Consider the following 55,403-nt stretch of genomic DNA (forward strand, 5'->3'; position numbering starts at 1 on the left):
AGTGGCACGGCCGTACGGGCGGTCTCACCCAGGTCGGCGTCGAGGAACAGCAGGTGCCGGGGCTCCTCGCCGTCGAGCAGGCGTACCGCGTGGGCGCCGCTCTCCATGGCGGCGGCCTTTCCCCGGTTGTGGCTGTGCCGCACGACCCGGGCACCGGCGGCCTTGGCCACCCGCCCCGTCTGGTCGACGGAGCCGTCGTCGACGACCACGACGAGATCGACGCCGGGCAGCGCCAGGACCGCGGCCACGGTGGCCCCGATCCTGTCGCCCTCATCCTTGGCGGGAATGATCGCCGCCGTGCCGGTCATCGAACACCTCCAGTGTGGAGACCCCGGGCATCAGCCGTGGGGAGGACGTCATCCTTGGGAGTCGGAGGTCAGCAGCTTCTCCGGCAGCGTCTCGTGCACGACGAAGACGGAGTCGAGGCCGGTGACCTGGAGAATCTTGCGTACGGCCGGCCGGGGCGCCGCCACCTCCAGCGTGCCACCCCGCTCGCGCAGTCGCTTGAGCGCGGAGAGCAGCACGTTCATGCCGGTGGAGTCGCAGAACTCCACGGCGGACATGTCGAGGACGACAAGCATGGTCTGGCTCTGCCCAAGCAACCGAGTGAACTCGGCCTGCAGGCGAGGCGCGGTATATAGGTCGATTTCGCCAACGATGGTCACGACGGTGTGCCCGGCATGAGATCGAGTTGAGACTTTTAGCTCCACAGCGGGCACACTAGCGGCGCGAGAGCCGCTGGTCACGTTCTCTTGAACAACCCGAGTCGTCCGCCCTTTGTCCCCCGTTTCCGCCTCATGGAAACCCTGAGTGCGCGAAGCTTGACACTAAGCAACACCGGCTTGGCCGGAAAGGGGAGGAGACCCGGCGCCTCCCGATCGTCGCTGCGCTACGTCAGTGGCGGCCGTTGAGTTACGAGAAACGGGCTCGAACGCACCCATGAACACCGACCTACCTGAGGATCTCCAGCGACAGCGGCTCCGGGAGCACCTGGAGTCCATGATCACTCGCACCGACAAGGCCACCTCGTGGCGCGACGCGGCGAGTTCACTGCGAAGCCTGGTGAACCACGAGGGATACGTCCCGATCAGAACCCGCCTGTCGACCGAGGACCTCGACTTCCTCGAGGGAGCGCGCGAAGAGCTCCTCGACTTCGCCACGCTCGGCGTCAGGCTGCTCGACCTGCACCAGCCGCGCGACGCGGGCGGCATCACCAGCGATGCCGCGCATCCGATCCTGCGCTGCCGCAGCTGCATGTGGCGCTGGCCGTGCCCGACGTTCCGGGCGATGGTGGAGTCTCTCGGCACCACCAGGAGGCTGACCTCCTGCCAGCACGTCGAGCCCGACACCGAGGGCGGCGAGTGCGCGCAGATGACCCTCATGGTCTCGGTGAGGCCCGAGGGCCCGCAGGGCACCACGAGCCACGTCACGCCCGCGCCGGCCGCCAACGGCACCGCCAACGGCACCACCGGTTCCAACGGCACCTGCGCGAGCTGACCGCCGCCGCCCACCCGCGCTCGCCGGCGTCCGGACCCGACAGGACCCGACAGGACCCGACAGGACCCGACAGGACCGGCCGGGCAGGTCAGGCGGAGAGCGGCAGGCGGATCTCGAAGCGGCAGCCGGGGCCGGAGTTGACGACGCCGATCGCCCCCTCGTGGGCCTCGACGATGCCGCGCGCGATCGCCAGGCCGAGACCCGCCCCTGCGCCGTCGACGCCGGGGGTACGGGCCGTCTCGCCGCGGAAGGCGACGTCGAAGACGCGGGGCAGGTCGTCGGCCGGGATGCCGCCGCAGCCGTCGGCGACGGACAGGCAGGCGGTGTCGTCCTCGGCCGAGACGTGGACCACGACCGCGCCGTCGCCCGGAGTGTGCCTGATCGCGTTGACCACCAGGTTGCGCAGCGCCCGGGAGAGCTGGGCCGCGTCGGCCTGCACGGGGACCACCGGGCCGACCTCACCGCTCAGCCGCACTCCCTTGCCCCTGGCCAGCTCCTCCACCCCGGCCAGCGCGTCGGCGACCAGGTCGCCGAGGCCGATCCGGTCACGCGAAAGGCGTAGCGTCCCCGCGTGGATCCTGGACAGCTCGAACAGGTCGTCGACCATGCCCGACATCCGGTCCACCTCCAGGAGGATCTGCCGGTGGTAGCGGCCGACGGTCTCCGGATCGGCGACCACCCTGTCCTCCAGGGCCTCGGCCATGGCCCGCATGCCCGCCAGCGGGGTGCGCAGGTCGTGGCTGACCCAGGAGACGAGCTCGCGGCGGGCGCTCTCCAGGGCGCGCTCGCGCTCATGGCCGAGGCGCAGCCGCCGGTAGGCCTGGTCCAGGCTCCCGGCGATCGTGCCGAGCTCCGCGGGCAGCCCCTCGGGGGGCGTGAACTCCCCCGAGGCCGGTACGGCGTGCACGGCGTCGACGAGCTTGCGGCTGGCCTTCACTACCCGGCGCGAGAGCACCGTCGCGACACCCAGCCCGACCAGGCCGCTCACGGCGACGACGCTGAGCACGATGTCCCTCAGCGTCCCCTCGATGATCATTTTCAGGGTGAGGGCCGTCATCCCGCCGACCGTCGCCATGACGGTCACCACGACGACCACCGCGAGCATCACGCCGATCGACCGCTCGCGCAGCAGCCGCATCGTGCCCAGCCCGGCCAGCGCGATCAGCAGGCCGAGCCCGGCGGTGACCGCGACGATCATCAGGATCTCCGGGATCACGGCTCCGCCAGCGGTTCGTAGCGGTAGCCGACCCCCCACACGGTGACGATGCGCCGGGGGTCGGTCGGGTCGGGCTCGATCTTCTCGCGGAGGCGGCGGACGTGGACGGTCACCGTGGACGAGTCACCGAAGGACCAGCCCCAGACCTGGTCGAGCAGGGCGGAGCGGCTGAAGGCCTGGCGGGGGTTGCGCATCAGGTGGGCGAGGAGGTCGAACTCGCGGGCGGTCAGCATGATCTCGTCACCGCGGAGCCGGACCTCGTGGGCACCGACGTCGACCGCCAGCTCGCCGTCCCTGAGCACGCCGGTACCGGCCGGCAGGGATGACCCGCGCGCCCGCCGCAGTACGGACTGCACGCGCAGCGCCAGCTCCCGGGGGCTGAAGGGCTTCGTGACGTAGTCGTCGGCGCCGGTCTCCAGGCCGACGACCCTGTCCAGCTCGTCGCCGAGCGCGGTCAACATGATCACCGGAACCGGCCACCGCTCCCTGAGCTTCCTGCAGACCTGGAGACCGTCCATCTTGGGGAGCATCAGGTCGAGCACCATCAGGTCGGGCGGATTGGCCAGCGCGCGTCTGAGCGCCTCGGCGCCGTCTCCGACGCACTCGACCACGTGACCGTCGCGTTCCAGGTAGCGGGCCACGACCTCGGCCACCATCGAATCGTCGTCGACCACCAGAATCCGCGCACTCATGGCCCCCACGGTAGGCCCGCGAGGGGACGATCCCTAAGCCGTGTCACCGGTCCGTAAGCACTCGATCGTTATGACCATCGTTACGATCAAGGCGCCCGCCGTCGCCCCGCCCGGCGTACGGTGGATCGCATGAGTCGTATCGTGCTGGGGGTTCTGGGCGTCCTGCTCGCGCTCTACGTGGTGTTCGGGTTCGTGCTGCCCGCCCTCTTCGGGCTGCTGAAGTTCGCACTCGTCCTGGCGGTGGTGGCCTTCGTGGTCGTCGCGCTGGTCACCGCGGTGGCCAAGTTCAAGAAGTGAACCTGCTGCTCGCCGTCCAGACCCTGGCGGTCTGGATGTTCGACGGCGGCGGTGTCCTGACGGCCGCCGCCGTGGTCGGGCTGGGCGTGTTCCTGCTCGCCTGGGCGCTGCGCCCGGCGCCCGTCACCTCGGGTACGGAGTCACGGTCGCCGATGTCCCGGCGCGACCGGGCCAGACGGACGATGTTCGTCCGGCAGCGCGACCCCGACGCGGCCGGGAGGTCCCGGCCCAGAGCACCCTCCGCGGGCCCGGCGCCCGCGTAATCCTCCGCGACCTCCCGCGATCCTCGCGTGCCCCGCGCGCACGTGACCGGCGATCCTCGCGTGCCCCGCGCGCACGTGACCGGCATGCCCCCGCACGCGCGTGATCACCGTGTACACACGTGGTCACCGTGCCCCGGGGGCACCCGGCCGCCGTGCGCCGCGCGTGCGCGTCCCGGAAAGACCCCGCGGTCCGCGGGCGCCTTCTGTGCCGTCTCCACTCCGCTCAGAAGGGCCCTCTCATGTTCGACCCCGTCATCGCGTTCGTCGCCGGCCTCATCGCCGCGCTCGCCGAGCCGCTGGGCTCCACGGCTCCGGCGATCGTCGTGTTCACCGTCCTCGTCCGGCTGATGCTGCTCCCCCTCGGTGTCATGCAGGCCAGGGGCGAGCGGGCCAGGGTCCGCCTCGCCCCGGAGCTCCAGAGGCTCAAGAAGCGCCACGGCCGCAACCCCGAGCGGCTCCAGCGGGAACTGGCCGCCCTCTACGCCAGGGAGAAGACCTCGCCGCTGGCCGGATGCCTGCCGTCCGTGGCGCAGATGCCGTTCCTCATGGTGACGTACCAGGTGTTCATCTCCTCGACGATCGCCGGGCAGGCCAACGCTCTTTTGACCCACGGGCTCCTGGGGGTGCCGCTCGGTCAGCAGTTCGCGAGCACGGTGGCCGGGTTCGGGCTGATCAGCGGCCCGACCCTGGTCTTCGCCGGCCTCTTCCTGCTGCTCCTCGCCGTGGCGTGGATCACGTCCCGCCGGATGCGGCGCACGATGAGCGAGGACGTTCAGCCCGCGGCGCTGCGCCGGATACTGCCCCTGCTGCCGTACGGGACCGTCCTGGTCGCCGCGGTGCTGCCGCTCGCGGCGGGGATCTATCTCCTCGTCACGACGGCCTGGACGGCCGGGGAGAAGGCCGTGCTGCACCGCCCGGCGCTCGCCGGGGGATGAGGGCGAGGCGCTGTCCGCCGGCGCGGTGACCGCACAGGGCGAAATGCTCGGAAACGTCTATTACCGCGACCGGGACCGCCACCGGGCCGGAAACCCCGGCGTCCAGAGAGGGTGGTGGACTTCGTACCGATGCGTCCTGCGGTACGACAAGTGGTTCCTCTACGTATAACGCGTTCTCCGACAAAGACGTCGCCCCGCTGGAAAACTTTCACACCTGGTCAGGGGCGTCATCCCGCCATAAAGCCTTCACGCCGGACGCGGGGATGTCGCCCCGCCGAAGAAGTGCCTGGTCCCGTCCCGCTTCACGACATTCGAAGCGGGACGAAACCCGGAAAGAGGATTATCCGCATTCCCTGAGAGCGGGTTCGGGGGCGGGAACGTGGCCGTTACCTACCGTGTCGACCGCCGTGACCACCGCCCATACCGTGGTGATGTCCCCCTCGTGTCTGACGCCCCAATTGGAGGCCAGATACTCGACGATTCCAAGGCCTCGCCCTCCCAGGGAGGAGAGCGTCGGGCGTCCCGCCCGCGGTTCGGTGGCCGCGCCACCGTCACTCACAGCGACCTCGACATGCTCCTCGGTCCAGCGCCACGACACTCTGATCTGTCCTGACGGCAACGGGTGGGCGTGACGCAGCGCGTTGCTCAGCAGTTCGCTGACCACGAGCACCGCGTCGTCGATGGCGGTCTCGTACACACCCCGTTCCTGCAGGTCAGAGCAGAGACGCTGGCGTGCGACAGCGACGCTGGACGGTGCATACGGCAACAGAACGACGCTCGACGCACTCACCTCCCCGTATGCCTGTTCCCCCCTGAGGAACTCACCCCAGTACGACCGAAATGCCCCGTTAGATAGTCTTGGAAACCGAGCGTCAATTACAGCTTGTGCACATTCGACAATAGATCAGCACATCCGTTACCGACTCGTTACTGGTTCGGCGTGTCGATCAGGTAAGGGCGTCCGGCGTGTCGGCGATACGAAGGACCAGCCTCATCCGGGTGCCGCCGGAGGGACGCGGATGCGCCGAGACCTCCCCGCCCTGGGCCCGCGCGAGGCTCCGCACGATGTAGAGGCCGAGACCGACCCCGCCGAACCTGCGGCGGTCGCCGCTGTCGGCCTGGACGAAGCGCTCGAAGACGCGCTCCCTGCTGGCATGGGCGATACCGACGCCCTCGTCGTCCACCACCAGCACCACCCTGTCGCCGTCCGCCCAGGCCTCGACCCTGATCAGGCCACCGTCCGGCGAGTACTTGAAGGCGTTCTCCAGCAGCTGGGCCAGCAGGATGTCGGTGGCCAGCGCGTCACCCGAGACCGGGGGCAGGTCGTCGGGGACGTCGACCTCGACCCGGTGCAGGTCCGACAGGATCGGCAGGCCCAGCGTGGCGGCCCGGATCAGCTCGGCCAGGTCGAAGCTCTCGATCCTGAGCGTGAGCTCGCCGGCCCCCGCGCGCGAGCCCAGCAGCAGGTGGTCCATGAGCTGGCCCAGCGAGCGGGCCCGCTCGGCGATGGTGTGCACGGCGGCACGGCGCTCGGCCTCGGCCATGCTGTCCCAGCGGCTGTCGAGCGTGCTGGCGAAACCGCGGACCACGGTGATCGGCGTGCGGAGCTCGTGGCTGGTGGTGGCGAGGAAGAGGTCCTTGGCCTCCTCCAGCTCCTTCGCGCGGGTGACGTCGCGGAAGTCGACCACGATCTCGCCCGTCTCCACGATCTCCGCGCAGAGCACGTCCAGCCAGGTGCCCGAGGGCAGCTGGATGCTGAGCTTGTCCCCCGGCCCCGGCAACTGGAACGGCGGCGGCCCGCCGATCACCTCGGCCGCGTGGAAGCCGGTCAGCTCGCTGGCCGTCGGGTTCCACTGGACCACCCGGCCCGTGTCGTCGAGGACCGCGATGCCGTCGGCGCTGGCGTCGAACACCGCCCGCTCGTGGGCGCGCTGCCGCACGGCCTCCTGGTAGGCCATGGCGTTGCCCACGGCGATGCCCGCGTGACCGGCGAGGAGCTCCAGCAGCTCCAGCTCCAGGTGGCCCGCCTTGCGCTTGGCGAACAGCGCGTACAGCGCGCCGTACGACCGCCCGCCCATGGCCGCGAGGCCGAGCGCGATGGTGTGCAGGCCGGGCAGCCGCGACCAGATCAGCCGGTCCAGCCGGTCCTGGTCGCCGGTCTCCAGCAGGACGGTCCTGCCCTCGCGCAGCAGCTTGCCGACCAGGCTGGTGCGGAGGTCGGCGGTCGAGTCGCGCATCGAGTCGGGCAGGTTGTGACAGGCCACGAGGCGGAGCCGGTCACCCTCGATCATCACGAACCCGCCCGCGTCGGCCCCGGTCAGGTCGGCGAGACTGGCCGCGATCCGGTCGAGCACGGCGGGCAGCTCCAGCTCGGCGTTGATGTCGGCGACCACGTCGGTGAGCCTGCGGACGAGCTGCGCCCGGCGGGCGTTGCGGTCGTTGGCGGTCTCGTCGTCCTGGGCCAGGTGGTAGACGCTGACGTAGCCGAGGAGGGCGCCGTCCGGCGCGGACAGCGCGGCGGTGTCGACCCGCACGTCGAGCAGGCTGCCGTCGCGGCGGAACCGCTTGGTCCTCAGCGAGACCTGACCACCGGTGCGGACCTTCTCCAGGACCGCGTTGTGCTCGGCCGTCAGCTCCTCGGGGACCACCGGCACCCGGCGGCCGACCATCTCGCCGGCCGACCAGCCGAACAGACGCTCGGCGGCGGGATTCCAGGCGAGAACCGTCTGCTCGCGATCGATGGCGACGATCGCGTTGGGCGCCGCGGCGACGACCTCACGGCCGATGCCCCCGTCACTGTCGGCCCTGTAGTCCACCACACACCCATAGTGCCGTCTCAACCGGTCTGATCTTGGCACTTTCGTCCCGCACGTGTTGCCACTGGCCGGGCGATCCGTCCGATACTCTGCGGTCACCACACACCTGGATACGAAAGGGTGGGGCCATGTCATCCGGCGACATCGATGCATTGCTACGGGTGACCTCGCCCGACTACGTCGGCACGAGCCATCCCGACATCGCGTTCGGCACGCTCGACGGCCCGCTGGGGCGTCTGACCCTCGCCGTGACGAGCAGGGGTGTGGTGGCCTGCAGCTACGAGGACGAGAACGTCGTCTTCGAGCGGATCAGCAGGGAGGTCGGCACGTTCATCGGGCCGGACGCCCGGCGGCTCGACCCGGTGCGCCGGGAGCTGGACGCCTACTTCTCCGCCAGGCTCCGCGCCTTCACGACGCCGGTCGACCTGCGTCTGGCCACCCAGTTCTCCAGGACCGTGCTGCAGATGATGCTCGCGGTGCCGTACGGGACGGTGACGACCTACCTCGAGATCGCCGAGCGGATCGGCAGGCCGCGCGCGCTGCGCGCGGTCGGCAACGCGCTGGGCAGCAACCCGGTGTGCGTCATCGTGCCGTGCCACCGGGTGGTCGAGAGCGAGGCGGTCCTCGGCGGGTACGCCGGGGGCTCGGCCGCCAAGGAACGCCTGCTGCGCATCGAGTCCGCCGCCGTGCTCCGCGGGCCCGGCGACGCGTAGACCGCGGTCCTTTCACCCCGGGACCCCACGACCGCCCTGGGATCGCCCCACGACCCCCTGGGACCGCCGCGCCTCTGCGCGGACCGGAAACGCCGGAAGCCGTACGGCGCGCGGTCAGGAGCGGCGACGGAGCGCGCCGAGCCCCAGGGTGACGAGACCCGCGACGAGGAACGCGGCGACGGACGCGCTCATCCACGGCTGCGGGACGAAGCCGATCGCGTCGCGGGCGCCCTTCCAGAACGAGGACCACCACGCGACCTCCGGGGCGACCGGCAGCGCGGCGAGCATCCACCAGGCCACGAAGCCCAGCACCCACGGGAGCACCATGAGCGGGCGCGAGGGCGCGGTCTCCGAGGTGTCCCAGCGCCTGTCGCCGCCGAGCAGGAAGTAGTCCACCGCGAGCACCGCGAACATCGGCACGAAGACCGCCCCGATGAGGCCGAGGAAGACGGTGTAGGTCTGGTCGGTGGCGAAGATCGCGAGCAGGGTGACCAGCGCGCCGATGGCCACGGAGATGACCCGGCGGTCCAGCCTGGGCAGCAGGTTCTGCAGCGACATCGCGGTGGAGTAGACGTTCACGAACGACTGGTCGGTCTCGCGCAGCACCAGGATGCCGAAGAAGATCGGGCCGAGGGCCGCGGCCACGAAGGGGTCCCAGACCTGGCCGGGGTCGTTGCCGACCAGCGCGAGCGCCGCGATGCCGAGGACCAGGCAGGCCACCTGGGCGATCGTGTAGCCGCCGACGACCCCGGCGAACGCGGCCCTGCCGGAGCGGGAGAAGCGGGCGAAGTCCGCCGCGACCGGCACCCACGAGACCGACAGCGCGATCACGTAGTCGACCGAGGGGGCGAACGCCTCCCAGGATCCGCCGCCGATCGCCGGTCCCCGCTGGAACAGGGCGACCATGAACCAGATCATCGAGATCACCACGGCGGCGGTGACGTACCTGCGGAGCAGGCGGACCGCTCCCAGCGGCCGGATGGTCAGCGCGGTGGTGATCACCCCCGCGAGGACCACCCAGAGCGCGTAGGGCACCTCGATCCCGAAGGATCCCGCGATGGCCTGGGCTCCCTGGGAGATGACCCACAGCTCGAAGACGCCCCAGCCCAGCATCTGGACGATGTTCAGCACGGTCGGCAGGTAGGAGAGCCTGGCCCCGAACAGCCCGCGCAGCAGGACCATCGCCGGAGCACCGGTCCGCTGCCCGGGAATCGCGGCCAGGCCCACCATCGCGGTGCCGACGACGCTGCCCACGACGGCGGCCAGGATCGCGGCCACGAAGCTCAGCGGCCGGTCGCCGAGCGGATTGATCAGCGTGATCGCGCCGGAGAAGCCGAGCAGGCTGACACCCAGATTGGCCCAGAGCGCTCCTTGGTCGAGCACGCCGAGGGCCTTGGGGGGAGCCTCGCCGAGGGTGAGGGGCGCCTCGGCCGCCCCGGAGTTTCCGGAATCGCCGGAACCCTTGGAATCGACGGCGGCAGACGTCATCACGCACTCCCTACGCCGGCATTACCCGGACAGGTTCATGCGGTCGGCGACAGCCGTAGTCGCCCTCTCAGCCTGGTTGCCCCAAGCTCCCGCGTTGGTTGACACGCGAAGCCGGGATCGCCCCAGCTCGCGCCCTCATGATGCACCATCCGTCCGTATTCGGCCAGTGCCGGACCGGCTCGGCCGTCTCACGAAAGAGTCCCTGGACGTTCGCAGAAGCGCAGCCGCGTACGTAGCGGTAGCCGTACTTCATGGCTGTACGACAACTCCATTGCTGTACGACAACCGCCTGGCCTCCAGGTCTGGAGGCACTCCCGGACCTGGAGGTCCGCCGTGCGGAGCACTCCAGAACCCGAGCCAGGAGAGAGCGGGATCCCGCGGTTGAGGAGACGGAATCCCGCGACGAATATCACCGAAATTCTCAGGGGCGAAGGACCGAGGACGGCGCGCACATCTCATGGCCACTGCCGTACTTCGTAGCCGCACGAGGAGAGAAACGGTCCTCTACCGATGCGTGAATGGCCTCTGACCCGCGCTGCAGCGGCGGCACACGTAAGCGCAGCACCGTCCGGACAGGTTCATGCGGCCGGCGGCGCGTCGGATGTCGATGAGACCCTCTGCGTGGTTCCGCCCCCCAGCCCGGTTACGCCCGAGCTTCCGCGGCGGAAATTCGCCCTGATCATTCCGTTCACTCCTTTCTCGACAAGGGTCTCTCCTGGCGAGAGCCTCGGCGGGGGCTCTCCTTCGCGTCTCGGCGAGGGCCCTCCTCGCGCGGCCCTGGAGGCTCGGGCGCGGGAGGCTCGGGCGACGGGTTCGGACGGCTCAGGCGACGAAGGGGTCCTGGCCGCTCTCGGCGATCATCGGACGCCCCGCGACGTCCCAGGACCGCATGCCGCCGCCGACGTTGATCGCGTCCCAGCCGACGTGGTTGAGCCAGGCGGTGGCGTTCGCGGAACGGCCGCCGACCCGGCAGATCACGTAGACGGGCGCGCCCTTGGGCACCTCGTCGACCCGGGACTGCAGCTCACCCAGGGGAATGTGGACGGCGCCGGGCGCGTGCCCGGCACGCCACTCGTCGTTCTCGCGCACGTCGAGCAGGAACGCGTCATCCGGCACGGCCTGCGCCTCGACCTCAGGAACACTCATACGCCCATTGTTCCAACTCCTCCACCGGATGGGGCGCAAAGCCCCGTGGATGCCCTCATCCGGACCTTCGATTTCCCCTGATAGCAGGCCAATTTGGTACGTCCAGCCGTACCGGATCACCCGGCCCGCGGCGGCATCCGGGCAGCGGGGCGGACAAGGTCAGGGAACGTCCCAGAAGGCGAGTTCGTGAGCCATTCCCTCGGCGAACAGCTTCCCGGCCCTGCCCGGGTCCGGCACCGCCTCGTCGATCATCACCGCGATGCGCCCGGTCAGCTCGGCGAAGGCCGGGTGGGCGTAGGTGTCGACCCAGGCGCGGTAGCGGGGCTCGGCGGGCGGATTCTCCGCCAGGGCGCGGCCGAGCGTGGAGTAGCCCCACATGCAGGGGTAGAGCGCGGCCAGGCCGTCGGCGTAGACGGCCGCGGAGTCGAGCAGGAAGGAGGTGTACGCCGCGCAGGCCGGGCCCTTCCTCGCGCCGCCGAGGTCGGCGCCGAACTCGGCCGACAGCGACCGGTGCAGGCTCAGCTCCTCGTGGAAGGTGGCGTGCGCCAGGTCCACCAGGTCGCCCAGATGCCCGTCCGGGGCCTGCCAGGCGAGCCGCGAGAAGACGCGGACGTAGTCGAGCAGGAACAGGTAGTCCTGCTCCAGCCACGACCGGAACACCGGCTCGGGGAGATCTCCCCGAGCGATGCCCGCCACCGTCGGATGGGCGAGCTGCGCCTCGACGAGCGGGCGGCCGATGACGTGGAGTTCCTCAGAGACGCTCATGGGTCGGAGATTGTGTCAGGTCAGGGCGGCGGCGCCGAAGGAGACGCCGAAGCGCTTGCACCAGATGGTGACGGACCTCAGGCTGTCGAGGTCGGCCCCGGCGGGAATGGCGTAGTTGGCGTTGCCCCTGTTGCCCTTCAGGTCGCCGAGTTCGAGGTGCTTGCCGTCGTCCAGGTTGAACCATCCCGCGTTGCCCTTCTTGACGGGCTGGTCACTGAGCCAGACCCGCAGGTCCGGGCCGTCGGAGGTGTCCAGGTTCTCGATCCGCAGGACCCGGCTCCCGTCGGACAGTTCCAGCACCCTCGCCCTGCCCTCGGTCTCGTGCTCGTGGGAGATGAACGTGCCCGTGGCCAGGACCTTCGGCTCCTGATCCTGAGCGGTCTCGGTGGCCCTGGTCTCGGTGGCCCTGGCGGGCTCGCCCGTCTCGTCCTGCCGGGTGGCCTGCGGCCCGGGGGACGCGGCCGCGGCGGGCAGCGCCTCGTTCACCTCGACGGTGGTGAACAGGCGCCACGGCTGGAACAGGTACAGCGCGACACCGAGCGCGACGGCGCCCAGCGCCAGGACACCCCACGTGACGGGGTGCCGGAGCAGCCTCTTGACCCTCATCTGGACTCCCATCGCATACCTCCGGTGTGGAGACCCCCGGCCTCCGGTTACGGCGAGGAAGTCGAGACGTCCCTCCGGACTCGGTGCCGAGGCTATCCGCGATACCGTCCTAGATCGATTACGGAGTGCTTACGGCCGCGAGGCGCCCGCGACGTAGGGTCGGACGATGACGACGATCGCGGAGGAAGTGCTCCTGCTCGCGTACGACGAGGAGCGGGGCAGACAACTCATCGGCTCCTCGGAGCTGGACGCCGCGCTCGGCGGCGCGTTGCTGGCGGAACTGGCCGTCGGCGGCCGGATCGACCTCGCGGACAGGAAGGTCGCCGTTCTCGACGCGACCCCGGTCGGGGACGAGGAGCTCGACACGGCGCTGGCCAGGATCGCGGCCGAGCCCAAGGCGCGCAAGCCCGAGTGGTGGGTGCCAAGGCTCCACTCCGGCAAGCTTCGCTCCCGCCTGCTGTCGCGCCTGGCGGAGAGGGGCGTGCTGGACGAGGAACGGCGCAAGATCCTGGGGATCTTCCCGAGCACCCGCTACCCCGAGCGCGACCCTGGCGCCGAGCTGGCGATCCGCGAGCGGGTCCAGAGCGTGCTGTCCGGCGCCACCCCCGACGAGCGGGCCGCGGTATTGATCGCGATCCTGCACGCGGCCAAGATCGACCGTAAGGCGTTCCCCGGCGCGAGCAAGGAACGGATCAAGGAGATCACCGAGGGCGAGTGGGCCGGCGAGGCGGTCTCCCAGACCATCGCCGCCGTCAACGCCGCCGTCATGGCGGCCGTGATAGCGGGGGTCGTCGTCAGCACCGCCGGCGGCTGAGGTCCGCCGGCCCTCGCCGGGCGGGCACTGTCACGAGGGTGCTCCGCCCGGCGAGGACGTCTGGTCCTGTGCCCGCCCCGCTTCCGCACAATCTTCGCGTCGCTTCGCGGACAGGACCGGGGCGAGAGGGCCGGAGGAAAGTGGCGTGGCCGGGAAGCGCCGGCCGGCGCCCCGGCCCGGGGGCCGGGGCGGGACGTCACCTGCCGCCGAGGGCGTCTTCGGGAACGGGCTTGTCCTGGGCCAGGGCCTCGAACATGCGCAGGGCCTTCTCCCGGTCCCACTTGACGACGGACTGGCCGTCGATGGTGGGCAGGGAGCCGATGGGCACGACCGTGGTGACCGGGTCGCCGCCCATGGCGAGGCCGAGGGAGAGCAGGTCGAAGGCGCCGGTCTCCTCGCCGACGGACACCGAGTCGGCCGCGCTCAGCGCGAGCGGGACGGACGTGAAGGGGTTGATCAGGACGCCGGGGCTGGCCGCCTTCTTCACCACCGCGGAGAAGAACTGGCGCTGGCGCTGGGTCCTTTCGAGGTCGGGGATCGCGCCGGTGGCGCGGGTGCGGACGTAGCCGAGGGCCGTCCCCCCGTCCATGGTCTGCAGGCCCTTCTTCAGGTTGATCCCGGCCTTGGGGTCCTTGATCGCCTGCTTGACGTTGATCTCGACCCCGCCGATGGCGTCCACGATCCCCACGAAGCCGCCGAAGCCGATCTCCATGTAGTGGTCGAGGCGCAGCCCGGTGACCTGCTCCACGGTCTTGGGAAGCAGTTGCTGACCGCCCTGGAAGGCGTAGGCGGCGTTGAGCTTGTTGCTGCCGTGGCCGTCGATCGGCACGTACGAGTCGCGCGGGAGGCTGACCAGGGTCGGGCGGCCGTCGCCCTCGGGGATGTGCAGCAGCATCATCGTGTCGGTCCTGCGGCCCACGGCCTTGCCCGTGGCGAGCTTCTTACGCTGGGCCGCGGTCAGGCCGGCGCGGCTGTCGGAGCCGACCAGCAGCCAGTTGGTGCCGGGGGTGTCGGCGGGACGGCCCTCGTAGTCGGTGAGCGCCTCGATCTTGGTCAGCCGAGAATTAATCATGAAATATCCGCCGACGGCCAGAATGAGCAGCACGACGACCAGCCCGGCGAGGATCCGCACGATGAGCCTGCCGGGACGCTTCGGCCGCCAGCCGGGCATGCGCGACGCGCTCCCGCCGCCTCGGCCGCCGGAGTCCCCGGGCGGGGCCGGGGGCGCGTTCAGCGGCTTGACCGGGCTGGAACCCGACCTGGCCTTGCCGTACACCCGCCCGCCCCGGGGGGGCGGCACCTCGCGCGGCGTCTCCTCCCGGACGGGCGCCTCCCGCCGCGAGGACACCGACTGCCGGACGGGCGTTCCCGGGCCGCCAGGCGAGGGGTAGGCGGGCTGCCCGGCCGCTCTCGGCGGCACGGGCCCCGGCGTGGGCGATCGCAGCGCGCGAGTGCGATCGTCGTCTTCGGGCCTGTCAGCCACGTCTTGTCCCGCCACTTCTTGATCTCATGGTGAAAACGTCATTATCGACGCTACGTCGTGGTTCAGGCGCTTGCCGCCAGGTGCCCAAGGTTTCCCTATGTAAAAGTACTCAGACAGGTTGTCAGCGACCAACAATGCGATCGTCGGCCGATCCGGAAACATCGACCCCCACCCGGATCGTTACGGTAGAGGACTACCTCTGCTCGAAAGGATGATCGTGTCCACTCCGGACCCGTGGAATACCTGCCCGTGCGAACGCACGGGCACCACTGAACCGACCGGGAGAGCCGCCCGGTGAACACGGCTCTGGGCCTGCTGGCCATCCTCCTGCTCACCCTCGCCACCGGCTATTTCGTCGCCCAGGAGTTCGCCTTCGTCGCGGCGGACCGCGGCGTGCTGCGCGAGCAGGCCGACTCCGGCGACGCGGCCGCGGCGCGGGCGCTGGAGGTGACGGGACGCCTGTCGTTCATGCTGTCGGGCGCGCAACTCGGCATCACCGTGACCGCCCTGCTCGTCGGCTTCATCTCGGAACCCGCCATCGCCACGGTCATCCGCCCCTGGCTGGAGACCGCGGGAGTGCCGCGCGGGGCCGTGCCCGGCATCGCCGTGGCGCTGGCCGTCGCGGTGGCCACCGTCATCCAGATGGTCTTCGGTGAGCTGGCCCCCAAGAACCTGGGCATCGCCCGTCCCGAGCCTGTGGCGAAGTTCCTCGCCCGCTCGACGATGATCTACCTGCGGATCGCCGGGCCGGTCATCCGCCTGTTCGACTCCGCCGCCACCGGCCTGCTGCGCCGCGTCGGCGTGGAGCCGGTGGAGGAGATCGAGCACGGCGCCAGCCCCGAGGAGCTGTCCCGGATCATCTCCGAGTCCGCCACCGCGGGCGACCTGCCGCCGAGACTGTCGGAGCTGCTGGGCCGCGCCCTGGAGTTCGGCGACCGCACCGCCGAGGACGTCATGGTGCCGCGCCCCCGCGTGGTGCTGCTGAGGGACGACCGGCCGATCTCCGACCTGATCGACGCCGTTCGCAGGCACGGTCACTCCCGCTATCCGGTGCTCTGCAACCAGAACGGCGACGACGTCGTCGGCGTCACCGGCGTCCGCGAGCTGCTCAGGTCGGGACTGGCCGACGGCACGCTGGAAAAGATCACCCGCCCCGCGCTCCTGGTGCCCACCTCCTCGCCGCTGCCCCTCGTGCTGGAGCGCATGCGCACCGCCCGCGACGACCTGGCGTGCGTCATCGACGAGTACGGCGGCCTGGCCGGCGTGGTCACCATAGAGGACCTCGCGGAGGAGCTCGTCGGCGAGCTCATCGACGAGAACGACCCGGAGCCCGCCGGGGTCGTCGCGGGCGACGAGGGCACCTGGGACCTGCCGGGCACGCTCCGGCTGGACGAGATCGAGCGGGCCATCGGCCTGCAACTCCCCGAGAGCGACGACTACGACACCGTCGCGGGCCTCGTGCTCGCCACCCTCGGCCGGATGGCCGAGCCCGGCGACCAGGTGACCGTCACGCTCACGTCGCGGAACGACCCCCTGGAGAACGACAGCGCCGACGAGAGGGAGGCCTCGCTCACCGTGCTCTCGGTGCACCGCAGGGTCCCCGAGTGGGTGCGGCTGTCGCTCACCGCGTCGCAGGACGCCGATCCCTGGGACGCCCCGGAGGCGAGAACCGGGAAAGAGGACCGACCGGCGATGACCGCGCCGCGGATGATCGAGCGTGGCCCCGAGACGCCCATGATCGAGCGGAGCGAGGCGAGGCGGCGATGAGCACCACCTCCGCCCTGCTGCTCGGCGTGGCCCTGCTGATCGGCAACGCCTTCTTCGTCGCCGCCGAGTTCGCGGTGATCTCGGCTCGCAGGCACCGCCTGGAGGAGCTCGCGGGCCGGGGAGGCCGGTTGACCAGGCTCGCCGCCCGCGCCGCCGTACGCGGCGGCAGGGAGCTCTCCCTGATGCTGGCCGGAGCCCAGCTGGGCATCACGCTGTGCTCGCTCGGCCTGGGCATGGTGACCGAACCGGCCATCGAACACCTGCTGGAGCCGGTTTTCGGCGCGGTCGGCCTGCCCGAGTCGCTGCGGGTCCCCATCTCGCTCGTGATCGCGCTGGCGTTCGTCACCTTCCTGCACATGGTGATCGGCGAGATGGCTCCCAAGTCGTGGGCGCTGACCCACCCGGAGATGGCGGCGATGGGCCTGGCCCTGCCGTTCCGCGGCTTCACCTGGGTCGTCCGGCCGGTGCTCGCCGCGCTCAACGGGCTGACGAACGGGATCCTGAGGCTGTTCGGGGTGCATCCCAAGGACGAGCTGGCCACCACCAGGACCCCGGTCCAGCTGGCGATGCTGGTCGGCGAGTCGGGCCGGATGGGCCTGCTCGACCGCGACGAGCACGACCTGCTCACCCGGGCCCTGCGGGTCCACCAGCAGCCGGTGGAGCGGCTGATGCTGCCGCTGGAGAAGACCACCTCGGTGCCCGCCGACGCGACGAGCGAGCGGATGCGCCAGGTCGCCGCGCGCGACGGGCACCTGCGCATGCTGGTCACCTCCGGCAGGCCGGGCGACGTCCTGGGCGTGGTGCACGTCAGGGACATCCTCGTCCGGCCGGAGGCGAGCCCCGCAGAGCTCGCCCGCCCGGTGCCGCGCCTGGCCAAGGAGACCACGATCCCCGACGCGGTCTCCACGCTCCAGGACGCCCACGCGCACCTGGGCCTGGTCACCGACGGCGCTGGCGAGGTGATCGGCATGGTGAGCCTCACGGACCTGCTCGGCGAGATCCTGGACGTACGGATGCCCGCGGCCCGCTAGCGGTCCTCGCCGCTCCCCGCGTCCGCGGGAGCGGCCGGATCGATCACGGAACCGGCGGGAGGACGACACGGGCGGGAGAAAGATTCTTTCTCCCGCCCGTGTTCTCTGTAAGCGTAACCAGACCCCGGCGAACCCCTGCAAGTCATCCGAAAGCGATCAGCAAGCGTGGCCGGGTAGAACCGATGGGCATGTCGTAGCCGTCCAAAAACCACAAGACCCATGCGTAACCCCTGAGACTTCTCTATAACGGAGCGAGCGACTACCTTGATCGATGATCGACTCGACCCGCCACGAGACCTCACGGATGGCTCAGATGGATACGCGGTTTCCCAGGAAACGACAAAACCCCGGCCGCGATGTTCGCATGACCGGGGTGATGATCTTGTGGGCGAGGAGGGATTTGAACCCTCACGTCCTTTCGGACACACGGACCTGAACCGTGCGCGTCTGCCGTTCCGCCACCCGCCCTTGTTGGGTGCGGTCGAAACATTAGCACGGATCGGCCGGTACCCATGAACCCGGATACGATCCTCCTAGATGCGAAAGCGGAGCAGCTGGGTGCGAGAGAGCGAGGAACGAGCCAACGAGCCCCCAAGCGGCCGCGACCACATAGACGGAGGAGGGGAGGTACCCGGTGGGAGTCCTTCAGCGTTTCGAGCGGAGGCTCGAAGGTTTGGTTGAAGGGGCCTTTGCACGGGCGTTCAAATCTGACCTTCAGCCGGTAGAGGTCGCCAGTGCGGTCCAACGGGAGATGGACGAGCGGGCGGCGATCGTCGCCCAGGGACGCACTCTCGTGCCCAACGACTTCGTGGTCGAGCTGTCCACGACCGACAACGAGCGGTTGGAGGTCTACTCCGACAGCATCAGCCACGAGCTGGCCAACCTCGCCAGGGAGTACGCCAAGGAACAGGGCTACTCCTTCGTGGGGCCGGTCAGGGTCCGCTTCGAGACGGCCGACGACCTCGCGGTCGGCCTGTTCCGCATCCGCTCGGGCGTGATCCGTGGCGCGACGGTCGAGCAGGACGAGATCCGCCAGCCGGTGAGCGACGTGCCCGCCGCGAAACCCCACGCCTTCGGAGGCCGCCCCCGCCTGCTGGTGTCCACCCAGGACGACCCGCAGGGCCAGCGGTCCTTCGACCTGACAACACCGGTGACCCTGCTCGGCAGGGGCACCGACTGCGATCTGCGGCTGGTCGACCCGGGTGTGTCCCGGCACCACGCCGAGCTGCGAGTGGAGGGTCCCCTGGTCGCGCTCGTCGATCTAGGCTCCACGAACGGCACCTTCGTCAACGGCCAGCCGGTTCGCCGGGTCGAGCTCCAGAACGGCACTCGCGTGACGCTGGGGCGAACGACTCTGGTTTTCCGGCGCGATTAAAGGTAAACAGACGGTCCATGTCCGAGCTCACGCTGCTGCTGATCCGGCTCGCCTTCCTCGCGGTGCTGTGGTTCTTCGTGATTGCCGCGGTCGGTGTGATCCGGACAGACTTGTTCGGTTCACGCACGGCCGCCGCCGTCCCCGCGCGCAAGGCGCCCAAGCCGGTGAAGGCCCCGGCCAAATCCAAGAAGGGGGAACCCCGGGAGATGGTCGTCACCGGTGGCCCCCTCCAAGGCACCACCATTACCCTCTCGGAGACGCCCATCACCATCGGCCGGGCGAACGACGCGACGCTGGTAGTCAGCGACGACTACGCCTCCAGCCGGCACGCCCGGCTCTTCCCCCAGGACGGTCAGTGGATCGTGGAAGATCTCGGCTCCACCAACGGCACGTATCTTGACCGCTCCAAAGTCACCCGTCCGACTCCGGTGCCGCTCGGTGTTCCGATCCGCATTGGCAAGACCGTCATCGAATTGCGCAAATGACCATCGCACTCCGTTACGCCGCCCGCTCTGACGTCGGCCTCCTCCGCGAAGGCAACGAGGACTCCGCCTACGCCAGCGGCCGCCTGCTCGCCGTCGCGGACGGCATGGGCGGCCACGCACACGGCGAGGTGGCCAGTTCGGTCGCCATCGCCGAGATGTCCTTGCTCGACACGGACGCCCAGGGAGGTGACCTGCTCAGCGCCATCGAGGCGGCGGTACGCGACGCCAACCGCAAGCTGCACGAGATGGTGAGTCACAACCCCAGCCTCAAGGGCATGGGCACCACCCTCACCGCCATGCTCTGGTCGGGGACGAGGGTCGCCCTGGTCCACGTCGGCGACTCGCGGGCCTACCTGCTGCGAGCCGGAGAGCTCTACCAGATCACGCACGACCACACCCTCGTGCAGTCACTGGTGGACGACGGCCGGATCACCCAGGACGAGGCCGCCACCCACCCCCAGCGGTCGATCCTGCTGCGGGCGCTCGACGGCAGCGGCGAGGTCGACCCCGACCTTTCCCTGCGCGAGGCCCAGATCGGCGACCGCTACCTGCTCTGCTCCGACGGCCTGTCCGGGGTGGTGAGCGCTGAGACCCTGCACCACACGCTCTCCACGATCGAGGACCCCGACGGGGTGGTCCGCACCCTCATCGACCTGGCCAACCGGGGCGGCGGCCCCGACAACATCACCTGCGTCCTCGCCGACGTGCTGGAGGTGGACGAGACCCACGTACCGCGCACCGACGCGGCCGTGGTCGGCGCCGCCGGTTCCAGCATGCCGCGGTCGCAGCCGCCGGACACCCCGGCGGGCCGTGCCAGCGCGGTCACCATGCCGCAACCCGTCATCTCCGACGACGACATCGACAGCGACGAGCCGATCGTCAGGGCCGCGGCCCGACCGGCCAGACGCCGCCGGCTGTGGCCTCTCCTGGCCGCGGCGGGCGGCGTCGTCGTCATCGGGGGCGGCTTAGGCTGGTACTTCGGCGGGCAGTGGCTGGAGGACCAGTACTTCGTGGGGGCCAAGGGCAACGAGATCGTGGTCTTCCAGGGCGTGAAGACCAACCTGGGCCCCATCGAGCTCTTCGACGTCGCCCGCAGCACCGCGGAGTCGATCACGACTCTCGGCGCGTTCCAGCAGGGCCAGGTCCGCGACGGCATCCCCGTCCCCACCGTCGAGGCGGGCCTGAAGAAGATCGAAGAGCTGAAGACGTCCGCGGCCAAAGCCGACGGGAAGGACGAACCGACCGCGTCCCCGAGCGCCTCCGCGTCCTCCTCGCCCCCCAGGGCCCCCGAACCCACAAGGTCACAGTAAAGACATGAGCACCCCAAGCGCAGAGCCGGTCCCGCTTCCCGCCAAACGGCGGGTGGCCCAGTTGGCGATGCTCGCATTCGCGGTCGCCATCGTGATGCTGGCGTACGCCAACGTGGGGTTGGCCCTCGACAACCAGATCCCGGCGGGGATGGTCACCTACGGCCTCAGCCTGGGCGGCCTCATGCTCGCCGCCTACCTGGTGCTGGCCAGGTTCGCGCCCTGGGCCGACCCGCTGATCCTGCCGCTGGTGACGCTGGTCAACGGCCTCGGGTTGGTGGTCATCTATCGCCTCGAGGCGTCCGGCATGAAGGGGGCCTCGGCCACCAACCAGCTGCTGTGGACCGCGGTCGGGGTCGTCATGTTCTCCGTGACGCTGATCGTGCTGCGCGACCACCGCGCGCTGCAGCGTCTGACCTACACCATGGGCGCCGTCGGCCTGGCGCTGCTGGTCTCGCCGCTGCTGCCGTTCGTCGGCAAGGAGATCAACGGCGCCCGCATCTGGATCGGCGTCGGCGGCTTCACCCTCCAGCCGGCGGAGTTCACCAAGCTCGCCCTGGTCATCTTCTTCGCCGGCTACCTGGTCGCCAAGCGCGACGTGCTCGCCCTGGCCGGGCGGCGGCTGCTCTTCATCGATCTGCCCCGTGCCCGCGACCTGGGGCCGGTCCTGATCACCTGGGGACTCAGCCTCGGCGTGCTGATCCTGCAGAAGGACCTCGGCTCCTCGCTGCTGATCTTCGGCACGTTCATCGCGATGCTCTACATCGCCACCCAGCGCACCTCATGGGTGCTCATCGGCATCCTGCTCTTCGTCGGTGGAGCGGTCCTGGCGGGGCTGCTCTTCGACCACGTGCAGGACCGCTTCACGGTCTTCCTCAACCCCGAGGACCCCGCGCTCTTCGACAAGGTCGGCGGCAGCGCGCAGCTCATGGAGGGCCTGTTCGCCATGGGCGAGGGAGGCATCCTCGGCACCGGCCTCGGCCAGGGACACCCCTACGAGATCCCGCTGGCCTTCTCCGACTTCATCTTCCCCGCCGCCGGCGAGGAGCTGGGCCTGACCGGGCTGATGGCCCTGCTGATGGTCTACGCCCTGCTGGTGGAGCGCGGCCTGCGCACCTCGATCGCGGCCCGCGAGCCGTTCTCCAAGTTGCTGGCCGGGGGCCTGTCGTTCATCCTCGCCTGGCAGGTCTTCATCATCGTGGGCGGCGTGACCAACCTGATCCCGCTGACCGGCCTGGTCACCCCGTTCATGTCCCAGGGCGGGTCGGCGCTGCTGGCTAACTGGATCCTTATCGCGCTGCTGGTACGCATGTCGGATACGGCGAGGAAGCCTCCGCCCCAGGCCATCCAGGACGAAGGAATGACGCAGGTGTTCCAGCGATGAACGGTCCCCTCAAGCGCGCCGCCCTTGCCTGCCTGCTCATGTTCGGCCTGCTCATGATCAATGTGAACTACCTGCAGGCCGTACGGGCGGACGATCTGCGCGCGAACCCGCGCAACGACCGCAACCTGTACGCGCGCTACGAGGTCGAGCGCGGCCGCATCACCGCGGGCAACAAGGTCCTCGCCGAGTCGATCGACACCGGCGACCCCGAGTTCCGCTTCGAGCGCCGCTATCCCGAGGGCAAGGTCTACGCCCCCATCACCGGGTTCTTCGCGCCCGAGAGCGAGAGCAACATCGAGCGGGCGGAGAACTCCCTGCTCAACGGCACCAGTGCCGACCTGCTGATCCGGCGCAGCATCGACCTGTTCACCGCCAAGCAGAGCAAGGGCGCCAACGTCGACCTGACGATCAACCCCAGGGCGCAGGAGGCGGCGTACAAGGCGCTGGGCGAGAGCGGCAAGAAGGGCGCGCTGGTCGCGATCGAGCCGAAGACCGGGGCGATCCTCGCGATGGTCTCGATCCCCACCTACGACCCCAACCTGCTCTCCAAGGCCAACAAGGAAGTGGTGAACGCGGCCTCCAAGAAGCTGGAGAACGACGAGAACACGCCGCTGCTGAACCGGGCGGTCGAGCGCACCTACCCGCCGGGCTCGACCTTCAAGGTGGTCACCGCGGCCGCGTACCTGGAGAGCGACGACACCGTGGGCCCGGAGACCCAGGTCGACGCCCCGCAGCGGCTCGACCTGCCCAACACCACCGCCGACCTGCCCAACTATGGCGGCGCGGCGTGCGGCGCCGGGCGGGTGACGCTGTCGTTCGCGCTGGAGAAGTCCTGCAACACGCCGTTCGGCAAGATCGCGATGGACCTCGGCTACGAGGCGCTGCGCGACCAGGCGGCCAAGTTCGGCATCGGCGGCGAGCAGCTGACGATCCCGATGCCGGTGGCGGCCAGCAGCATCGGCCCCGAGGAGGACCAGGCGGCCCTCGCCCAGGCCTCGATCGGCCAGCGCAGCAACCAGATGACCCCGCTGCAGATGGCCATGATCGCCGCCGGCATCGCCAACAACGGCGTGGTCATGAAGCCGTACCTGGTGAACAAGATCGCGGACTCCGAGGGTGGCGAGGTCGCGAGCGCCGACCCCGACGCGCTGGACACCGCGATGAGCGAGGACAGCGCGCGCAAGCTCCAGGAGATGATGGTCAACGTCGTCAACAAGGGCACGGCGAGCGCGGCGCAGATCCCGGGCGTGACGGTCGCCGGCAAGACCGGCACCGCCGAGACCGCCCAGGGCCGCGACCCGCACGCGTGGTTCATCTCCTTCGCCCCCGCGGAGGACCCCAAGGTCGCCGTCGCGCTGATCGTCGAGTCCGGGAGCGCCGGCAGCGACGCCTCCGGTGGTCAGACCGCGGCCCCGATCGCCAAGAGCGTGATGGAAGCGGTGCTGGGTAGATGACCGCGTTGCTCGGGGGCCGGTACCGCCCGCTGGGGCGGATCGCGTCGGGCGGCATGGGTGAGGTGTGGCGGGCCAGGGACGAACTGCTCGGCCGCGAGGTCGCGGTGAAGCTGCTGCGCCCGCACGTGGCGGAGGATCCGGCCTTCCGCCTGCGGTTCCGCTCCGAGGCGCGCATCGCGGCCGGGCTGTCCGACCCGGGCATCGCGCAGGTCTTCGACTACGGCGAGGGCGGCGGTGTCGCCTACCTGGTGATGGAGCTGGTGCCCGGGCAGTCCCTGGCCGGCATCCTGGCTCGCGACGGCGCCCTGAGTCCCGAGATCACCCTCGACGTGGTCCGTCAGACCGCCATGGGCCTGCACGCCGCACACCGCGCGGGGATCATCCACAGGGACATCAAGCCCGGGAACCTTCTGGTGACCGAGGCGGGCGTGATAAAGATCACAGACTTCGGCATCGCCAGGGCGCTGGAGGCGGTGCCGGTCACCCAGACGGGCATCCTGATGGGCACCGCGCAGTACGTCAGCCCCGAGCAGGCGTCCGGCGACCCGCTCACGCCCGCCACCGACATCTACTCGCTCGGGGTGGTCGCCTACGAGTGCCTGACCGGGCAGGCGCCGTTCCGCGCCGAGACGCAGGTGGCGATCGCCCTCATGCACATCGGCGAACCTCCGCCGCCGCTGCCGGAGTGGATCCCGCCGGCGGTCCGCGACCTGGTCATGGCGTGCCTGGCCAAGGATCCGCTGCGGCGCCCGGCCGGTGCCAGGGAGCTGTCGGAACGGGCGGACCTGCTGCTCGACGCGCTGACCGCCACCGGCGCCACCGGTCTCGGCATGCTCACCGACCCGGTGGGCTGGCGCGCGGAGCCCGCGGGCGAGTGGCCCCAGGAGGTCACCAGCGCCCTCGCCGTCCCCCTCCGGCCCGAGCCCGGCCGCGACGCCGAGGGCTCGCAGGCGGGTCCCGGTCAGGGCACGGGCACCGGGGCGGGCGGGGGTTCCGGCAGGGGACCCGGTCACGGTGCGGGCTCCGGTGCGGGATCCGGCGCGGGCACGACTCCGCCTGGTGCCGTCCCGGCGCGTCGCGGGCGCCGCGGTCTGCGCAGGACGACGGTGATCGTCGCCACGGTCGCGGGGTGCGCCGCCGCGGTCGGGCTGGGTGCGCTGGCGGTCCACGAGCTGACGAACCAGCCCGGTGACAGCGAGCCGGGGGAGCCGGCCGTACGGCCGAGCCCGGCCACCACGTCGCCGACCGCGCGGCCGACGAAAAGCAAGCCCCCGACGAGCAGACCGCCGCTCTCGCCGACGAAGTCGGCCCGCCCGTCGGTCACGCCGTCGGCTACGGTAAGCACATCGGCCACGCCCACCGCAAGGCCGAGTACGTCGCCACCGCCCAGCCCCAGCCCGACGACTCCCACCCCGACACCAACCACCCCGACGGTGACACCGAGCCTCACACCGAGCACAACTCCTGAACCCGGTGACACGGACCCGCCGAATGAGGAGACGTGATGCGGCAACGGGTCGATGATGGACACCGGTGGCCCAAGAGCTCACCGGCACCCAAGATGAACGGTAAGGGACAGTGCAGGAAATGACTCAGCCCCGACGCCTCGGCGATCGCTACGAGCTTGACGGCGTCGTCGGGCGTGGCGGCATGGCCGAGGTCTATCGCGCCCGAGACATCCGGCTGGATCGGATCGTCGCCATCAAGACCCTCCGCGCGGACCTTGCCAGGGATCACATCTTCCAGGCGCGTTTCCGCCGGGAGGCGCAGTCCGCCGCGTCACTGAACCACCCGTCCATCGTCGCGGTCTACGACACCGGCGAGGACGTCTCCGAGGGTGCGCCGGTGCCCTACATCGTGATGGAGTACGTCGACGGCCGCACGCTGCGCGACCTGCTGCGTGCCGACCGGCGGCTGCTGCCCGAGCGCGCCGCCGAGCTGGTCGACGGGATCCTGCGGGCGCTGGACTACAGCCACCGCGGCGGCATCGTCCACCGCGACATCAAGCCCGCGAACATCATGATCACTCGCAACGGCGACGTGAAGGTCATGGACTTCGGCATCGCCCGCGCGATGGCCGACTCGGCCGCGACCATGACGCAGACCGCCCAGGTGATCGGCACCGCCCAGTACCTCTCGCCGGAGCAGGCCAGGGGCGAGCGGGTCGACGCCCGCAGCGACCTCTACTCCACCGGTTGCGTGCTGTACGAGCTGCTGACCGGGCAGCCGCCGTTCACCGGTGACTCGCCGGTCGCGATCGCCTACCAGCACGTGCGCGAGGACCCGATCCCGCCGTCGCAGATCGACCGCGACATTCCCCAGTGGGCCGACGCCATCGTGCTCAAGGCGATGGCCAAGGACCCGGCGCACCGCTACCAGAGCGCCGGGGAGATGCGGGCCGACATCCAGCGGGCGATGTCCGGCATCCCGACGGACGCCCAGACGATGGCGCTGAGCGCCAACAACGGCTACGGCTCGGCCACCCGGACGATGCAGGCTCCGGGCCCCGGCGGTCCCGGTGGCCCGGCCACCCAGCGCACCACCGCCGTCCCCGCGTACGAGTACGGCGAGGAGGGCGGCGGCCCGCGCACCGGTGGGGGCGGCCGTCGCCGGCAGCAGGGCGGCGGGAACACCGCGGTCAAGACCGCGGCGTGGATCCTCATCCCGCTGCTGGTCATCGGGGCCTTCATCGGCGTCGGCTACATGTTCCTCAGCTCGCCGGGCACCCCCACCACGAGCGGCAAGGTGAAGATCCCGCCGCTGGCCTCGCAGACCGTGGAGGCGGCGACCAAGAGGCTCACGGACCTCGGCCTGAAGGTGAAAATCGTCGAGGCGTTCGACGAGGAGATCCCGAGGGACTCGGTGATCGAGAGCGACCCGTCGGCCGACCACGAGGTCGACAAGGGCACCGAGGTGACGCTCAAGGTCTCCAAGGGGATCGAGAAGGTCGAGGTGCCCACCGTGCTCAACATGAGCGCGGAGGACGCCACGAAGACCCTTGAGGACGCCGGCTTCGAGGTCAACCTGCAGACCAAGCCCTCCAGCCGCAAGCAGGGCATCGTCTTCGAGACCGTGCCCGCGCCGGGCAAGAAGGCCAACAAGGGCAGCACCGTCCGGATCTACGTCCCCAAGGAGGCGATGGAGGTCCCGGCCGTGGTGAACCTCACGGTCGGGGACGCCAAGAACGCGCTCAAGGAGGCGGGCTTCAGGTGGAAGGTCGTCGAGCAGCCGAGCGACCTGCCCAAGGACACCGTGCTGAGCCAGTCTCCCGAGGCGGGCGGCAAGTACCAGCAGGGGACGACCATCACGCTGATCGTGTCGAGCGGGGCACCGCCCGAGCCGACCGAGCAGCCGACCATTCCGGAGGAGCAGCCGACCATTCCGGAGGAGCCGACGGAGGAGACGCCCACGGAGCCCGACGACGGCACGATCTTCGATGAGGCCCCGCCCGGCGACGGGAACTGACCGGAGCACCTGAAAGAGGCCCCCGCGACCGCGCGGGGGCCTCTTTCGTTTTCCGTCCGCGCTCGTTCCGGCGTCCTCGGCCGTTCCCGCGCTCCCATGGCTTTCGCGGCGTCCGGCTTGCGCGGCGTTCGATGGATGCGGCGTCCGGCTTTCGTGGCCCGGCTTGCGCGGTGTCCGGCTTGGCTTGCGCGGTGTCCGGCTTGGCTTGCGCGGTGTCCGGCTTGGCTTGCGCGGTGTCCGGCTTGCGCGGCGGCGTCACCCGGTTTCCGGCCGGAAGGTCAAGGAGACGGGAACCGGAGACCCGGGAGGCCCGGAAACGGGGAAGAGTCCTTCCGCCACTCGGGGGCGATGGCGGAAGGACTCTCACTGGTCAATCGTCCAGGATGGGCTTCGCGTTACAACAATCTTTCGAGCCAGTTTCCGAGCAGCCGGTGACCGTGTTCCGAGATCACCGATTCGGGGTGGAACTGCACGCCCTCGACGGGGGCGGTACGGTGGCGCAAACCCATGATCACACCGTCGTCGCTGGTCGCGGTGACCTCGAGGATCTCGGGCACCGTCCCGGGCAGGACGGCCAGCGAGTGGTAGCGCGTCATGGTCACCGGTGACGGCAGGCCGGAGAAGACGCCGCGCCCGTCGTGCGAGATCGCGCTGGTACGGCCGTGCACCAGTTCGGGCGCCCGCCCCACGGTCGCCCCGTGGGCGATGGCGATGGCCTGGTGTCCCAGGCAGACGCCGAGCAGCGGGATGCCGTGGGCCTCGCAGTGGCCGACAAGCGGGACGCTCACCCCCGCGTCCTCCGGGGTGCCGGGGCCGGGGCTGATCAGGACCCCGTCGAAGCCACGGGCGTCCTCGACCGCGACCAGGTCGCGCGGGCGCACCTCGCAGGTGGCGCCGAGCTCGCGGAGATACTGGACGATGGTGTGGACGAAGCTGTCGTGGTTGTCGACGACCAGGACGCGGCTCATCGGCCCACGGTGGTCAGGTCGAGGGAGACGCGAGGTTCGATCCAGGGGAACACGACATACCAGAGTACGGCCGCGACCAGACCGGCCAGCACCAGGGCGGCGAATCCCCTGGCCACGAGGTTTCCGGGAAGCATCCGCCAGATCCAGCCGTACATGGGACCTCCTTCGTGTCCGGGGCGTCACCCGGGCCTTTCCATCCGGTCCGTCCGGGGCGTCTATCCCAGGGTCTGCCCGGACCGCCCGGGGCGGGCTTCACGCGTCTCCAGCTCCCCCGAGACGATGAGCCGCAGGGCGGCCGAGTACTCCGGGTGGCAGGTGGACAGGGTGATCAGCGCTCTGGTCGGCTCGCGGCCCGGCCTGCCGGGAACCGGGGCGACCACGCTGATCTCGCCGGGGTCGACGACGCGCCTGCCGGTGACGCGGTAGGTGTAGCGGGCCTCACGGGCGTCGACCAGGATGAGGTCGCCCCGGCGGAGCTCGTCGATGCGGTTGAAAGGGGCGGCGTAAGTAGTCCGATGGCCCGAAAGAACGAAATTACCGATTTCCCCTGGCATGGCGGTGCCGGGATAATGGCCGGGGCCCATCCGCAGCCGATCCTGGTCGACGCCTTCCACGATGGCGTACCGGTAGTCGTCCCCGAGCCTGGGGATCGCCAGCATCGCCACCGCCCCGCCCAGCCGGATCGGCCCCGGCGGCTCTCCCCGCCGGTCTCCGGCCGCCCCGCCCGACGGGATCCCCTCTCCCAGGAGTTCCCTGCGCAGCAGCGCCTGCTGCCCGGCGGTGTAGGAGCCGGTGCCCCACAGCAGGTAGGCGCAGAAGAGGAGGATGATCAGCCCCGCGGTGACGCTGAGGTCGCCCAGAACCCTCAGCGCCGCTCTCATGAGGTCAGGCTAGTGACGGAAAAGGCCTCCGCGGCGGGCCGGATCACGGGTCCGGCGCAACATTTGCCACAGGATGGTGCCCCACGGAATCGCCATGGTCCACCTGCGCAGACTATCCTTACACGGAACTTCATCCACTAGCGACTACGCTAATCGACACGGCCTGCGCACGATCCAGATCGCGCAGGGTTGACGCAGGAGAAGAACCCCAGTGCCCAAGCCCAAGACTCGCAAGAAGCCGGTCTACACCCCGCCGCAGACCTCACAGCAGGTCAAGATCAGCCCACGCTGGTTGGCGCCGGTCATGGTGACCTGCTGGATCATCGGCATCCTGTGGATCGCCGTCTACTACGTGGCGCCCACCGCTCCCCTGCTCGGCACCCTCCAGAACTGGAACCTGCTGGTCGGGTTCGCGTTCATCATCCTCGGGGTGATCCTTTCCACCCGCTGGCGCTAGCTTTTCCACAGGCATTGTCCACACCCTGGGGAAGCATCAGGGTGTGGATCAACCGAAGATTCCGAGTCTGGCCTGAACGGCGAACGGCGGCAGCCCCAGCACCAGCGCGACCAGGACGATCAGCACCGCCGCGCAACCTGCCCACTGGATTGCGCTGCGGTTCCTGGCCGGGGCGAAGGCGAAGACCGCGGCGACCAGGGCACCGGTGATCAGGCCGCCGAGGTGGCCCTGCCAGCTGATGCCGGGAATCACGAAGGTGATCACGGCGTTGGCGCCGATCAGCCAGAGCACGCCCTGGGCGTTGTAGCCGAGCTTCTTGGCGAGCACGAACAGCGCGCCGAACATGCCGTAGATCGCGCCCGAGGCGCCGACCGCGGCGATGCCGAACAGGTAGACCGCGACGGACCCGCCGAGCGCGGCGAGGAGATACAGCGCCAGGAACCTGGCCGATCCGAGGCGCCGCTCCAGCTCGGGGCCGATGGCGTAGAGCGCCCACATGTTGAACACGATGTGGGTCAGGGCGAAGCCACCGGCTCCCAGCGGCATGTGCAGGAAGGCGCCGGTGATCAGGCGCCACCACTCGCCCTGATAGCCGACGTCGTAGGCGCTCATCGCGAAGTTGTCCAGCACCCAGTCGGTGTTCGCGGTCTCGGCGGCGTACGCCAGGATGTTGACGACCAGCAGGGCCCAGGTGACCCGGGGCGTGGTGACCGCCCGGCCGCCGAACACGGACTGCGCCTGCCGCATGCCCTTGTTGCCCTCGGCCACACACTCGGGGCACTGGAAGCCCACCGCGGCGTCGCGCATGCAGTCGGGGCAGATGGGGCGGTCGCAACGCTGGCAGCGGACGTAGGTCTCACGTCCTGGATGCCGGTAGCAGGTGGGGACAACGGTGTCGGGCTCGTTGGACGGCTGGGTGGTCATGTGTGTGGCTGGCCCCTTCGAGCGTGCTGTTATCCACAGACTGCCAGCCTATTCACGATCCCGAGCACCCGTACACCCGCGAACGGCCACCGGGCCACACCGGCCGACCGGAACGAAGGGCAGGGCTCGGGGGGCGGAGGGACGGGGCGTGCGGGAACGCGAACGGCGGCCTCCGGAGGAGGCCGCCGGGCGAGAGATCAGCTCTGGACGCGCTCGATGGTCACCGACTCCAGGACCACGGGCTCCGTGGGACGGTCACGGGCGTCGGTGTCGGTCTTGGCGATGGCGTCAACGACGTCCTGGCCCTCGATCACCTCGCCGAAGATGGTGTGCTTGCCGTTGAGGTGCGGCGTGGGGACCACCGTGACGAAGAACTGCGAGCCGTTGGTGCCGCGGCCGAACTGGACGCCGGCGTTGGCCATGGCGAGCAGGTACGGGCGGTTGAAGTACAGGTCCGGGTGGATCTCGTCGTCGAACTTGTAGCCGGGACCGCCGACACCCTGACCCAGCGGGTCGCCACCCTGGATCATGAATCCGGAGATGACCCGGTGGAAGATCGTGCCGTCGTACAGCTTGGCGGTGGACTTCTGGCCGGTCTCCGGGTGCACCCACTCGCGGGTGCCCTCGGCGAGCTCGACGAAGTTACGCACGGTCTTGGGCGCGTGATCCGGGAAGAGCTGGACCTTCACGCTACCGCGGTTGGTGTTGAGGTTTGCGATCAACTTCTCAGCCATGATCGGACTGCCCCCTTCAGTTCGTAGGAATACCTATGCAACGTATTGCTTTTATGGCACTTTGACGATTTCGGCCGCAGCCGCATCCCCAAGCATCCTCCCACGGGCCGTCATGATTGAGCCGCCTTCGAGCGGGAAGGGGTGGCGACGGGGCCCCAACGAATGGGGAGGTTGTTGTGCCTCTAGCACTGTTTGGAAAGCGCCACATGAAGATCGTGGCACCGGAAAGGCGGCTGCGCCACGTGAAGGCTCAGGCCGTCCGAGCCGCGGATCGGGTCGGCCCAATGGCCAGCCACGCCCGGGACGCGGCCAGTCATCATGCCCATGACATGGCCGTCCAGGCTCGCGATGTGGCCGGTCACGCCCGAGAGATGGCCGGCCAGGCCCGTGAAGTGGCCGGTCAGGCTCGTGACGTGGCCAGCGAGAAGATCATTGTGGCACGCGGGTGGGCGGCACCCAGGCTTGACGCCGCCGCGCACTCGTTCGAGGAGCAGCTCGCGCCGAAAATCAGCGCCGCGCTGTCCCAGGCCGCCGCGAGGATCGATCCCACTCCCGCGAAATCCAGGAAAACACCCATGATCCTGCTCTTCGCGGGCGTCGCGATCGCGGCGGCGGGTTACGTCCTGTACCGCAGGAACGCCGACCAGTGGGCGGACACGCTGAAGGAAAGCGCCTCCGACGCGTCCCAGTGGGTGGGGCAGAAGACGGAGGCGGTGGCCGGGAAGGTCTCCGACACGGCGGACGACGCCGCGACGAAGGCCGACGAGGTCGGCGCCAAGGCCGACTCCAGGGCGGAGCACACCTCCAAGAAACTGCCCTAGGGGTCGGGACGCCGGCCGGTCACGTGAGTGCCGGTCGGTGGCACGAACACGGCGTACGGCCGGGTACGGCGTACGGCGACTGCCGGGAGTACGGCCCGCACCGCGAAGGTGCGGGCCGTACTCCTGTGCGGGAGCCGTCGGACTTCCCTGTACGGGAGCCGGTTGGACTTTCCTGTACGGAAGCTCCTGCGCGGGAGCCGGTTGAACTCCCGTACGGGCGTCCATTGACCGATCACCAAGCGCTTGTTAGAACGTGTTCCTCGGACCCAAGGAGCACCGATGACGCTGTCGCCCCTCGACGACCATCCCGTCCACCAGTCGCCCGAGGTGATGCGGCACGTCACGACGTCGGACCGCAACTTCTACGACCGGTACTACTTCAACTGCCACGCCGGGTCCGACGAGCTGATGCTCATCGTCGGCCTCGGCCAGTATCCCAACCTCGGGGTCACCGACGCGTTCGCCTGCGTGCGGTACCGGAACCTGCACCGCGTGGTCCGGGCCTCCCGGGAACTCGGCGACGACCGGATGGACACGCGGGTCGGCCCGTTCGGGGTCGAGGTGATCGAGGGCCTGCGGCGGCTGCGGGTGGTGCTCGACGCCACGGAACACGGCCTGTCCTTCGACCTCACCTGGGAGGGCACCGTACCGGCCACCCTGGAACCCCGGCACTTCCTGCGCCGGCAGGAGCGCGTGGTGTTCGACTCCTCCCGGATGGCCCAGACCGGCCGGTGGACCGGGCACATCCTGGTCGGCGACGAGCGCGTCGAGGTCACCCCCGACCGCTGGCAGGGCACCCGCGACCGCTCGTGGGGCATCCGCCCGGTCGGCGAGCCCGAGCCCCCCGGCATCCAGGCGCGCGACGCGGGCACCTTCTACTGGCTCTACGCGCCCGTCCAGTTCGACGACCACGCCATCCTGTGCATCATCCAGGAGGACGAGAAGGGCCGCCGGGTGCTGGAGGAGGCGGTGCGCGTGTGGGGGTTCGGCTCTCCGGGGGAGGGCGAGGAGGAGTATCTCGGCCGTCCCGAGTACCGCCCGACGTACGTGGACGGCACCCGGGAGGTGCGCGAGGCGACGATCTCCTTCTCCCCGCCGGGCGGGAAACCCTTCGACCTGCGCTGCGTCCCGATTCTCCCGGTGCACCTGATGGTGGGCACCGGATATGGCCTGGAATCGGATTGGAAGCACGGCATGTACCAGGGTCCCGGCCCGGTGGTGCAGGGCGTCACCCACACGCTGCCCGAGGACGCCCCCAGGATGTGGGGCATGGTCGACGCGGTCGGCCGCTTCGAGTACGACGGCCGGACCGGCTACGGCCTGTACGAGTACTGGGCCCTGGGCCCGCACCCGTCCTTCCCCGAGGGCTGACCACCGCATGTGACCGGTCGTCCCCCGGGGACCGGCCCCCGCACGTGACAAGCCGTCCCCCGGGGACCGACCACCGCACGGAACAGGATTTCCGTACGGGTTTCCCGGATCGCCTCCACCGGCGACAAACCGGCCGAAGTCACCTCCAAGCCGGCGGTGACCCGGCCGGAGTCACCTCCGCATCGGCGGTGACCCGTCTGGATTCACCTCCGCACCGGCGGCGAACCGGCCGGACTCGTTTCCGGGACTGCTGCGAACCGGCCGGAGTATTCCCGCACGGATGCCCCGGCCGGCTCGCAGGTCTTCGCGGGGACGCCCCTGAGCTCGCCGGGGTGTCCCCGAGGTCACTTCTCCTCGGCCTTCCTGACGCAGGTGACGGTGGGCACGTCGCCTTCCGGGTGCTTGCCCGTCACCTTGACCTCGGTGATCCCGGCCCCCTCGGGAGCGGGCACGGCCGCGGAGAGCGCGGCCACCTCCCCGGCCTTCGGAGCGCCTTCGGGAAGGGCGGGCGTGGCCATCACCTTGACCCTCTTGGGCGGGGCCGCGCCCTCGGGCAGGGCGGGCGGCTCGGCGTCCGGCCGCGCCACCAGGATGTCCTCGGTGATCGTGACGCGTCCGGCCTCGGGCTTCCCGGTCTCACCGGCCTGCCCGGACGGCACCGCGGGGAGGGCGGGCACCGCGAGAGTGGGTCCCTCTTTCTCCAGTTTCTCGCGCTCGGCCTCGGTGAGCCGGCGCGTCGTCAGGGTCACCTGGCCGCCCCCCTCGCAGTCGATGATCACGACACCGTCCTCGGGCAGGGGGGCGGGGGCCGGTGTGTCGTCGGCACTGGCGGCTCCGGTCAGCGTGGCCATCAGGGCCCCCGCGGTCACCACGGCGGCGGCGAGCATGCGGATACGCATGGATGTTCTCCTTGTCAGACGAATCGGCGGACGAACCGGCAGGTGGACTGGTGAGCGGACCGGCATGCCGTTCTGGAGACCACAGGTTCCCGCCCGTTGCCTGAACCCAGCCTGAAGGCGCCGGAAATCGTCTTCAGGTTGGCTTTAGGCGGGGTACGGCAGGCTGGGCGGCATGCGCGTGCTACTGGTTGATGACGAGAAACGCCTGGCCCACCTCCTGAAGGAGGGGCTGGCGGGCGAGGGATTCGCCGTCGACGTCGCGTACGACGGCCGCGACGGGCTGTGGATGGCGACCGAGAACCCGTACGACGTGATCGTGCTGGACGTCATGCTGCCCCGGATGAACGGCTACACCGTCTGTGCCAAACTTCGCGACGCGGAGAACTGGACGCCGATCCTGATGCTCACCGCCAAGGACGGGGTGCACGACGAGGCCGAGGCCCTGGACACGGGCGCGGACGACTTCCTGTCCAAGCCGTTCTCCTACGTGGTGCTGCTCGCCCGGTTGCGCGCGCTGGTACGCAGGGGCGGCAGGGCGAGGCCGGTGTCCATCGCGGTCGGCGACCTGATCGTCGATCCCGCCGGGCTCCGCTGCCGCCGCGGCGAGGTGGAGATCTCCCTCACTCCCAAGGAGTTCGCGGTCCTGCACGGCCTGGCGCGCAGGCAGGGCGAGGTGGTCTCCAAGGGCGAGTTGCTGGCCCAGGCGTGGGACTTCGCCTACGACGGCGACCCGAACATCGTCGAGGTCTACGTCAGCGCGCTCCGCCGCAAGATCGACTCTCCGTTCGGCCGCTCGTCACTGGTGACCGTACGCGGCGCCGGCTACCGGTTGGAGGCCTGAGATGGCGTCGCGCATGTCGGTACGGCTCCGGGCGACCCTCGCGGCGACCGCCATCGTCGCGGTCGCGCTGGGTGTGGCGGCGTCGGTGCTCGTCGGCGTGCTGACGGGGAGCCTGACCCGGAGCGCCTCCGACGAGGCCGCCCGCCGCGCCGGCGCCACCGCGGACGTTCTCGCCGGTGCCACCGCCGACGTGCTCCCCGGCGGCACGTTGGTGCTCGACGTCCCGGCGGTCGACGTCACATCCGCCGGCGTCGCGGAGTCCCCCGCGTGGGCGATCGACGCTCCGTCGGCCACCGTGGTGACCGTCACCAGACCGCGGGCCGATACCGCCGGGCACTCTGAGCCGGCCCTCCTCGACCCCGACGTCAAGATCTTCACGCATCCCGTGCCAGCGGCTCCGGCGCTCCCCGGCCCGGGCCCGGTCGCCCTCCGGTCGTCCGGCGGGAAGGCCGCGCCGCCGTCCGGGGCGTCCGGCGGCAAGGGCACGCAGCCGTCCGGAAGGACCGCGCCGTCGGGGGCGTCCGGGGGAAAGGGCGCGCAGCCGTCCGGGGCGTCCACCGGCAAGGTGACGGCGGCTCCCGTGCTGGCCGTGCGGAACATCGCGAGCGGAGCCGCGCTCCAGTCCGCCGAGGCGGCCCGATGGGCTCCCGGTGACTCCTTCGCCCTGGCCACGATGCCCGTGGACACCGCCAACGGCACGCTGTTCGTGCAGGCCAGGGCCTCACTCGAACCCACGGTGGACGCTCTGACGACCCTGCGTGGCCTGCTGCTTCCCGGTATTCCCGCGTTGCTCCTGCTGGTCGCCGCCCTCACCTGGCTCGCCGTCGGCCGGGCGCTGGCACCGGTCTCGGCCATCCGCGCCGAGATGGCCGACATCACCGCCAGCGACCTGCACCGGCGAGTCCCCGTACCCAGGTCGCGTGACGAGATCGCCCGCCTCGCCGAGACCATGAACCGCACGCTCGACCGTCTCGAACTGGCGGTCAGCCGGCACAAGCGCTTCGTCGCCGACGCGGCCCACGAACTCCGCAGCCCGCTGGCCATCCTGCGGACCCGCCTGGAGCTGGCACGGCCGGGACCGCTGGCGGCCGAGGCGCTCACCGACGTGGAGCGGATCCAGGCCCTCACCTCCGATCTCCTCCTGCTCGCCCGCCTGGACGCCGGGGAGCCCATCTGCCACGAGGAGGTGGACCTCGGCCAGGTGACCGCCGAGGAGGCGGCCAGGTCGCGCCCCAGGCCGGAGATCGGGGTCACGCTGGAGGTGGCGGCCGACACCGTGATCCTCGGCTCCGCCGGGCAGCTGCGGCGTCTGGTGGCCAACCTGGTGGACAACGCCGTACGTCACGCGGGTTCCGCGGTCACCGTCCGGCTGGCCACGGACGGCGGCGAGGCGGTGCTCGACGTGCTCGACGACGGACCGGGCATTCCCGCCGAGCACCACGAGGCGGTCTTCGACCGGTTCACCCGGCTGGACGAGGCCAGGGACAGGGACGCGGGCGGTGCGGGTCTCGGGCTGGCCATCGCCAGGGACATCGCGGTACGGCACGGCGGCAGCCTGCGTGTGGCGGGGAAAGATCGAGGAGCATGGCTTCAGGCCCGTTTTCCTGTGATATGAACCACACACGTGATCTATCACGGATCCCTTCACGCCCCAGGAGGCCCGGCATGCCCGCTCCCACCCGTCGTTTAATGATCTTCCGAGGTCTCGCGGGCGGCGCCGCCGCCGCGATCGCGTCGGCCACCGCATGGGTACGCCCCGCCGAGGCCTCCGAGGACACCCGGGAGGCCGCGGGTCCCGTCCTCGCCAGGACCAGCAGCATTCCCGTCGGCGGCGGCAGGATCATCAACGGCAAATGGGTGGTCACCCAACCCGTCAAGGGCACCTTCCGCGCCTTCAGCGCGAAGTGCACGCACCAGGGCTGCCCGGTCTCGACCATCCGCGGCGGGACCATCAACTGCCCCTGCCACGGCAGCAGGTTCCGGATCGCCGACGGCTCGGTGGCCAGGGGCCCCGCCAAGCGGCCGCTGGTCCGTAGGAAGATCAGGATCTCCAAGGGCGTCATCCGGCTGAGCTGACCGGCCCTCGCGAGCCGCTCACGTGACACCTGTCGCGTGGGCGGCTCGCGAGAGAGCGGGGTCAGCGGTCCGTGAAGACGGGCGTCCAGGATTCGCCCTCTTGCTGGCTGTTCTTCCGGAAGCCGCTGAGGGGAACGGCCTCGCCACCGTTCAGGCCGACCAGGAGCAGCCGGTTGCGGAACTCACCGCCCACACAGACCTGGGCGCCCTTCCGCTCGCAGGCCCAGACGACGAGCCGCTCGTCGTCCGCCCACGCCACGGCCTGCTCGATCCAGTAGCCGGCGACCGCGGCGAGCGGGACGGTCTCGCCGGTGGACAGGTCCTGGATCCCGACGCTCGCGCTCTGGTCGGGGCTATCGACGGCCAGCCGCGTGCCGCCCGGCGAGAGCCCGGCCTGCTGGTAGGTCTCGGCCTCCCGGGAAGGGGCCGGCCGCGCCCTGCCCTCCAGGTCGTAGTACTTCCTGGTCGTCGAGACGGAGGAGTGGTTTTCCCAGACCAGCGTGCCGTCGTCACTCCACTGGAAGTCGTTCCGGCGGCCGGACCCCGCCTCCTGGTCCGCCGCCACCGTGCGAAAGACGGACCGGCCGCCGTCCAGGTCGACGACGGTGAAACCGATGCGGCTCTGCGGCATGCCCCTCTGGCCGTTGTCCACGGGAACGTAGGACTCGTCGGGGCTGGCGGAGTAGTTCGTGAGCAGCAGCCGGGTCGCGTCCGGCGACATGCGGACGGCCGAGGCGGGACGTTCCAGGGCGATCCAGCGAACCTCCGCGCCGCGACCGGTGAGCACCCCGACCCGAGTCGCGGGAATCTCCTCAAGGAACACGGCCGCCTCGCCGCCCCTGGCGACGTCGAGCCACGCCCACGGAGTCCGTTCGTAGACGCCGCTGTCCCTGTTGTAGCGGCTCCAGGTCAGCTTCATGACCTGCCGATCAGCGGATATCTTCTCCTCCTTCCAGGTGTAGAAGGAGTAGGCGGCCACCCCGCCCGCGGCCACCAGGGTCTTCGGCGGTGAGGACTCCGGATCGGCCGCGGTCTCCCTGGACGGGTCGGGCTCCGCGACGACCGCGACGACCGGCTCGTCGTTCCCGGGCGCTCCCTCCCCCTGAACGAGGGCCGGCACGGTGACCGCCGCCGCGACGACGGTCGCGGTCGCCCCCGCGACCACCGCGAACATCCGCAACCGGTTCCTGCGCCGCCGCCGGAGCGCGGCCCCCGCCAGATCCCCCGGCGGTACGTCCGCCTCCGCCGACCACTCTTTGAGGGTCCGCCTCACCAACTCGTCGATGGTCACGTCGCCACCTCCCCGAAAATCGTGTACGGCTCCCCCAACTCCGGCGCCAGGACGCGCAGCCTGGCCAGGGAACGGTGAGCGGTACTGCGGACCGTGCCGACCGAGCAGCCGAGAATCCCGGCCACCTCCGCCTCGGGCAGGTCCTCGTAGTAGCGCAGCACCAGCACCGCCCGTTGCCGGGGGGTGAGCCGGGACAGTGCCCGGCGCATGACGATGCGCAGGTCCACGCCGTGCGTGCCGTCCGCCACCGTTCCCTCCGGCGGCTCCGCGACCACGGTCTCCCTTCGTCTCCGCCACCACGACACCTGCTGGCGGTACATCGTCTGCCTGACGTACGCCTCGGGCGTCTCCACCCGGCTCCACCGGGCGACCGTCCTGGCCAGCGCGGTCTGCAGCAGGTCCTCAGCCGCGTGCTGGTCACCTCCGGTCAGCAGGAAGGCCAGGCGCATCAGCGCGGGCGATCGCGCCGAGACGAACTCGCGGAAACGTCGCTCCTCTGCGGCGTCCACGATCACCTCCACTCTGCGGTTACCCCTATGACGCTCCGCGAGGACGCCACTATGTCTCCCCGCCGTACAAATCAGCGCGAAGTCGTCCGGGGTCGCTTTGTACGACGCGCGCCTTCGCACACGCGCCTCCGCACACGCGCCTCCGCACGCGCGCCTCCGTGCGAGGGCCGGTTCGTGCGGAAGGCTGGGGACGCTCGCGGGCGAAGGTGTGGCGGGGTGGTCTTCCAGGACATCGGCGAAGGTTTCACGTGAATCAATCGCTTCGCCCGGCGGCGGGGAAGGCCGGGACGGATCCGCGTGTGCTTCCAGGAAGTTCCAGGAAGAGAGGATCGTCAGGGTGTGCCCCGGCGAGAAGCGGCGAAAGAATACGCGGTGCGGGATCCAGTGGTCCGGCGGTCCACACGCTCGGCGGTTCGGCGGGTCCGTGATCCGGCCGTGCGGACGGTTCGGTCCGTGGAACCGCCCGTGGAAAGGACGTGAGACCGATGGGCGACGTCACCGTACGTCCCTACGAGGGCGCCGCCGACCTGCGGAAGATGCAGGAGCTCGTACGGGCGACCTGGGGTCCCGCCGCCAGGCCGCACGTCGGGGGCCTCGCCTGGAGCAGGTTCCAGCACGTGGGGCGGGAGGCGGAGTGGCCGACGGCGCTGTGGGAGCGCGACGGTGACACCCTGGCGTGGGGCTGGGCGACGCCCCCGGGCGAGCTGGAGATGTTCGTGCATCCGGAGCATCCCGAGCTGGCGGACGAGGTGCTCGACTGGTTCCGCGGCGTGGCCACCGGCGACGAGGCGGGGGTGACCGTCCTGGAGGGCGAGAGGCGACTCGCCGCGGCCCTGTCCCGGCACGGCTACCGGCGGGAGCCCGCGGACGCGCCCTTCCTGCTGCGCATGTCACGCGATCTGCGCGATCTGCGCGATCTGCCGGAACCCGAAGTGCCTCCCGGCTTCGTCGCGCGCCACGTGCGCGGCGAGGAGGACGTGCCCGCGCGGGTGGCCGCGCACCGGGCGGCGTTCGCCCCCTCGTCGGTCACCGAGGAGAGCTACCGCAACGTCATGGACGCGTGGCCCTACCGGCGCGAGCTGGACCGCGTCGTCGAGGCCCCGGACGGCCGCCTGGCGTCGTACTGCCTGATCTGGCTGGACGACGCCAACGGCGTCGGGGAACTGGAACCGGTCGGCACGCACCCGGACTTCCGGCGGATGGGGCTGGCCCGCGCGGCCTGCCTGCACGCGCTGCGCCGGCTGGGGGAGGCGGGAGCGGTCACCGCGATCGTCCACCCTCGGGGGGACGCGGGGTATCCGGTGGCCGCGCGGCTGTACGAGGCACTCGGCTTCCGCGCCCGCGACCGGACGGCCCGCTACTCGCGTCCCCGCTGACCCCGCCGAGCACGTCCAGCGGTTTCAGAAGTATTTATCGAATATCATCACATAACGCCGCCTGGAAATATATGCATATTTTCCCGGGAAAATTCTCCCGAGACAACCCTTGAAACGCACGCGGCTGTATAAGTCTTACTCCCTGGCAAGTAGCATTACAGGGTTAATCGCGTCTGTCGACGGATAGACGTCACATATGCGAAGCACCGTTCAGCGCTCCCTCATCACCAGCACCGTCTTCGCCCTGGTCACGACCCTCCCCTTCAGCGTCACGCACGCCGTGGCCGACCCCGCCCCCGATTCCCGGCACGTCCCCCTGCCGGACCAGTTCACGACCCTCAAAACAGGCAGCAGGGGAATGGAGGTGCACAACGCGAAGAAAAGACTTAAAGATTTGGGTTTCCCCCCGGGAAATCTCAGCCCCACGTATGACACCGCTCTGCGCATGACCGTATGGGCCTTTCAGAAGGCGAACGGGTTGAAACCCGTCGACAGGATCGACGCGCCGACCTGGCAGGCCCTCCTGCACCCCCGTCGTGTCAGGCCCCTGGTGGCGGGCGGGGAGCCGGAAAGAACAGAGATCGATCTACGGCGCCAGCTCCTCACGGCGTGGAGAGGCGGGAAACCCGTGCTGGTGACCCACATCTCGACCGGTGCCCGCAGGTCGTACTGCGAGAAGGGCCACTGCGGGTTCGCCGCGACCCCGCTCGGCGACTACCGGGTGGGCGTACGGGTTCCCGGCTGGTCCACCGGGATCCTGGGATCGATGTTCTACCCCGTCTACTTCAACGGCGGCATCGCCATCCACGGCTCCACCCTCGTCCCCCGCTACCCCGCGTCCCACGGTTGCGTCCGGGTCCCGCTGCACAACGCCCTCGACCTCTACCGGTTCCTCCAGCCGGGCGTTCCCGTATACGTCCGCCGCTCAAAGGCGCCCGCCGAGCGCCGCCCGAAGGCACACGGGGAACAACGATCCCGGATCCCCAAGGCACGGCCGCCCAAGGCTCCGCACCGTTCGCACCCGCGCTCCTCGCGACCCGCGCGCCCCACCGGCCACCGAACGGGACATGACGGTGGAGGCCGCCGGTGAACCGCGCGGGCGAGTGTGAACGGGGAAGTGGCCTTTGCGGCGGGAAATCCCGGCCGGTACGGCGATCGAACCGATCTCGCGGGCTTAGAAGCGGTGCCGCGAGGTCATGATGAAGATGTCGGCAGATCATTCCGAAGGGCGTGAATCGTGATACCAACCATGATCCTGTTCGGCCTGGTCTTCGGTCGATGGTGGCGGGTCTCCCTCCTCGCCGCCGCCGTGTTCTGGCCCGCCGTGCTCCTGGCCGGCGACGCGATCGGACTCGACGGATCACTGGTGATGGCGGCCGCGCTGGGGGTGCTCAACGTCGCCGCCGGGGTGGCGATCCACCAGAGCGTCCTGTGGATCGTGAGGAACACGATCACGCAGCGCGCACGGGCGAAGAACCCGTGACCGTACGGCGTCCAAGCCGGGGCTCGGCTCGGCACCGCTGACGTTTTTGGCGTCTTCGATGTCTCTGACATCTCCGGTGCCTCCGACGCAAGGCGGCGACCTGCCGCAAAGCGGCGGGAACGGGCGGGAACGGTGAGAACGGGCGGGTGACGAGGGCTGGGCGGAACGCGGGCCGATGGCGTTCCATCCGCTTCCCCGCCGGTCCCTCGTCTCCGCCGGTCCCGCTTCCCCGTTCCTCCCGTCCCGCCTCCCCGTTCCTCCCGCTTCCCTGTTCCTCCCGCTTCCCTGTTCCTCCCGTCCCCTTGCCGTCCCGCCTCCCCGTTCCTCCCGCCGCCCCGCCGGTCACGCCCTTCAGCGTCCGATCCCCGCCAGGATCACCTCGTCGAGCACGACCGAGGCGGTCGGCTGGTCGGGCCTGTCGTACTGTCCCGCGGTGATGGCGACCACCAGATCCAGTGCGGGCGCCACGTAGATCCGCTGGCCTCCGTTGCCGAACCCGCCTGTCCACGTGTCGCCCACGTACCAGTGGTAGCCGTAGTGGGACCCCTCGTCGATCCGCACGTGCGGGCGCAGCGCCGTCTCCAGCCAGGACGAGGGGACGACTCCGCCGCCCCCGTCGAGCACGAGCCGCCCGATCGCGAGAAGGTCTCGGGGGGTGAGCCGCAGCCCGGAGGCGGCCAGGGCCACCCCGTCCTCGCCGGTCGACCACTCGAAGCGCGTGATCCCCAGCGGTTCGAACAGCCTGGCGCGCGCGTAGTCCTGCACCGCCTGTCCGGTGCCCTTCTCGACGAGCCGCGCCAGCAGCGCCGAAGCGCCTCCGCAGTAGGACCGCCGGCTGCCCGGCTCGTCCACGATCCGCTGCTCCAGGATGTAGCGGAAACGGTCGGGGGCGAGTTCCATCGCGATCTCGCTGTTGGCCGCGCTCGTGTAGGGGGCGCTCTCGTCCCACTCCAGGCCGAGCGTCATGGTGAGCGCGTGCTCGACCGTCAGCGCGGCGCGCCGGGGATCCTCGGCGAGGTCCGGATACTCGGGGAAGTGCCGCAGCAGCGGCTCGCCCGGCTCCGGCACCCGGCCGTCGGCCAGGGCGATGCCGTACAGGAGGCCGACGACGCTCTTGGTGATGGAGCGGAGGTCGTGGAGCGTGTCGGGCGTGAAGCGCACCCGGCCGAGCGGCTCGTTCAGCCGGAAATCCTCGCCCTCGCCGTAGTGCTCAAGGATCACCCTGTCGTGGCGGAGGGCGACCACGGCGTGGAGGTCGGACAGCCGGCCCTGCTCCACGCCAAGGGTGAGACGGTCGGTGAGTGTGTCGCTTCTCATGATCCTGTTCTACGCCCTGCCCTCGTGTCAGGGTCAACCCTGCGGGGTGAACTCCCACGCACCCTGCCGGGGGAAGCGGTCGGAGTGGTCGGCCTGGATCCAGCCGGGGTACTCGACCGGGAGCGCGCTGGCGGCGTCCAGCTCGGTGAGATCCCGCTCGGTGAGCTCAAGCTCGACGGCGGCGAGGTTCTCGGTGAGCTGCTCCGGGCGCTTGGCGCCGATGATGACGCTGCTCACGCCAGGTCGCGAGAGCACCCAGGCGAGCGCGACGCGGGCCACGCCGACCTCGTGGCGGGCCGCCACCTCGCGCAGGACGTCGATGACGTCGTAGGCGCGCTCCAGATTCACCGGCGGGAACTGGAACTGGTTGCGGCGCGCCCCGCCGTCACTCGTGCCGGTCCGGTCGAACTTCCCGGACAGCAGGCCGGCGGCCAGCGGGCTCCAGACCAGCAGGCCGAGCCCCTGGTCCTGGAGCAGGGGGAGGATCTCGCGTTCGATGTCGCGCGCCGCGAGCGAGTACTGGGCCTGCAGGGAGGCGAACCGCGCCCATCCTCTCCGCTCGGAGACGCCCAGGGCCTTCATCGTCTGCCAGGCGGTCAGGTTGGAGGCGCCGACGTAGCGGATCTTCCCCTGGTGCACGGCGTCGTCGAGGGCGGCGAGGGACTCCTCGAAGGGCGTGATCGGGTCGATGTTGTGGATCTGGTAGAGGTCGATGTGGTCGGTACGGAGCCTGCGCAGGCTGTCCTCCAGCGACCGCATGATGTGCAGCCGGGACTGGCCGACGTCGTTGGGGCCGGAGGCCATCCGCGCGGTCATCTTGGTGGCGAGCACCACGTCGCGGCGGCGCGCCCCGAGCACCTGGCCGAGGAGCTCCTCCGACTCGCCCCCGCCGTACACGTCGGCGGTGTCGATGAGGTTCACCCCGTGATCGAGCGCGGTGCCCACCAGGTGGTCGGTGTCCTTCACATCCAGCGCGCCGACCGCCTCCCAGACCTGGGAGCCACGACCGCCGAAGCTCATCGCTCCCAGCGAGACGCGGGAGACGAAGACTCCGGTGGTACCGAGCTGTGCGTATTTCATCGTCCTGCTCCTTCCAGATGAGGGGGGCGTTGGAACGCTACAACTCGCCTACCTGGACAATCCATAAGAAAGAGTCCGACATATATGCGAGATCGTCCGGAGTCACCATGGACCCCCTGTCCGATGTCCTGACCCTGCTGAACGTCAGCAGCGCACTCTCCTCGCGCTTCGAGGCCGTCGGCCGCTGGGCGCTGCGCTTCCGGAGCTACCGGCACATCAAGATCGGTGCGATCACGTCCGGCGCCTGCTGGCTCACCATCGACGGCACGCCCGCGCTGCGGCTGTCGACGGGCGACTGCTACCTGCTCACGGGCGGGCGGCCGTACGAGGTCGCCAGCGACCTGGACATCGAGGCGGAGGACGGCCACGCCGTCTATCTCGATGCTCCCAACATCAGGAACGTGCGGTACGGCACCGGCACCCCGGACGCGGAGCCGACCGTCATCATCGGCGGCAGCATCACCCTCGACGACATGACCGCGACGCTGCTGCTCGACTGCCTGCCTCCGGCCGTGCGCATCCCCGCCGACAGCCCTCAGGCCCGGACCCTCCGCCCCGTGCTGGGGATGCTGACCCACGAGACCGCGGTCGAGCCGCTCGGGGCGACGGTGATGATCGAGCATCTGACCCAGATCATGTTCGTCCAGGCGCTGCGCGCCCACCTGGCCGGCAAGGAGAACATCCCTGGCTGGCTGGGAGCGTTGAACGACCCGCAGATCGGCGCCGCGCTCACCCTGATGCACCAGCAGGCCACCCGCCGCTGGACGGTCGCCGGCCTCGCCGCCGAGGTGGACATGTCCCGCTCCAGCTTCGCCCTGCGTTTCAAGACCCTCGTCGGGCTGCCGCCGCTGGACTATCTGCTGCACTGGCGCATCCGGTCCGCGGCCGAGGCGTTGCGCGCCGGTGACCGCACGGTCGCCTCGGTGGCCTCCGAGTGGGGGTACGCCTCGGAGAGCGCCTTCAGCAACGCCTTCAAACGCGTCACCGGCCAGCCGCCCGCCCGGTACCGGACCGCGAAACCGCCCCCGCCGGCCGCCCCGCCTGTCTACGAATGACGTCTCCGCCCGCCCGCCCGTCTACGAATGACGTCTCCGCGAGCGAAGAGCTCTTCGTGAACGACGCCGGTGAGCGGCGCGCCGGTGGCCGGGTCCGTGGTTCCCGGCCGGCTCGCGAGTCCCCTCCGGCGGCGGGCACGAGGCCACCGGAGCACCGTGGCGGCCGGTTCCCGGGAGAAGGCGGCGCCGCCGGCGAACGCCGGGCGCGTGCGCGTTCCCGCCGGTATATGAGTTGACAGGCGCGTCCGGAAACCGGTCCGATGGACGTCGTCCGGCGTACGGCGGGGGGGCGGCCCTGTCCGACGGCCCCGTCGCGCCGCCCGTTTCACATGGTGGTCCCACTCCAGGTCAGGAAGGCGCTCATGCGTGCCGGCAGGATGCATGCGGATGAGATGGAGCACGATGTCCCTCTCGTGCGCCGGCTGGTCGCCGCGCAGTTCCCTCGGTGGGCGGACCTTCCCGTCGAGCCGTTCGACTCCTCCGGCACCGACAACGCCATCTACCGGCTCGGTGACGACATGGCCGTGCGCCTGCCCCGCAGGGCCGGTTCCGCGGCGCAGGTCGAGAAGGACCTGCGGTGGCTGCCGAGGCTCGCTCCGCTGCTGCCGGTGCCCGTTCCCGTCCCGCTCGGCGCGGGGAGGCCCGCCGAGGACTACCCGCTGCCCTGGTCGGTCTACCGCTGGCTCGACGGTGAGAGCCCGTCCGCCGGTCACCTGACCGAGCCGGGCCCGCTCGCGAGGGACCTGGCGGCGTTCGTCGACGCGTTCCGCCGGATCGATCTCCCGGACGGGCCGCCCGCCTACCGGGGCGGACCGCTGGCGAGGCTGGACGCTCCGACGCGCGTCGCGCTCGGCGAGCTGCGCGGGATGATCGACACCGACGCGGCGACCGCGGCGTGGGAGGCCGCCCTGAGGACTCCCGAGTGGCAGGGCCCGCCCGTCTGGGTCCACTCCGACCTGATGCCCGGAAACCTGCTGCTCGTCCGGGGACGGCTCGGCGCCGTCATCGACTTCGGCACCGCGGGCGTGGGAGACCCCGCCTGCGACCTGATCGTCGCGTGGAACCTCCTCCCGGCCGAGGTGCGCGACGACTTCCGCACGGCCCTCCAGGTCGACGACGCGACCTGGGCCCGCGGGCGCGGCCGGGCCCTGTCCATCGCGCTCATCGCGCTCCCGTACTACCGGGACACGAATCCGGTGTTCGCGGCGAACGCGCGGCACGTGATCCACGAAGTCCTCGCCGACCACGAGAACGTCGCCTGACGGGATCCGCGCACGGGCGCGCCAGGCCGTCCTCGCCATCGGCGTGCGGCCCCGGCGCCCGGCACCGCGGTCACGACGCGGCTCCGGCGAGCACGTTCACCCGGCCGGCCGGGTGAACGGCTGATCGGCCGGTCGACGGCCTGAACCCCGCCAAGTGCATCCGCTTGCAGATAATCCAGAACGGTACCGGTTGGCTATGGTAGGGCCATGACCGCCATGGCACCCGCCCGCACCGAGCCGGATCTGTCGTTCCTGCTGGACCACGTCGGCCATGTCCTGAGAACCCGGATGGCGGCGGCGCTCGCCGAGATCGGGCTGACGGCACGCATGCACTGCGTGCTGGTCCACGCCCTGGAGGAGGAGCGCACGCAGATCCAGCTCGCCGAGCTCGGCGACATGGACAAGACCACGATGGTGGTCACGGTCGACGCCCTGGAGAAGGCGGGGCTCGCCGAGCGCCGCCCGTCCAGCACGGACCGGCGCGCCCGGATCATCGCGGTCACCGAGAAGGGCGCGGAGGCCGCGCGGCAGAGCCAGGAGATCGTCGACGGCGTGCACCGGGCGGCGCTGGGCGCGCTGCCCGAAGACGAGGCCGAGGTGCTCGTACGGGCGATGAACCGCCTGGTGACGGGCCATCTGGCCACTCCCGTCGAGGCGCCGCAGGGGGTCAGGCGGGCGCGACAGCGCACAAAGTGAATCCATAGAGGATCGTCTACAACAAAACTATCTGCTACGGTCTCTTCTGTTCCCCTTCGAACAGGAGACGGCCATGTCGCAAACCGCACCCTCCCCCCGGCCCCCTCGCTCCTCCCGCCCACCCCGCACCGGCGCGTCCCCGTCGCGCCGGCTCGCGCTCACCGTGCTGTCCGCCGCGATGTTGATGACGATCCTGGACGGCAGCATCGTGACCGTGGCGATGCCTGCCATCCAGGCGGACCTGGGCTTCTCACCGGCCGGGCTCAGCTGGATCGTCAACGCCTACCTGATCGCCTTCGGCGGGCTGCTCCTGCTGGCCGGCCGGCTGGGCGACCTCATCGGCCGCAAGACCATGTTCCTGGCCGGGAACGTGGTCTTCACCGCCGCGTCGCTGCTGGCCGGGCTGGCCTCCGGGCCCGGCATGCTGATCACCGCCCGGTTCCTGCAGGGCGTCGGCAGCGCGATGGCCTCCGCGGTCGTGCTGGGCATCCTGGTGACGCTGTTCACCGAACCCGGGGAGCGCGCGAAGGCGATCGGCGTCTTCAGCTTCACCGGCGCCGCCGGAGCCTCCATCGGCCAGGTCCTGGGCGGGGTCCTCACCGACGCGCTCAGCTGGCACTGGATCTTCTTCATCAACCTGCCGATCGGGCTGGCCACGATCGCGCTGGCGGTCTGGGCACTGCCGGGCGAGCGCGGGATCGGATTCGCCGCCGGAGCCGACGTCATCGGCGCCGCGCTGGTCACCGGCGGGCTGATGCTGGGCATCTACACCGTGGTCAAGATCGAGGAGTACGGCTGGCTCGCGGCCCACACCCTCGGCCTCGGCGCGGTCTCGCTCGCCCTGCTGGCCGCGTTCGTCGTCCGCCAGGCGACCGCCAGGACCCCGCTGATGCCACTGCGGATCCTCCGGTCGCGCAACGTCTCGGGCGCCAACCTGGTCCAGATGCTGGCGCTGTCGGCCATGTTCGCCTTCCAGATCATCGTCGCGCTCTACATGCAGAAGGTCCTCGGGTACGGCGCGCTCGACACCGGCCTGGCGATGCTTCCCGCGGCGGTGTCCATCGGCGGCGTGTCCCTGTTCCTCTCCGCCCGGCTCAACACCCGCTTCGGCGAGCGCGCCGTCCTGCTGGCGGGCCTGGTGCTCCTGCTCGGGGCGATGGGCTGGCTCACCCGCGTACCGGTGAACGCGAACTACGTCACCGACCTGCTCCCGGTGATGCTGCTCATCGCGGGTGGCGGGCTGGTGCTCCCGGCCCTGACCGCGCTCGGCATGTCCGGCGCCAGGGCCGACGACGCGGGCCTGGCGTCCGGGTTGTTCAACACCACCCAGCAGATCGGCATGGCGGTCGGCGTCGCGGTGTTGTCCACGCTGGCCGCCCGGCGTACCGGGGAACTGCTGTCCGCGGGAGGGAGCGAGGCGGCCGCGCTGGCCGGCGGCTACCACCTCGCCTTCGGCGTCGCCGCCGCCCTGCTCCTGGCCGCCTTCACCGTCGCGCTCGTCGTGCTGCGGCAGCCCAGGCCGGACGCCACCGCCCGGGACGCGGCCCCCGTCACACCGGCGGCCGGGCCGGAGACCACCTGACCCCCGGTCACCACCACGGCGGGCCCGGCGGTCAGAAGAGGGTCAGCGGCTCGACGGGCACGGGCTCGGGGAGCGGCTCGACCCCGGGCAGCAGGGCTCGTACGTCGTCGTGGAAGCGACGGGCCAGCGCCGGCGCCTCGGCGTTGTCGGGGGTGTGGACGAACACGGTCGGCGAGCGGCCCTCGCGCAGCCACTCGGCGACCGTGCCGATCCAGTCCCGCCAGCCCTCGATCGTGCTCGCCGTGTCGTCCCGGCCGAGGTAGCGGACGATCGGGCGGTCGGTGAGAGCGACCGACCTGCGCGGCATGCGCGGCTTCTTCGACCACGCCTCTCGTTCGGCGTCGCTGGTCGGAGGGCTCCGGAAGAGAGTGGTGGTGTCGAAGGGCACCCACTCGGCACCGGCGCGGGCGAGAACCCCTTCGAGAAGCCGTACGGATCGCGCGTCGTCGAAGAACGCGCGATGGCGGACTTCGACGGCGTACCTGTGCGAGCGGGGGAGCCTGTGGAGAAAGCCGGCCAGGGTACCGAGGTCGGCCGGGGCGAATGATCCCGGCAGCTGGATCCAGAGGGTCTGGGCTCGCGGCCCGAGCGGTTCGATCGCCTCAAGGAACGATCGAACCTCCTCGTCGACGCCGGTGAGGCGCCCGTCGTGGGTGATCGTCCTGGGAAACTTGACCACCAGGCGGAAGTCGGGGCCGGTCTGCCGCGCCCACGACTCCACCGTGCCCCTCGCCGGTGTCGCGTAGAACGTCGTGTTGCCCTCCACCGCGTTGCACAAGGTCGCGTAGGACCTCAGGCGCTCCCCGGGAGGGAGCGGATGGGGCAGGAAACGTCCCTGCCATGACGTGAGAGACCACATCGCGCATCCCACATGAAGCCGCATGACCTCGACGCTATCCAACGACGGCAGGGACGTCGTCCGGGCGGGTGTGCTTTACGGGAGCACTACAGCCGGGCGTCATACGGTAGATCCATTACCCAAGCGGGCATTTGGGTAGACCATCACACTCGCGACAGATGGGATGTTCCTCAATGAAGGTGGCATTTCTCTTAGCAGGGCTTCTCACCGTGCTCATGGCGGCCCCGGCCACGGCGGCCGAGACCGGATCCGGGGCCGACGCGTCCACCCCCTCCGCCTCTTCCGAAAAACCGGCCTATCCCACCGAGTTCCCCCTCCCGGACGGTTTCCAGCCGGAAGGGATCGCCGTCGGCCCAGGAGAGGCCGCGTACTTCGGCTCGCGCGCGACCGGCGCGATCTACCGGGCCGACCTGCGCACGGGCAGGGGCCGGATCATCGATCCGGGTCCGGGCACCCCGTCGCTCGGCCTCAAGACCGACGCGCGCGGCAGGCTGTTCGTCGCCGGCGGCACGGGCGGCGACGCCCGCGTGATCGACACCCGCAGCGGCAAGGTGCTCGCGAGCTACCGGCTCGCCACCGGCGCCGCGTTCGTCAACGACGTCGTGCTCACCCGCGACGCGGCGTACTTCACCGACTCGACCAACCCCGTGCTGTACAAGCTGCCGTTCGGGCGCGGGGGAGCACTGCCGGACGAGGCGGTGAAGGTGCCGCTGAGCGGGGACATCGTCTACACGACCGGCATCAACGCCAACGGCATCGCCCAGACCCCCGACCGCGGGGCCCTGCTCGTCGTCCAGTCCAACACCGGCGGCCTGTTCCGGGTCGATCCCTCGACCGGCGTGGCCACCCTGGTGGACATCGGCGCGGAGTCCCTGGTCAACGGTGACGGCCTGCTGCTGGAGGGCCGCACCCTGCACGTCGTGCAGAACTTCCTGAACACCCTGACATCCCTCTCGCTGGACCACGGCGCCACCTCCGGGAAGGTGGTCCGTAAGCTCACCGACGGCCGCTTCGACGTCCCCACCACCGTCGCCTCCTTCCGCGACCGCCTCTATCTCCCCAACGGCCGCTTCACCACGACCCCCACCCCGACGACCCCGTACAACGTGGTGGCCGTCGAGCGTCACTGATCGTTCTCTCAGGCCGGCCACCGCCGGGCCTTTCGACGCGAAGCGGGGCGGGTGGGAGCGGGACGACGAGCCGTACCCGCTCCCACCCGCTCCCATCCGCGCACACGGCCCGCGGTGATCCACGCCCGGTGGCCCGGGCGCGGGGCCCGTCCCAGGGGATGCCGTCCGCGTCACACAGACCTCAGGACGGGCCGCCGAGGTCGACGTCCTTGGCCTCGGCCGTCCCGGCCGTCCGCCCCGGTGCCGTCTGGTAGGTCCAGTACAGGTTCGTGTGCGCGATGACCTGGTCCGGCGGCGGCGCCCCCCACTCCGTCTGGTCCTCCGTCGTGTGGGCGTCGCTGACGAGGGTCGCGTCGTACCCCCTCACGAACGCGCCGTGAAGCGTCGAGCGGACGCACTCGTCGGTCTGCGCGCCGACGACGACGAGCCGCCCGACGCCGAGGCCCGACAGCACGGTCTCGAGGGTGGTGTCCTCGAAGGAGTCGCTGTAGTGCTTCTCGACGAGCGGCTCGGCGTCGTCCGGAGCCAGCTCGGGGACGATCCGCCAGTCGTCGCTCCCCCTGGCGAGCCGCTCGTCCGAGTGCTGGACCCAGACGACGGGGACCCGCTCCCGCCGCGCCCTCTCGACAAGGCCGCCGATGTTCGCGACGACCACGTCGCGCCGGTGGGTCCCCTCGACGACACCGTTCTGCACGTCGACGACGAGGAGCGCGGTGTGCGGCCGGTTCTCGAGTGTGGTCATCGGATACCTCCAGCGTGGAGACCCCGGACTTTGGGCCGGAGAGGAAACGCGGCGCAGTGCCGCAGGTCTGGTATCGAACACACGTCCACAGTTAACTTCTTGTGGCAGAGTGTGATGCGTGGCGCAGATCGTGAAGCGGGCCTACAGGTTCCGCTTCCACCCGACGAACGAGCAGGCGGCGGAGCTGTCGCGTATGTTCGGCTGCGCCCGCCTCGTCTACAACAAGGCTCTTGAAGAGCGGACCCGCGCCTACGCGCTGGAAGGCCGGAAGGTCTCCTATGCGCAGTCGTCGGCCGCGCTGACAGCGTGGAAGAAGACCGACGACCTCGCGTTCTTGAACGAGGTGTCGTCGGTGCCGTTGCAGCAGGCGCTGCGGCACCTTCAGGCGGCGTTCGCGAACTTCTTCGCCAAACGCGCGAAGTACCCGACGTTCAAGTCCCGCAAGAAGTCCCGGGCAAGCGCCGAGTACACCCGCTCTGCGTTCACCTACCGAAACGGTCAGATCACGCTGGCGAAGATGGACGGCCCGCTGACCATCGTGTGGTCGCGCCCCCTGCCCGAGGACGCCCAGCCGTCCACGGTGACCGTGACCAAGGACGCGGCCGGGCGCTGGTTCGTGTCGATCCTGTGCGAGGACACCATCGCCCCGCTCCCCCCGACTCCGAACGTGGTCGGGGTGGACGCGGGCATCACGGCACTGGCGACGCTCTCCACCGGAGAGAAGATCGTAAACCCCCGGCACGAGCGGGCCGACCGGCGCAAGCTGGCCAAGGCTCAGCGCACCCTCGCCCGTAAGGAGAAAGGGTCGGCGAACCGGCACAAGGCCAAAGTCAAGGTGGCCCGGGTGCATGCCCGCATCAGTGATCGCCGCCGCGATCATCTGCACAAGGTCACCACTCGGCTCGTCCGTGAGAACCAAACGGTCGTGATCGAGGACCTCACCGTGCGCAACCTGGTGAAGAACCACAGCCTGGCCCGTGCTATCTCGGATGCCTCCTGGCGCCAGATGCGGTCCATGCTGGAGTACAAAGCAGCCTGGTACGGGCGGGAGCTGGTCGTCGTGGACCGCTGGTTTCCCTCCTCGAAGCTGTGCTCGGCGTGCGGCACCATCCAGCGGTCCATGCCGCTGGGCGTCCGCGATTGGGTGTGTGCCTGCGGCGCAGTCCATGACCGGGATGTGAACGCCGCGAAGAACATCCTCGCCGTCGGGCTGGCGGAGAGGTAAAACGCCTGTGGAGCTGGTGTAAGACCTCATGGAGAGTTCTCTCTCTGGCGGGCGACCGGCGATGAAGCAGGAACCCTTACGGGCGACCGTGGGAATCCCCCTCCTTCAAGGAGGGGGAGGAGGTCAAGGTCTTCCCTCGCTCGCGCCGGAATCCTGTGCCCGTCCACGGTAGGCGCACCCACCGACAGAAAATCCTCTCCCCTGACACCCGGGCACCCCCGCCCGGTGCCGAAGAGCCGCGGCGTTCCGAGGAGCCCGCCGTCACGATGGTCGCCGTGAGTGCTTCCGGCCGCCGCGGACCGGCATCCGGGGAGGCCGGGGAGGGCACCGTCCGGTCCACAACCAGGGCCGATTTCCGCCAGCGTGCCGGGGGCGGCGCGGACGAGCATGGATCCATGAGCACTCTCCGCGCATTCGCCATCGAGGCCGAGGTCGCCGCCGAGCTACGCGTCCGCGACGACGCCGGGCGTCCGCCCCGCATGGTCACCGACACCGAGGGGGGCTCCCCGCTGCGATGCTGCCTGCGCCGTAGCCTCCCGGGAGAGCGACTCGCCCTGCTCGCGTACGCGCCGCTGCGCCGGTGGGCGGCGCGGACCGGGGGCGACCCCGGCCCGTACGAGGAACTGGGCCCGGTGTTCGTGCACGCCGAGCCGTGCGAGGGGCCCGGCGGGACGGGCTTCCCCGTCGGCATGTGCGGTGAGCGGCGGGTCTTCCGCGCCTACGACGCCGGCGGCGACATCCTCGGCGGACGGCTGGTGGACGGGTACGTCAGCCGCGACGCCACCGCGGCGGAGGCCATCCTGGCGGAGCAGTTCGCGGACCCCGGCGTGGCGCTGGTGCACGTCCGGGCGGTGGAGTTCGGCTGTTTCCTGTTCGAGGTGCACCGCGCCTGACCCTCCCGCGCTACGCCTCGGCGGCGGGATCGGCGATGCGGTACCCCACCCCGGGTGTCGTCGTGATGATCGACGGGCTCCCCAGCTTGCGGCGCAGCCTCCCGATGGTCACGGTGACGGTGTTGGTGAACGGGTCGGCGTTCTCGTCCCAGACCTGCTCCAGGAGGTCCTCGGTGCTCAGGAAGCCGGGGCCGGCGCGCAGCAGGGCCTCGAGGAGCGCGAACTCCTTGACCGAGAGGTCGAGCGGCCGGCTGTCGCGGGTGGCCGTGCGGCGTACCGGGTCGAGCTCGATCCCGGCCGCGCGCAGTGTCCGCGCGCGGGCGAACGGCCGGCGCCGGGCCAGGGCGTGCAGGCGCAGCACCAACTCGGGAAAGTGGAAGGGCTTGGCGAGGTAGTCGTCGGCTCCCAGGGTGAGGCCGCTGACCCGGTCTCCCGGGGAGCCGGCCGCGGTCAGCATCAGGACCATCGCGCGGCCGTCCCGTTCGGTGATCATCTGGCAGAGGACGTCGCCGTGGATCCCTGGCACGTCGCGGTCGAGGACCACCACGTCGTACGCGTTGAGATCGAGCTTCGCCGCGGCGGCCAGGCCGTCGTGGGCGACGTCGACGGCCATGCCCTGATCCCGCAGCCCCTCGGCCAGGATCTCGGCGAGCGGGCGCGCGTCCTCCACCACCAGGATCCTCACGTGGCGGCGCCTTCCGGCGCGGGTTCCCGCGGCGAGAAGACCGTGACGCGTGAACCGCCTTCCGGTGCGGGCGCCGGGGGCAGCGAGACGGTGACGCGCAGCCCCCCTTCCGGCCGGGCGTGCAGGGCCAGGTCACCGTCGTGCGCGCCGACGACGGCCGCGACGATCGACAGCCCGAGGCCGGCGCCGGTCTCGGAGCCGGTCCGGTCGGCGGCGAGCCGCCGGAAGGGCTCAGTGAGCCGGGCGACCTGCTCCGGATCGAGAACCGGCCCGTCCGTCTCCACGACCAGCCGCGCCCCGTCGTTCCCGGTACCGGTCGCGAGCCGGATCGAGCCACCGCGCCGGTTGTGTACGACCGCGTTGTCGATCACGTTGTTCACCATGCGGGACAACAGGGGCGGGCTGCCCCGGGTCCACGCGGCGTCCTGGACGTGTGCCTCGACGGTCAGGTCCCTCTCCGCGATGTCCGCCGCGCGGGCGGCCAGCGATTCGGACACCAGGGTGCCGAGCGCGACCGGGACGCGGCCGTGGAGCTCGCCGTGCTGTGCGCGGGCGAGGTCGAGGAAGCCCTCCAGAAGGCTGTCGACCCGGTTGAGTTCGGTGCGCAGCCGGTCGGCGAGCGCCAGCGTCTGCGCCGGCACCGGGACCGGCTTGGCCACGGCCACGTCCAGCGACGCCCTCATGGTCGTCAGCGGTGTCCGCAGCTCGTGGGAGGCGTTGGCGACGAACCGGCGCTGGGCGGCGAAGGACGCCTCCAGGCGTTCCAGCAGCCCGTCGATGGTGTCAGCGAGGTCCTTGACCTCGTCGGCGGGGCCCGGCACGGCCAGCCGTTCGTGCAGGTTCTCGGCCGAGATCCGCCGTGTCGCCGCGGTGATCGTCCGCAGGGGGCGCAGCACCCGGCCGGCCACGGCCCTGCCCAGCAGGAACGAGATCCCCGCCATCACGACCAGCGCGATCACCGAGCCCACCAGGAGCCGGTGCGACTGGACCGCCTGGAGGTCCGAGATCTGCGCTTCGAGCTGGTGGACGCGCTCCTGGGCGCGGTCGAGGCCGGGTCGCGGGACGGGAGGGGTCTGGCCGGGTACCGGCTGGGTCACGCTGCTCGCGCCGGCCAGCAGGTTGGTGAGGGCCAGCAGCCCCGAGCCGGAGAGGAGGAACAGGACGGCGTACAGAATGGTGAAACGCTGCCGTACCGTCCGCGTCGGTGGTGCGGAGCCTCGCGGCTTGCTCATCGGTCCTCTCCCGTT

General features: G+C 70.5%; 55 protein-coding genes, 1 tRNA gene, 1 pseudogene and 1 riboswitch (1 of these 58 cut by a window edge). Of the genes and pseudogenes, 31 read left to right on the forward strand and 26 right to left on the reverse strand.

The features are described 5' to 3' along the window. A protein-coding gene (locus AB0G15_RS21745) for a glycosyltransferase (protein WP_362688539.1) crosses the window boundary here: on the reverse strand, positions 1–308 show its 5' end (the start). It extends 373 nt beyond the left edge of the window; the window shows 308 of its 681 coding nt (coding positions 1–308); the start codon lies at positions 306–308; its stop codon lies beyond the left edge, outside the window. A 48-nt stretch (positions 309–356) separates the two neighbouring features. Beyond that, entirely contained in the window at positions 357–710 is a 354-nt protein-coding gene (locus tag AB0G15_RS21750) for an STAS domain-containing protein (RefSeq protein ID WP_329088376.1), read from the reverse strand. A 229-nt stretch (positions 711–939) separates the two neighbouring features. Between AB0G15_RS21750 and AB0G15_RS21755 the strand changes: the two genes are divergently transcribed. Continuing rightward, a complete protein-coding gene (locus AB0G15_RS21755; RefSeq protein WP_362842484.1) occupies positions 940–1,497 on the forward strand; it encodes a hypothetical protein in 558 nt (185 codons plus the stop codon). Between the two features lie 88 nt (positions 1,498–1,585). Here AB0G15_RS21755 and AB0G15_RS21760 read toward each other — a convergent pair whose 3' ends face one another. Continuing rightward, positions 1,586–2,713 (reverse strand): HAMP domain-containing sensor histidine kinase, encoded by a 1,128-nt coding sequence (locus AB0G15_RS21760; protein ID WP_362842487.1) that lies wholly within the window; start codon positions 2,711–2,713, stop codon positions 1,586–1,588. Further along, positions 2,710–3,405, reverse strand: coding sequence for a response regulator transcription factor (locus tag AB0G15_RS21765; RefSeq protein WP_362842490.1), 696 nt, complete (start codon positions 3,403–3,405; stop codon positions 2,710–2,712). Before AB0G15_RS21765 ends, AB0G15_RS21760 begins: the two co-directional genes overlap by 4 nt. 129 nt (positions 3,406–3,534) lie before the next feature. On the opposite strand from AB0G15_RS21765, the gene AB0G15_RS21770 reads away from it, so the two are divergent. The 3 genes from AB0G15_RS21770 (at position 3,535) to yidC (ending at position 4,900) form a co-directional block, all read left to right on the forward strand. Beyond that, entirely contained in the window at positions 3,535–3,702 is a 168-nt protein-coding gene (locus AB0G15_RS21770; protein ID WP_344915193.1) for a hypothetical protein, read from the forward strand. Further along, positions 3,699–3,965 (forward strand): DUF6412 domain-containing protein, encoded by a 267-nt coding sequence (locus AB0G15_RS21775; protein WP_362688526.1) that lies wholly within the window; start codon positions 3,699–3,701, stop codon positions 3,963–3,965. Before AB0G15_RS21770 ends, AB0G15_RS21775 begins: the two co-directional genes overlap by 4 nt. A 239-nt stretch (positions 3,966–4,204) precedes the next feature. Further along, positions 4,205–4,900: a membrane protein insertase YidC gene (gene yidC, locus AB0G15_RS21780; RefSeq protein WP_362842493.1), complete on the forward strand. Its 696-nt coding sequence runs from the start codon at positions 4,205–4,207 to the stop codon at positions 4,898–4,900. Positions 4,901–5,240: 340 nt separating this feature from the next. Here the strand turns inward: yidC and AB0G15_RS21785 are convergent, their stop codons facing one another. Together AB0G15_RS21785 and AB0G15_RS21790 are read right to left on the reverse strand one after the other, a co-directional pair. Further along, positions 5,241–5,690, reverse strand: a complete 450-nt coding sequence (locus AB0G15_RS21785) for an ATP-binding protein (RefSeq protein ID WP_362688520.1) — start codon at positions 5,688–5,690, stop codon at positions 5,241–5,243. Between the two features lie 157 nt (positions 5,691–5,847). Further along, positions 5,848–7,719: a PAS domain S-box protein gene (locus tag AB0G15_RS21790; RefSeq protein ID WP_362842496.1), complete on the reverse strand. Its 1,872-nt coding sequence runs from the start codon at positions 7,717–7,719 to the stop codon at positions 5,848–5,850. Between the two features lie 125 nt (positions 7,720–7,844). On the opposite strand from AB0G15_RS21790, the gene AB0G15_RS21795 reads away from it, so the two are divergent. Beyond that, on the forward strand, positions 7,845–8,429 hold the full coding sequence (locus tag AB0G15_RS21795) for a methylated-DNA--[protein]-cysteine S-methyltransferase (protein WP_362842500.1): 585 nt from the start codon (positions 7,845–7,847) through the stop codon (positions 8,427–8,429). 114 nt (positions 8,430–8,543) lie between these two features. On the opposite strand, the gene AB0G15_RS21800 is transcribed toward AB0G15_RS21795, so the two are convergent. From AB0G15_RS21800 to AB0G15_RS21815, 4 genes are all read right to left on the reverse strand, one after another. Beyond that, positions 8,544–9,917: a cytosine permease gene (locus AB0G15_RS21800; RefSeq protein WP_362842503.1), complete on the reverse strand. Its 1,374-nt coding sequence runs from the start codon at positions 9,915–9,917 to the stop codon at positions 8,544–8,546. Then, positions 9,908–10,020, reverse strand: a riboswitch (TPP riboswitch). It overlaps the preceding gene by 10 nt. 719 nt (positions 10,021–10,739) lie before the next feature. Beyond that, positions 10,740–11,063 carry a rhodanese-like domain-containing protein gene (locus tag AB0G15_RS21805; protein ID WP_362842506.1) on the reverse strand — a complete coding sequence of 108 codons (324 nt, stop codon included), beginning with the start codon at positions 11,061–11,063 and terminating at the stop codon, positions 10,740–10,742. 159 nt (positions 11,064–11,222) lie between these two features. Continuing rightward, positions 11,223–11,828, reverse strand: a complete 606-nt coding sequence (locus AB0G15_RS21810; protein WP_362842508.1) for a TenA family protein — start codon at positions 11,826–11,828, stop codon at positions 11,223–11,225. Between the two features lie 15 nt (positions 11,829–11,843). Next, positions 11,844–12,434, reverse strand: a complete 591-nt coding sequence (locus AB0G15_RS21815) for a DM13 domain-containing protein (RefSeq protein ID WP_362842511.1) — start codon at positions 12,432–12,434, stop codon at positions 11,844–11,846. 166 nt (positions 12,435–12,600) lie between these two features. Here AB0G15_RS21815 and AB0G15_RS21820 point away from each other — a divergent pair, with 166 nt between their 5' ends. Further along, entirely contained in the window at positions 12,601–13,248 is a 648-nt protein-coding gene (locus AB0G15_RS21820; RefSeq protein WP_362842514.1) for a GPP34 family phosphoprotein, read from the forward strand. Positions 13,249–13,444: 196 nt separating this feature from the next. Here AB0G15_RS21820 and AB0G15_RS21825 read toward each other — a convergent pair whose 3' ends face one another. Next, positions 13,445–14,668: an LCP family protein gene (locus tag AB0G15_RS21825; RefSeq protein WP_362842517.1), complete on the reverse strand. Its 1,224-nt coding sequence runs from the start codon at positions 14,666–14,668 to the stop codon at positions 13,445–13,447. A 357-nt stretch (positions 14,669–15,025) separates the two neighbouring features. Here AB0G15_RS21825 and AB0G15_RS21830 point away from each other — a divergent pair, with 357 nt between their 5' ends. Both AB0G15_RS21830 and AB0G15_RS21835 read left to right on the forward strand, forming a co-directional pair. Beyond that, entirely contained in the window at positions 15,026–16,498 is a 1,473-nt protein-coding gene (locus AB0G15_RS21830) for a hemolysin family protein (RefSeq protein ID WP_362842520.1), read from the forward strand. Then, a complete protein-coding gene (locus AB0G15_RS21835) occupies positions 16,495–17,529 on the forward strand; it encodes a hemolysin family protein (protein ID WP_362842523.1) in 1,035 nt (344 codons plus the stop codon). Before AB0G15_RS21830 ends, AB0G15_RS21835 begins: the two co-directional genes overlap by 4 nt. A 385-nt stretch (positions 17,530–17,914) precedes the next feature. On the opposite strand, the gene AB0G15_RS21840 is transcribed toward AB0G15_RS21835, so the two are convergent. Then, positions 17,915–17,997, reverse strand: a tRNA-Leu gene (locus AB0G15_RS21840). Positions 17,998–18,163: 166 nt separating this feature from the next. Between AB0G15_RS21840 and AB0G15_RS21845 the strand changes: the two genes are divergently transcribed. The 7 genes from AB0G15_RS21845 to pknB all read left to right on the forward strand — a co-directional run bounded on the left by AB0G15_RS21845 (position 18,164) and on the right by pknB (position 26,999). Then, positions 18,164–18,904, forward strand: a complete 741-nt coding sequence (locus AB0G15_RS21845) for a DUF3662 and FHA domain-containing protein (RefSeq protein WP_362688487.1) — start codon at positions 18,164–18,166, stop codon at positions 18,902–18,904. Positions 18,905–18,921: 17 nt separating this feature from the next. Next, positions 18,922–19,389: an FHA domain-containing protein gene (locus AB0G15_RS21850; RefSeq protein ID WP_344748567.1), complete on the forward strand. Its 468-nt coding sequence runs from the start codon at positions 18,922–18,924 to the stop codon at positions 19,387–19,389. After that, positions 19,386–20,699 (forward strand): PP2C family serine/threonine-protein phosphatase, encoded by a 1,314-nt coding sequence (locus AB0G15_RS21855; protein WP_362842527.1) that lies wholly within the window; start codon positions 19,386–19,388, stop codon positions 20,697–20,699. Before AB0G15_RS21850 ends, AB0G15_RS21855 begins: the two co-directional genes overlap by 4 nt. Positions 20,700–20,703: 4 nt before the next feature. Then, positions 20,704–22,080, forward strand: a complete 1,377-nt coding sequence (locus tag AB0G15_RS21860; RefSeq protein ID WP_362842529.1) for an FtsW/RodA/SpoVE family cell cycle protein — start codon at positions 20,704–20,706, stop codon at positions 22,078–22,080. Further along, on the forward strand, positions 22,077–23,534 hold the full coding sequence (locus AB0G15_RS21865) for a penicillin-binding protein 2 (RefSeq protein ID WP_362842531.1): 1,458 nt from the start codon (positions 22,077–22,079) through the stop codon (positions 23,532–23,534). Before AB0G15_RS21860 ends, AB0G15_RS21865 begins: the two co-directional genes overlap by 4 nt. Next, positions 23,531–25,039, forward strand: a complete 1,509-nt coding sequence (locus tag AB0G15_RS21870) for a protein kinase (RefSeq protein ID WP_362842534.1) — start codon at positions 23,531–23,533, stop codon at positions 25,037–25,039. Before AB0G15_RS21865 ends, AB0G15_RS21870 begins: the two co-directional genes overlap by 4 nt. A gap of 82 nt (positions 25,040–25,121) precedes the next feature. Further along, positions 25,122–26,999 carry a Stk1 family PASTA domain-containing Ser/Thr kinase gene (gene pknB / locus AB0G15_RS21875; RefSeq protein WP_362842537.1) on the forward strand — a complete coding sequence of 626 codons (1,878 nt, stop codon included), beginning with the start codon at positions 25,122–25,124 and terminating at the stop codon, positions 26,997–26,999. 395 nt (positions 27,000–27,394) lie between these two features. Here the strand turns inward: pknB and AB0G15_RS21880 are convergent, their stop codons facing one another. Genes AB0G15_RS21880 through AB0G15_RS21890 form a run of 3 tightly spaced genes read right to left on the reverse strand, consistent with a single transcriptional unit; the run spans position 27,395 to position 28,848 of the window. Continuing rightward, positions 27,395–27,967, reverse strand: coding sequence for a gamma-glutamyl-gamma-aminobutyrate hydrolase family protein (locus AB0G15_RS21880; protein ID WP_362842539.1), 573 nt, complete (start codon positions 27,965–27,967; stop codon positions 27,395–27,397). After that, the gene (locus tag AB0G15_RS21885; protein ID WP_362842542.1) at positions 27,964–28,122 is read right to left on the reverse strand and encodes a hypothetical protein; all 159 of its coding nucleotides are present in this window, start codon (positions 28,120–28,122) and stop codon (positions 27,964–27,966) included. Before AB0G15_RS21885 ends, AB0G15_RS21880 begins: the two co-directional genes overlap by 4 nt. 60 nt (positions 28,123–28,182) lie before the next feature. Next, complete coding sequence (locus AB0G15_RS21890) at positions 28,183–28,848, reverse strand: class E sortase (RefSeq protein WP_362842545.1); 666 nt, start codon at positions 28,846–28,848, stop codon at positions 28,183–28,185. 211 nt (positions 28,849–29,059) lie between these two features. On the opposite strand from AB0G15_RS21890, the gene AB0G15_RS21895 reads away from it, so the two are divergent. Then, a complete protein-coding gene (locus AB0G15_RS21895) occupies positions 29,060–29,305 on the forward strand; it encodes a cell division protein CrgA (RefSeq protein ID WP_362842547.1) in 246 nt (81 codons plus the stop codon). A gap of 48 nt (positions 29,306–29,353) precedes the next feature. On the opposite strand, the gene AB0G15_RS21900 is transcribed toward AB0G15_RS21895, so the two are convergent. Continuing rightward, positions 29,354–30,229, reverse strand: coding sequence for a rhomboid family intramembrane serine protease (locus AB0G15_RS21900; protein ID WP_362842549.1), 876 nt, complete (start codon positions 30,227–30,229; stop codon positions 29,354–29,356). A 197-nt stretch (positions 30,230–30,426) separates the two neighbouring features. Continuing rightward, the gene (locus AB0G15_RS21905; protein ID WP_362842552.1) at positions 30,427–30,963 is read right to left on the reverse strand and encodes a peptidylprolyl isomerase; all 537 of its coding nucleotides are present in this window, start codon (positions 30,961–30,963) and stop codon (positions 30,427–30,429) included. A gap of 329 nt (positions 30,964–31,292) precedes the next feature. Between AB0G15_RS21905 and AB0G15_RS21910 the strand changes: the two genes are divergently transcribed. Together AB0G15_RS21910 and AB0G15_RS21915 are read left to right on the forward strand one after the other, a co-directional pair. Beyond that, positions 31,293–31,784 carry a hypothetical protein gene (locus tag AB0G15_RS21910; RefSeq protein ID WP_362842555.1) on the forward strand — a complete coding sequence of 164 codons (492 nt, stop codon included), beginning with the start codon at positions 31,293–31,295 and terminating at the stop codon, positions 31,782–31,784. 279 nt (positions 31,785–32,063) lie between these two features. Then, positions 32,064–33,155, forward strand: a complete 1,092-nt coding sequence (locus AB0G15_RS21915) for a hypothetical protein (protein WP_362842558.1) — start codon at positions 32,064–32,066, stop codon at positions 33,153–33,155. Between the two features lie 344 nt (positions 33,156–33,499). On the opposite strand, the gene AB0G15_RS21920 is transcribed toward AB0G15_RS21915, so the two are convergent. Beyond that, a complete protein-coding gene (locus AB0G15_RS21920; RefSeq protein WP_362842560.1) occupies positions 33,500–34,054 on the reverse strand; it encodes a hypothetical protein in 555 nt (184 codons plus the stop codon). Positions 34,055–34,226: 172 nt separating this feature from the next. Between AB0G15_RS21920 and AB0G15_RS21925 the strand changes: the two genes are divergently transcribed. The 3 genes from AB0G15_RS21925 (at position 34,227) to AB0G15_RS21935 (ending at position 36,971) form a co-directional block, all read left to right on the forward strand. Then, the gene (locus AB0G15_RS21925) at positions 34,227–34,895 is read left to right on the forward strand and encodes a response regulator transcription factor (protein ID WP_362688442.1); all 669 of its coding nucleotides are present in this window, start codon (positions 34,227–34,229) and stop codon (positions 34,893–34,895) included. A 1-nt stretch (position 34,896) separates the two neighbouring features. Further along, positions 34,897–36,510, forward strand: coding sequence for an ATP-binding protein (locus tag AB0G15_RS21930; RefSeq protein ID WP_362842562.1), 1,614 nt, complete (start codon positions 34,897–34,899; stop codon positions 36,508–36,510). 74 nt (positions 36,511–36,584) lie between these two features. After that, the gene (locus AB0G15_RS21935) at positions 36,585–36,971 is read left to right on the forward strand and encodes a Rieske (2Fe-2S) protein (RefSeq protein ID WP_362842565.1); all 387 of its coding nucleotides are present in this window, start codon (positions 36,585–36,587) and stop codon (positions 36,969–36,971) included. A 61-nt stretch (positions 36,972–37,032) separates the two neighbouring features. On the opposite strand, the gene AB0G15_RS21940 is transcribed toward AB0G15_RS21935, so the two are convergent. Together AB0G15_RS21940 and AB0G15_RS21945 are read right to left on the reverse strand one after the other, a co-directional pair. After that, positions 37,033–38,262: a hypothetical protein gene (locus AB0G15_RS21940; protein WP_362842567.1), complete on the reverse strand. Its 1,230-nt coding sequence runs from the start codon at positions 38,260–38,262 to the stop codon at positions 37,033–37,035. Further along, complete coding sequence (locus AB0G15_RS21945) at positions 38,259–38,771, reverse strand: SigE family RNA polymerase sigma factor (RefSeq protein ID WP_362842570.1); 513 nt, start codon at positions 38,769–38,771, stop codon at positions 38,259–38,261. Before AB0G15_RS21945 ends, AB0G15_RS21940 begins: the two co-directional genes overlap by 4 nt. A gap of 485 nt (positions 38,772–39,256) precedes the next feature. On the opposite strand from AB0G15_RS21945, the gene AB0G15_RS21950 reads away from it, so the two are divergent. The 3 genes from AB0G15_RS21950 (at position 39,257) to AB0G15_RS21960 (ending at position 41,630) form a co-directional block, all read left to right on the forward strand. Next, on the forward strand, positions 39,257–40,147 hold the full coding sequence (locus AB0G15_RS21950) for a GNAT family N-acetyltransferase (RefSeq protein ID WP_362842573.1): 891 nt from the start codon (positions 39,257–39,259) through the stop codon (positions 40,145–40,147). Between the two features lie 196 nt (positions 40,148–40,343). Next, positions 40,344–41,237: a L,D-transpeptidase family protein gene (locus AB0G15_RS21955; protein ID WP_362842576.1), complete on the forward strand. Its 894-nt coding sequence runs from the start codon at positions 40,344–40,346 to the stop codon at positions 41,235–41,237. 147 nt (positions 41,238–41,384) lie between these two features. After that, positions 41,385–41,630, forward strand: coding sequence for a hypothetical protein (locus AB0G15_RS21960; RefSeq protein WP_362842578.1), 246 nt, complete (start codon positions 41,385–41,387; stop codon positions 41,628–41,630). A 351-nt stretch (positions 41,631–41,981) separates the two neighbouring features. Here the strand turns inward: AB0G15_RS21960 and AB0G15_RS21965 are convergent, their stop codons facing one another. Beyond that, positions 41,982–42,947, reverse strand: coding sequence for a serine hydrolase (locus AB0G15_RS21965; RefSeq protein ID WP_362842581.1), 966 nt, complete (start codon positions 42,945–42,947; stop codon positions 41,982–41,984). 33 nt (positions 42,948–42,980) lie between these two features. Beyond that, positions 42,981–44,027: an aldo/keto reductase gene (locus AB0G15_RS21970; RefSeq protein WP_362842584.1), complete on the reverse strand. Its 1,047-nt coding sequence runs from the start codon at positions 44,025–44,027 to the stop codon at positions 42,981–42,983. Positions 44,028–44,134: 107 nt separating this feature from the next. Here AB0G15_RS21970 and AB0G15_RS21975 point away from each other — a divergent pair, with 107 nt between their 5' ends. The 4 genes from AB0G15_RS21975 to AB0G15_RS21990 all read left to right on the forward strand — a co-directional run bounded on the left by AB0G15_RS21975 (position 44,135) and on the right by AB0G15_RS21990 (position 48,622). After that, positions 44,135–45,082 carry an AraC family transcriptional regulator gene (locus AB0G15_RS21975; RefSeq protein ID WP_362842586.1) on the forward strand — a complete coding sequence of 316 codons (948 nt, stop codon included), beginning with the start codon at positions 44,135–44,137 and terminating at the stop codon, positions 45,080–45,082. Positions 45,083–45,474: 392 nt separating this feature from the next. Beyond that, positions 45,475–46,344: an aminoglycoside phosphotransferase family protein gene (locus AB0G15_RS21980; RefSeq protein ID WP_362842589.1), complete on the forward strand. Its 870-nt coding sequence runs from the start codon at positions 45,475–45,477 to the stop codon at positions 46,342–46,344. A 207-nt stretch (positions 46,345–46,551) separates the two neighbouring features. Next, positions 46,552–47,040, forward strand: a complete 489-nt coding sequence (locus AB0G15_RS21985) for a MarR family winged helix-turn-helix transcriptional regulator (protein WP_362842592.1) — start codon at positions 46,552–46,554, stop codon at positions 47,038–47,040. Between the two features lie 73 nt (positions 47,041–47,113). Further along, entirely contained in the window at positions 47,114–48,622 is a 1,509-nt protein-coding gene (locus AB0G15_RS21990) for a DHA2 family efflux MFS transporter permease subunit (RefSeq protein ID WP_362842595.1), read from the forward strand. Between the two features lie 31 nt (positions 48,623–48,653). Here AB0G15_RS21990 and AB0G15_RS21995 read toward each other — a convergent pair whose 3' ends face one another. Continuing rightward, positions 48,654–49,505 carry a DUF72 domain-containing protein gene (locus tag AB0G15_RS21995; RefSeq protein ID WP_362842598.1) on the reverse strand — a complete coding sequence of 284 codons (852 nt, stop codon included), beginning with the start codon at positions 49,503–49,505 and terminating at the stop codon, positions 48,654–48,656. 149 nt (positions 49,506–49,654) lie between these two features. On the opposite strand from AB0G15_RS21995, the gene AB0G15_RS22000 reads away from it, so the two are divergent. Further along, positions 49,655–50,611, forward strand: a complete 957-nt coding sequence (locus tag AB0G15_RS22000) for a superoxide dismutase (protein WP_362842601.1) — start codon at positions 49,655–49,657, stop codon at positions 50,609–50,611. Between the two features lie 181 nt (positions 50,612–50,792). On the opposite strand, the gene AB0G15_RS22005 is transcribed toward AB0G15_RS22000, so the two are convergent. Then, entirely contained in the window at positions 50,793–51,353 is a 561-nt protein-coding gene (locus tag AB0G15_RS22005; protein ID WP_362842603.1) for a cysteine hydrolase family protein, read from the reverse strand. 118 nt (positions 51,354–51,471) lie between these two features. Between AB0G15_RS22005 and AB0G15_RS22010 the strand changes: the two are divergent. Then, positions 51,472–52,750 (forward strand): annotated as a pseudogene (locus AB0G15_RS22010) (RNA-guided endonuclease TnpB family protein). Positions 52,751–52,973: 223 nt separating this feature from the next. Further along, positions 52,974–53,471, forward strand: a complete 498-nt coding sequence (locus tag AB0G15_RS22015) for a DUF1203 domain-containing protein (RefSeq protein ID WP_362842605.1) — start codon at positions 52,974–52,976, stop codon at positions 53,469–53,471. 10 nt (positions 53,472–53,481) lie between these two features. Here the strand turns inward: AB0G15_RS22015 and AB0G15_RS22020 are convergent, their stop codons facing one another. After that, positions 53,482–54,156, reverse strand: a complete 675-nt coding sequence (locus AB0G15_RS22020; protein ID WP_362842608.1) for a response regulator transcription factor — start codon at positions 54,154–54,156, stop codon at positions 53,482–53,484. Beyond that, positions 54,153–55,388, reverse strand: coding sequence for a HAMP domain-containing sensor histidine kinase (locus AB0G15_RS22025; RefSeq protein ID WP_362842611.1), 1,236 nt, complete (start codon positions 55,386–55,388; stop codon positions 54,153–54,155). The genes AB0G15_RS22020 and AB0G15_RS22025 overlap by 4 nt, the downstream gene beginning before the upstream one ends. Positions 55,389–55,403: the final 15 nt, after the last annotated feature.

It is taken from the genome of Streptosporangium sp. NPDC023825 (genome assembly GCF_040639575.1).
Lineage (GTDB): Bacteria > Actinomycetota > Actinomycetes > Streptosporangiales > Streptosporangiaceae > Streptosporangium.

Coding starts and splice junctions, on each gene's coding strand:
- pknB (WP_362842537.1), top strand. CDS start 25,122: ATGACTCAGCCCCGACGCCTCGGCGATCGCTACGAGCTTGACGGCGTC.
- AB0G15_RS21880 (WP_362842539.1), bottom strand. CDS start 27,967: ATGAGCCGCGTCCTGGTCGTCGACAACCACGACAGCTTCGTCCACACC.
- AB0G15_RS21990 (WP_362842595.1), top strand. CDS start 47,114: ATGTCGCAAACCGCACCCTCCCCCCGGCCCCCTCGCTCCTCCCGCCCA.
- AB0G15_RS21820 (WP_362842514.1), top strand. CDS start 12,601: ATGACGACGATCGCGGAGGAAGTGCTCCTGCTCGCGTACGACGAGGAG.
- AB0G15_RS21985 (WP_362842592.1), top strand. CDS start 46,552: ATGACCGCCATGGCACCCGCCCGCACCGAGCCGGATCTGTCGTTCCTG.
- yidC (WP_362842493.1), top strand. CDS start 4,205: ATGTTCGACCCCGTCATCGCGTTCGTCGCCGGCCTCATCGCCGCGCTC.
- AB0G15_RS21930 (WP_362842562.1), top strand. CDS start 34,897: ATGGCGTCGCGCATGTCGGTACGGCTCCGGGCGACCCTCGCGGCGACC.
- AB0G15_RS21765 (WP_362842490.1), bottom strand. CDS start 3,405: ATGAGTGCGCGGATTCTGGTGGTCGACGACGATTCGATGGTGGCCGAG.
- AB0G15_RS21910 (WP_362842555.1), top strand. CDS start 31,293: ATGGCCGTCCAGGCTCGCGATGTGGCCGGTCACGCCCGAGAGATGGCC.
- AB0G15_RS21920 (WP_362842560.1), bottom strand. CDS start 34,054: ATGCGTATCCGCATGCTCGCCGCCGCCGTGGTGACCGCGGGGGCCCTG.
- AB0G15_RS21935 (WP_362842565.1), top strand. CDS start 36,585: ATGATCTTCCGAGGTCTCGCGGGCGGCGCCGCCGCCGCGATCGCGTCG.
- AB0G15_RS21855 (WP_362842527.1), top strand. CDS start 19,386: ATGACCATCGCACTCCGTTACGCCGCCCGCTCTGACGTCGGCCTCCTC.
- AB0G15_RS22025 (WP_362842611.1), bottom strand. CDS start 55,388: ATGAGCAAGCCGCGAGGCTCCGCACCACCGACGCGGACGGTACGGCAG.
- AB0G15_RS21810 (WP_362842508.1), bottom strand. CDS start 11,828: ATGAGCGTCTCTGAGGAACTCCACGTCATCGGCCGCCCGCTCGTCGAG.
- AB0G15_RS21955 (WP_362842576.1), top strand. CDS start 40,344: ATGCGAAGCACCGTTCAGCGCTCCCTCATCACCAGCACCGTCTTCGCC.
- AB0G15_RS21905 (WP_362842552.1), bottom strand. CDS start 30,963: ATGGCTGAGAAGTTGATCGCAAACCTCAACACCAACCGCGGTAGCGTG.
- AB0G15_RS21965 (WP_362842581.1), bottom strand. CDS start 42,947: ATGAGAAGCGACACACTCACCGACCGTCTCACCCTTGGCGTGGAGCAG.
- AB0G15_RS21850 (WP_344748567.1), top strand. CDS start 18,922: ATGTCCGAGCTCACGCTGCTGCTGATCCGGCTCGCCTTCCTCGCGGTG.
- AB0G15_RS21795 (WP_362842500.1), top strand. CDS start 7,845: ATGTCATCCGGCGACATCGATGCATTGCTACGGGTGACCTCGCCCGAC.
- AB0G15_RS21800 (WP_362842503.1), bottom strand. CDS start 9,917: ATGACGTCTGCCGCCGTCGATTCCAAGGGTTCCGGCGATTCCGGAAAC.
- AB0G15_RS21980 (WP_362842589.1), top strand. CDS start 45,475: ATGGAGCACGATGTCCCTCTCGTGCGCCGGCTGGTCGCCGCGCAGTTC.
- AB0G15_RS21770 (WP_344915193.1), top strand. CDS start 3,535: ATGAGTCGTATCGTGCTGGGGGTTCTGGGCGTCCTGCTCGCGCTCTAC.
- AB0G15_RS21890 (WP_362842545.1), bottom strand. CDS start 28,848: ATGAGAGCGGCGCTGAGGGTTCTGGGCGACCTCAGCGTCACCGCGGGG.
- AB0G15_RS22015 (WP_362842605.1), top strand. CDS start 52,974: ATGAGCACTCTCCGCGCATTCGCCATCGAGGCCGAGGTCGCCGCCGAG.
- AB0G15_RS21835 (WP_362842523.1), top strand. CDS start 16,495: ATGAGCACCACCTCCGCCCTGCTGCTCGGCGTGGCCCTGCTGATCGGC.
- AB0G15_RS21995 (WP_362842598.1), bottom strand. CDS start 49,505: ATGCGGCTTCATGTGGGATGCGCGATGTGGTCTCTCACGTCATGGCAG.
- AB0G15_RS21860 (WP_362842529.1), top strand. CDS start 20,704: ATGAGCACCCCAAGCGCAGAGCCGGTCCCGCTTCCCGCCAAACGGCGG.
- AB0G15_RS21755 (WP_362842484.1), top strand. CDS start 940: ATGAACACCGACCTACCTGAGGATCTCCAGCGACAGCGGCTCCGGGAG.
- AB0G15_RS21950 (WP_362842573.1), top strand. CDS start 39,257: ATGGGCGACGTCACCGTACGTCCCTACGAGGGCGCCGCCGACCTGCGG.
- AB0G15_RS21925 (WP_362688442.1), top strand. CDS start 34,227: ATGCGCGTGCTACTGGTTGATGACGAGAAACGCCTGGCCCACCTCCTG.
- AB0G15_RS21885 (WP_362842542.1), bottom strand. CDS start 28,122: ATGTACGGCTGGATCTGGCGGATGCTTCCCGGAAACCTCGTGGCCAGG.
- AB0G15_RS21805 (WP_362842506.1), bottom strand. CDS start 11,063: ATGAGTGTTCCTGAGGTCGAGGCGCAGGCCGTGCCGGATGACGCGTTC.
- AB0G15_RS21870 (WP_362842534.1), top strand. CDS start 23,531: ATGACCGCGTTGCTCGGGGGCCGGTACCGCCCGCTGGGGCGGATCGCG.
- AB0G15_RS21815 (WP_362842511.1), bottom strand. CDS start 12,434: ATGAGGGTCAAGAGGCTGCTCCGGCACCCCGTCACGTGGGGTGTCCTG.
- AB0G15_RS21900 (WP_362842549.1), bottom strand. CDS start 30,229: ATGACCACCCAGCCGTCCAACGAGCCCGACACCGTTGTCCCCACCTGC.
- AB0G15_RS21915 (WP_362842558.1), top strand. CDS start 32,064: ATGACGCTGTCGCCCCTCGACGACCATCCCGTCCACCAGTCGCCCGAG.
- AB0G15_RS21970 (WP_362842584.1), bottom strand. CDS start 44,027: ATGAAATACGCACAGCTCGGTACCACCGGAGTCTTCGTCTCCCGCGTC.
- AB0G15_RS22000 (WP_362842601.1), top strand. CDS start 49,655: ATGAAGGTGGCATTTCTCTTAGCAGGGCTTCTCACCGTGCTCATGGCG.
- AB0G15_RS22005 (WP_362842603.1), bottom strand. CDS start 51,353: ATGACCACACTCGAGAACCGGCCGCACACCGCGCTCCTCGTCGTCGAC.
- AB0G15_RS21865 (WP_362842531.1), top strand. CDS start 22,077: ATGAACGGTCCCCTCAAGCGCGCCGCCCTTGCCTGCCTGCTCATGTTC.
- AB0G15_RS21975 (WP_362842586.1), top strand. CDS start 44,135: ATGGACCCCCTGTCCGATGTCCTGACCCTGCTGAACGTCAGCAGCGCA.